Annotated in this window: 51 protein-coding genes, 1 other RNA gene and 1 pseudogene (2 of these 53 cut by a window edge); 24 read left to right on the forward strand and 29 right to left on the reverse strand. The window is 55.3% G+C overall.

The annotated features are described in order from the left end of the window. Positions 1-821, forward strand: partial view of a MocR-like transcription factor YczR gene (locus BM373_RS08130; RefSeq protein ID WP_090460911.1) — the 3' portion only. Its footprint begins 607 nt before the window's first position; the window shows 821 of its 1,428 coding nt (coding positions 608-1,428); its start codon lies beyond the left edge, outside the window; the stop codon is at positions 819-821. Positions 822-859: 38 nt separating this feature from the next. On the opposite strand, the gene BM373_RS08135 is transcribed toward BM373_RS08130, so the two are convergent. From BM373_RS08135 to BM373_RS08170, 8 genes and pseudogenes are all read right to left on the reverse strand, one after another. Continuing rightward, positions 860-1,228, reverse strand: coding sequence for a type II toxin-antitoxin system PemK/MazF family toxin (locus BM373_RS08135; RefSeq protein ID WP_090460912.1), 369 nt, complete (start codon positions 1,226-1,228; stop codon positions 860-862). Next, positions 1,228-1,500, reverse strand: coding sequence for an antitoxin (locus BM373_RS08140; protein WP_090460913.1), 273 nt, complete (start codon positions 1,498-1,500; stop codon positions 1,228-1,230). Before BM373_RS08140 ends, BM373_RS08135 begins: the two co-directional genes overlap by 1 nt. Before the next feature lie 200 nt (positions 1,501-1,700). Next, positions 1,701-1,916, reverse strand: a complete 216-nt coding sequence (locus tag BM373_RS08145) for a hypothetical protein (RefSeq protein ID WP_090460914.1) — start codon at positions 1,914-1,916, stop codon at positions 1,701-1,703. Then, entirely contained in the window at positions 1,913-2,164 is a 252-nt protein-coding gene (locus tag BM373_RS08150) for a hypothetical protein (RefSeq protein ID WP_090460915.1), read from the reverse strand. Before BM373_RS08150 ends, BM373_RS08145 begins: the two co-directional genes overlap by 4 nt. A gap of 268 nt (positions 2,165-2,432) precedes the next feature. Continuing rightward, positions 2,433-3,254: an alpha/beta fold hydrolase gene (locus BM373_RS08155; RefSeq protein ID WP_090460916.1), complete on the reverse strand. Its 822-nt coding sequence runs from the start codon at positions 3,252-3,254 to the stop codon at positions 2,433-2,435. Positions 3,255-3,287: 33 nt separating this feature from the next. Continuing rightward, positions 3,288-4,907, reverse strand: coding sequence for an MFS transporter (locus tag BM373_RS08160; RefSeq protein WP_090460917.1), 1,620 nt, complete (start codon positions 4,905-4,907; stop codon positions 3,288-3,290). After that, positions 4,894-5,325 (reverse strand): annotated as a pseudogene (locus BM373_RS08165) (DoxX family protein). The gene BM373_RS08160 and the pseudogene BM373_RS08165 overlap by 14 nt, the downstream one beginning before the upstream one ends. A 4-nt stretch (positions 5,326-5,329) precedes the next feature. Further along, positions 5,330-7,207 (reverse strand): amidohydrolase, encoded by a 1,878-nt coding sequence (locus tag BM373_RS08170; RefSeq protein WP_090460918.1) that lies wholly within the window; start codon positions 7,205-7,207, stop codon positions 5,330-5,332. Positions 7,208-7,439: 232 nt separating this feature from the next. On the opposite strand from BM373_RS08170, the gene BM373_RS08175 reads away from it, so the two are divergent. Genes BM373_RS08175 through BM373_RS08195 form a run of 5 tightly spaced genes read left to right on the forward strand, consistent with a single transcriptional unit; the run spans position 7,440 to position 14,643 of the window. Then, entirely contained in the window at positions 7,440-8,132 is a 693-nt protein-coding gene (locus BM373_RS08175; protein ID WP_090461092.1) for a hydrolase, read from the forward strand. Positions 8,133-8,190: 58 nt separating this feature from the next. Next, on the forward strand, positions 8,191-8,412 hold the full coding sequence (locus BM373_RS08180; RefSeq protein ID WP_090460919.1) for a DUF1427 family protein: 222 nt from the start codon (positions 8,191-8,193) through the stop codon (positions 8,410-8,412). Positions 8,413-8,414: 2 nt separating this feature from the next. Beyond that, the gene (locus tag BM373_RS08185; protein ID WP_090460920.1) at positions 8,415-8,675 is read left to right on the forward strand and encodes a XapX domain-containing protein; all 261 of its coding nucleotides are present in this window, start codon (positions 8,415-8,417) and stop codon (positions 8,673-8,675) included. Between the two features lie 17 nt (positions 8,676-8,692). Beyond that, on the forward strand, positions 8,693-9,079 hold the full coding sequence (locus BM373_RS08190; protein WP_090460921.1) for a response regulator: 387 nt from the start codon (positions 8,693-8,695) through the stop codon (positions 9,077-9,079). Further along, positions 9,076-14,643 (forward strand): ATP-binding sensor histidine kinase, encoded by a 5,568-nt coding sequence (locus BM373_RS08195; RefSeq protein WP_090460922.1) that lies wholly within the window; start codon positions 9,076-9,078, stop codon positions 14,641-14,643. The genes BM373_RS08190 and BM373_RS08195 overlap by 4 nt, the downstream gene beginning before the upstream one ends. On the opposite strand, the gene BM373_RS08200 is transcribed toward BM373_RS08195, so the two are convergent. Next, a complete protein-coding gene (locus BM373_RS08200) occupies positions 14,633-15,250 on the reverse strand; it encodes a response regulator transcription factor (protein ID WP_090460923.1) in 618 nt (205 codons plus the stop codon). The two genes, BM373_RS08195 and BM373_RS08200, sit on opposite strands and share 11 nt — an antisense overlap. 1,064 nt (positions 15,251-16,314) lie before the next feature. Then, positions 16,315-16,411: signal recognition particle sRNA small type (gene ffs, locus BM373_RS08205), an RNA gene on the reverse strand. 165 nt (positions 16,412-16,576) lie between these two features. Here ffs and BM373_RS08210 point away from each other — a divergent pair. Then, on the forward strand, positions 16,577-16,888 hold the full coding sequence (locus tag BM373_RS08210) for an MGMT family protein (RefSeq protein WP_256214598.1): 312 nt from the start codon (positions 16,577-16,579) through the stop codon (positions 16,886-16,888). Between the two features lie 43 nt (positions 16,889-16,931). Here the strand turns inward: BM373_RS08210 and BM373_RS08215 are convergent, their stop codons facing one another. Continuing rightward, positions 16,932-17,501, reverse strand: a complete 570-nt coding sequence (locus BM373_RS08215; protein WP_090460925.1) for a YbaY family lipoprotein — start codon at positions 17,499-17,501, stop codon at positions 16,932-16,934. Positions 17,502-17,721: 220 nt separating this feature from the next. Between BM373_RS08215 and tesB the strand changes: the two genes are divergently transcribed. Next, positions 17,722-18,582 (forward strand): acyl-CoA thioesterase II, encoded by an 861-nt coding sequence (gene tesB, locus BM373_RS08220; RefSeq protein ID WP_090460926.1) that lies wholly within the window; start codon positions 17,722-17,724, stop codon positions 18,580-18,582. A gap of 217 nt (positions 18,583-18,799) precedes the next feature. Here tesB and amtB read toward each other — a convergent pair whose 3' ends face one another. From amtB to BM373_RS08245, 5 genes are all read right to left on the reverse strand, one after another. Continuing rightward, positions 18,800-20,086 carry an ammonium transporter AmtB gene (amtB, locus tag BM373_RS08225; RefSeq protein ID WP_090460927.1) on the reverse strand — a complete coding sequence of 429 codons (1,287 nt, stop codon included), beginning with the start codon at positions 20,084-20,086 and terminating at the stop codon, positions 18,800-18,802. Positions 20,087-20,115: 29 nt separating this feature from the next. Beyond that, positions 20,116-20,454 carry a P-II family nitrogen regulator gene (gene glnK, locus BM373_RS08230; protein ID WP_002891893.1) on the reverse strand — a complete coding sequence of 113 codons (339 nt, stop codon included), beginning with the start codon at positions 20,452-20,454 and terminating at the stop codon, positions 20,116-20,118. A gap of 255 nt (positions 20,455-20,709) precedes the next feature. After that, positions 20,710-22,488 carry a SmdB family multidrug efflux ABC transporter permease/ATP-binding protein gene (locus BM373_RS08235; protein WP_090460928.1) on the reverse strand — a complete coding sequence of 593 codons (1,779 nt, stop codon included), beginning with the start codon at positions 22,486-22,488 and terminating at the stop codon, positions 20,710-20,712. Continuing rightward, on the reverse strand, positions 22,481-24,253 hold the full coding sequence (locus BM373_RS08240) for a SmdA family multidrug ABC transporter permease/ATP-binding protein (protein ID WP_090460929.1): 1,773 nt from the start codon (positions 24,251-24,253) through the stop codon (positions 22,481-22,483). Before BM373_RS08240 ends, BM373_RS08235 begins: the two co-directional genes overlap by 8 nt. Positions 24,254-24,304: 51 nt before the next feature. Next, positions 24,305-24,763 (reverse strand): Lrp/AsnC family transcriptional regulator, encoded by a 459-nt coding sequence (locus BM373_RS08245; protein ID WP_177220130.1) that lies wholly within the window; start codon positions 24,761-24,763, stop codon positions 24,305-24,307. 115 nt (positions 24,764-24,878) lie between these two features. Here BM373_RS08245 and BM373_RS08250 point away from each other — a divergent pair, with 115 nt between their 5' ends. The 5 genes from BM373_RS08250 to BM373_RS08270 all read left to right on the forward strand — a co-directional run bounded on the left by BM373_RS08250 (position 24,879) and on the right by BM373_RS08270 (position 30,308). Beyond that, positions 24,879-25,922 (forward strand): PLP-dependent cysteine synthase family protein, encoded by a 1,044-nt coding sequence (locus BM373_RS08250; RefSeq protein ID WP_090460931.1) that lies wholly within the window; start codon positions 24,879-24,881, stop codon positions 25,920-25,922. Positions 25,923-26,228: 306 nt separating this feature from the next. After that, on the forward strand, positions 26,229-27,815 hold the full coding sequence (locus tag BM373_RS08255) for a PTS sugar transporter (RefSeq protein ID WP_090460932.1): 1,587 nt from the start codon (positions 26,229-26,231) through the stop codon (positions 27,813-27,815). A gap of 27 nt (positions 27,816-27,842) precedes the next feature. After that, positions 27,843-28,682 (forward strand): beta/alpha barrel domain-containing protein, encoded by an 840-nt coding sequence (locus tag BM373_RS08260; RefSeq protein ID WP_090460933.1) that lies wholly within the window; start codon positions 27,843-27,845, stop codon positions 28,680-28,682. Between the two features lie 17 nt (positions 28,683-28,699). Then, on the forward strand, positions 28,700-29,563 hold the full coding sequence (locus BM373_RS08265) for a Cof-type HAD-IIB family hydrolase (RefSeq protein WP_090460934.1): 864 nt from the start codon (positions 28,700-28,702) through the stop codon (positions 29,561-29,563). Further along, the gene (locus BM373_RS08270; RefSeq protein WP_090460935.1) at positions 29,550-30,308 is read left to right on the forward strand and encodes a DeoR/GlpR family DNA-binding transcription regulator; all 759 of its coding nucleotides are present in this window, start codon (positions 29,550-29,552) and stop codon (positions 30,306-30,308) included. The genes BM373_RS08265 and BM373_RS08270 overlap by 14 nt, the downstream gene beginning before the upstream one ends. A gap of 76 nt (positions 30,309-30,384) precedes the next feature. Here the strand turns inward: BM373_RS08270 and cof are convergent, their stop codons facing one another. Continuing rightward, on the reverse strand, positions 30,385-31,203 hold the full coding sequence (cof, locus tag BM373_RS08275; protein WP_090460936.1) for an HMP-PP phosphatase: 819 nt from the start codon (positions 31,201-31,203) through the stop codon (positions 30,385-30,387). 98 nt (positions 31,204-31,301) lie between these two features. On the opposite strand from cof, the gene BM373_RS08280 reads away from it, so the two are divergent. Both BM373_RS08280 and queC read left to right on the forward strand, forming a co-directional pair. After that, entirely contained in the window at positions 31,302-33,002 is a 1,701-nt protein-coding gene (locus tag BM373_RS08280) for an SgrR family transcriptional regulator (RefSeq protein ID WP_090460937.1), read from the forward strand. A gap of 65 nt (positions 33,003-33,067) precedes the next feature. After that, complete coding sequence (queC, locus tag BM373_RS08285; protein ID WP_090460938.1) at positions 33,068-33,760, forward strand: 7-cyano-7-deazaguanine synthase QueC; 693 nt, start codon at positions 33,068-33,070, stop codon at positions 33,758-33,760. 204 nt (positions 33,761-33,964) lie between these two features. Here queC and BM373_RS08290 read toward each other — a convergent pair whose 3' ends face one another. The 9 genes from BM373_RS08290 to bolA all read right to left on the reverse strand — a co-directional run bounded on the left by BM373_RS08290 (position 33,965) and on the right by bolA (position 44,335). Beyond that, positions 33,965-34,363 (reverse strand): YbgC/FadM family acyl-CoA thioesterase, encoded by a 399-nt coding sequence (locus BM373_RS08290; RefSeq protein WP_090460939.1) that lies wholly within the window; start codon positions 34,361-34,363, stop codon positions 33,965-33,967. Positions 34,364-34,458: 95 nt separating this feature from the next. After that, positions 34,459-34,833: a helix-hairpin-helix domain-containing protein gene (locus BM373_RS08295; protein WP_090460940.1), complete on the reverse strand. Its 375-nt coding sequence runs from the start codon at positions 34,831-34,833 to the stop codon at positions 34,459-34,461. Between the two features lie 145 nt (positions 34,834-34,978). Next, the gene (gene ppiD / locus BM373_RS08305) at positions 34,979-36,850 is read right to left on the reverse strand and encodes a peptidylprolyl isomerase (protein WP_090460942.1); all 1,872 of its coding nucleotides are present in this window, start codon (positions 36,848-36,850) and stop codon (positions 34,979-34,981) included. A 201-nt stretch (positions 36,851-37,051) separates the two neighbouring features. Further along, positions 37,052-37,324: a nucleoid-associated protein HU-beta gene (gene hupB / locus BM373_RS08310; protein WP_002444653.1), complete on the reverse strand. Its 273-nt coding sequence runs from the start codon at positions 37,322-37,324 to the stop codon at positions 37,052-37,054. Between the two features lie 210 nt (positions 37,325-37,534). Further along, positions 37,535-39,889, reverse strand: a complete 2,355-nt coding sequence (lon, locus tag BM373_RS08315; RefSeq protein WP_090460943.1) for an endopeptidase La — start codon at positions 39,887-39,889, stop codon at positions 37,535-37,537. Between the two features lie 185 nt (positions 39,890-40,074). Next, positions 40,075-41,349 (reverse strand): ATP-dependent protease ATP-binding subunit ClpX, encoded by a 1,275-nt coding sequence (gene clpX, locus BM373_RS08320; protein WP_090460944.1) that lies wholly within the window; start codon positions 41,347-41,349, stop codon positions 40,075-40,077. 125 nt (positions 41,350-41,474) lie between these two features. Then, complete coding sequence (gene clpP, locus BM373_RS08325; RefSeq protein ID WP_090460945.1) at positions 41,475-42,098, reverse strand: ATP-dependent Clp endopeptidase proteolytic subunit ClpP; 624 nt, start codon at positions 42,096-42,098, stop codon at positions 41,475-41,477. Positions 42,099-42,384: 286 nt separating this feature from the next. Then, positions 42,385-43,683: a trigger factor gene (gene tig, locus BM373_RS08330; RefSeq protein WP_090460946.1), complete on the reverse strand. Its 1,299-nt coding sequence runs from the start codon at positions 43,681-43,683 to the stop codon at positions 42,385-42,387. A 334-nt stretch (positions 43,684-44,017) separates the two neighbouring features. Next, a complete protein-coding gene (gene bolA / locus BM373_RS08340; protein WP_090460947.1) occupies positions 44,018-44,335 on the reverse strand; it encodes a transcriptional regulator BolA in 318 nt (105 codons plus the stop codon). A 306-nt stretch (positions 44,336-44,641) separates the two neighbouring features. On the opposite strand from bolA, the gene BM373_RS08345 reads away from it, so the two are divergent. Beyond that, positions 44,642-45,220 carry a lipoprotein gene (locus BM373_RS08345; protein ID WP_090461093.1) on the forward strand — a complete coding sequence of 193 codons (579 nt, stop codon included), beginning with the start codon at positions 44,642-44,644 and terminating at the stop codon, positions 45,218-45,220. A gap of 41 nt (positions 45,221-45,261) precedes the next feature. Then, entirely contained in the window at positions 45,262-46,737 is a 1,476-nt protein-coding gene (ampG, locus tag BM373_RS08350) for a muropeptide MFS transporter AmpG (RefSeq protein ID WP_090460948.1), read from the forward strand. Between the two features lie 14 nt (positions 46,738-46,751). On the opposite strand, the gene BM373_RS08355 is transcribed toward ampG, so the two are convergent. Both BM373_RS08355 and BM373_RS08360 read right to left on the reverse strand, forming a co-directional pair. Continuing rightward, positions 46,752-48,074 (reverse strand): J domain-containing protein, encoded by a 1,323-nt coding sequence (locus tag BM373_RS08355; protein WP_090460949.1) that lies wholly within the window; start codon positions 48,072-48,074, stop codon positions 46,752-46,754. 11 nt (positions 48,075-48,085) lie between these two features. Further along, positions 48,086-49,786, reverse strand: a complete 1,701-nt coding sequence (locus BM373_RS08360) for a molecular chaperone HscC (RefSeq protein ID WP_090460950.1) — start codon at positions 49,784-49,786, stop codon at positions 48,086-48,088. 529 nt (positions 49,787-50,315) lie between these two features. Between BM373_RS08360 and cyoA the strand changes: the two genes are divergently transcribed. The 6 genes from cyoA to BM373_RS08390 all read left to right on the forward strand — a co-directional run bounded on the left by cyoA (position 50,316) and on the right by BM373_RS08390 (position 56,574). Next, positions 50,316-51,263, forward strand: coding sequence for a cytochrome o ubiquinol oxidase subunit II (gene cyoA / locus BM373_RS08365; protein ID WP_090460951.1), 948 nt, complete (start codon positions 50,316-50,318; stop codon positions 51,261-51,263). 20 nt (positions 51,264-51,283) lie between these two features. Then, the gene (gene cyoB, locus BM373_RS08370) at positions 51,284-53,275 is read left to right on the forward strand and encodes a cytochrome o ubiquinol oxidase subunit I (RefSeq protein ID WP_090460952.1); all 1,992 of its coding nucleotides are present in this window, start codon (positions 51,284-51,286) and stop codon (positions 53,273-53,275) included. Further along, positions 53,265-53,879, forward strand: a complete 615-nt coding sequence (locus BM373_RS08375; RefSeq protein WP_090460953.1) for a cytochrome o ubiquinol oxidase subunit III — start codon at positions 53,265-53,267, stop codon at positions 53,877-53,879. Before cyoB ends, BM373_RS08375 begins: the two co-directional genes overlap by 11 nt. Continuing rightward, the gene (locus tag BM373_RS08380) at positions 53,879-54,208 is read left to right on the forward strand and encodes a cytochrome o ubiquinol oxidase subunit IV (RefSeq protein ID WP_090460954.1); all 330 of its coding nucleotides are present in this window, start codon (positions 53,879-53,881) and stop codon (positions 54,206-54,208) included. The genes BM373_RS08375 and BM373_RS08380 overlap by 1 nt, the downstream gene beginning before the upstream one ends. A gap of 11 nt (positions 54,209-54,219) precedes the next feature. After that, a complete protein-coding gene (cyoE, locus tag BM373_RS08385) occupies positions 54,220-55,107 on the forward strand; it encodes a heme o synthase (protein ID WP_090460955.1) in 888 nt (295 codons plus the stop codon). Positions 55,108-55,209: 102 nt separating this feature from the next. Then, positions 55,210-56,574, forward strand: coding sequence for an MFS transporter (locus BM373_RS08390; protein ID WP_090460956.1), 1,365 nt, complete (start codon positions 55,210-55,212; stop codon positions 56,572-56,574). Positions 56,575-56,614: 40 nt separating this feature from the next. Here the strand turns inward: BM373_RS08390 and BM373_RS08395 are convergent, their stop codons facing one another. Continuing rightward, positions 56,615-57,106 carry a YajQ family cyclic di-GMP-binding protein gene (locus BM373_RS08395; RefSeq protein WP_090460957.1) on the reverse strand — a complete coding sequence of 164 codons (492 nt, stop codon included), beginning with the start codon at positions 57,104-57,106 and terminating at the stop codon, positions 56,615-56,617. 177 nt (positions 57,107-57,283) lie between these two features. Between BM373_RS08395 and panE the strand changes: the two genes are divergently transcribed. Beyond that, positions 57,284-57,671, forward strand: the 5' end (the start) of a protein-coding gene (panE, locus tag BM373_RS08400) for a 2-dehydropantoate 2-reductase (RefSeq protein ID WP_090460958.1). It continues 524 nt past the right edge of the window; 388 of the gene's 912 nt are visible here — the first part of the coding sequence; the start codon lies at positions 57,284-57,286; its stop codon lies off the right edge, out of view.

Raw genomic sequence — 57,671 nt, forward strand, 5'->3', positions numbered from 1 at the left:
TGGCGATTGCCGCCATTGAGGGCGCATCCTGTCGACCGGTCGGCGTGACGCTGCCTGCAAGCGGCTGGGATCTGGACGGCCTCGCCGCGACCATTGCCCAGACGGCCCCGCGCCTGGCCTACCTGATGCCCGATTTTCACAATCCCACCGGGCGCTGTATGGATGCGGCCACGCGGGAGAAAGTGGCGGATCTGGCGGCACAGACGCGCACCACGCTGGTGGTGGACGAAACGATGGTGGATTTATGGTACGACGCGCCGCCGCCCGCGCCACTCGCCGCCTTTAACCCGCAGGCTCCGGTGATTACGCTTGGGTCGGCAGGTAAGAGTTTCTGGGGCGGGCTGCGTCTGGGCTGGATCCGCGCCTCGTCGCGCACCATTGCCACACTTGTGCAGATGCGCGACACGCTGGATTTAGGCTCGCCGCTGCTGGAGCAACTGGCGACGGGCTGGCTGATGGACAACGGCGAACAATTTTTACCGGCCCGGCGACAAATGCTGGCGGCGCGGCGTGATTTTTGCGCGGCGCTGATGCGCGAGCACTTCCCGCAGTGGCAGTTTGTTTCCCCGCAGGGCGGGCTCTCTTTCTGGATCGAATTACCGGAAGCGCTGGCGACGCTGTTTGCCACGCGTGCGGAAAGTGCGGGCATTAATCTGGGTACCGGGACACGGTTTGGTTTGCAGGGGGCGTTTGATCGCTATATGCGGATGCCGTTTACGCTGTCGGATGAAGCCATGCGCGCGGCATTTACCACGCTACAACCCGTCTGGGCGTCACTTATCCACCAGCCGGTTTCACTGAGGCAGAAAAAATATATTTAATGAAATCGCGACGAGCCGGGTGGCCCGTCGTCAGCGTTTTATTGTGGGTCAATGAGGTCGACTACCAGCCCCATAATTTCATCCATAACGGCTGCATCCACTTTGGCGGCGTAGGTTGCTCCGCGTGCGGATAAGTCCATGGAGCGCAACTGATAGCACATCACAACCCCCGTCACCTTGCCGGTATCGGTGCTGCTGCCATCAAGATAAACCGCCACATTTTCATTCCGTGATTTCATGCCCGCGCTGGTAATTGGCAAACAAACCGCAGTACCCAGTGCTTTGACCAGTTCTGAGTGAGAGATAACTAGGTAGTAATGCGCCCCTTTAAACTCTCTGCCGGAAACTGGATCGCCGTTGACGTGCCATATCTCGCCCTTTCCTGGCGTTCTTCTCCGTGGTGGCATCAGATAACCTCATCCCCTTTGGGGCCAGAGGCCAGATCGTCGGCAACAGACTCGTTCAGCCGCTTAATGTCATCGCGGTCAACGTTGGCAAGCAGTTGCGCCACGGTCTTGCGCCCGCGCGGGGTGCGTCTTTCGGCTTTCACCTGCGCGGTATCGCCGGACTTTTCAAAACTCAGCACGGTACCGATGCTCCAGCCCATAACCGCGGCGAAATCGCTCGGTACGGTAACCACCATCGCGCCACCTTGCTGTCTCAAACGTGCATTAGCCATAAATCCTCCCAATGGTTCTGTTCCATGGGTGATTATAGCAACACAGTCACACAAAGTAACACTGTTGTTGGTCAGCGTTATAATGGATGGGCCAGGTAATAAAGCCAACGCACAGGCAACTTGAATTATGACGGGAATATTTCGGATCACATTCTCACGTCATAATGTTATTTCGATGAACGCCCGGTTACCGAAAATGACTACTGCCGTGGGATAGGAAATCCCTTAAGAGAAATGACAAAGTTGTCTCCCTCTTTTTTGATTTTTGCACCGGCATCGCACCAGTCTGACGCAATGCGAAAAAACTCATCGGTGCCGAGATTCCAGTCCAGACGTACACTTTTCACATAGCCTGAGCGTAATAATTCGCAGGCTTCGCCGTAACTACCGGCGGTGGATTGTGTTTGTGATTTCATTTTTTCTTCTTCAGAAGTTTGCGTAGCGCTTTGATTTCTTTAGCGGTTAGAGGCGATGCGTTTTCTTCTTCGGTGTGCTGGCTGTCAATATCATCTTCAGACAGTTCGGCTTCGGAGGTGCTTTCCAGCGCCAGTAACAGCAGTTTCTCTGTCGCCGTGCTCAGGTTTTCATTATTCACTTCTGCATAATGACGGAGTTTTTCTTTCACTGCTTCGTCAATTTTAACATTTAATACTGCGCTAACCATGATTATCCCTTCTTGTGTGAATAAGATAAATAAGTAATACACGAAGTTATCATCTTGATCCAGAGATATATTTTAAACTTATGACAGGCTAAAAAAATCCCATTAGAAGAGTGCCATTGAATTATGACAGAATAATGACACTATTATTTCTTTTATATGACAAGGCGGGATTTAACGCTTTTTTATTAGGGATAAAAATAAAATAAGGGAATTGCGTTATTTCTTAACAGATAAAAAGACCGGCGCGATTACCGGTCTTTTTCAGGGATTAGCGTGCGTTTAAAAATGCCAGCAGGTCGGCGTTCAGCGCATCGCCGTGAGTGACGGCAAAACCGTGCGGTGCGTTGTCGTACACTTTCAGTTCAGCGCCTGCGATCATCTCTGCCGCCAGCTTGCCCGTGGATTCAAACGGCACCACCTGATCGTGGCTGCCGTGGATCACCAGCGTCGGCACGTCGATTTTCGCCATGTCCGGGCGGAAGTCGGTTTCAGAGAAGGCGGTCACGCAGTCCAGCGTCCCTTTCAGGGACGCCAGAAGTGCGATATTCAGCGTCTGGGTCAGCACGCCGTCAGAGACGGTCTGGCCTGCGTTGGTGCCGTAGAAAGGCGTGGCAAAATCGCTGATGAACTGCGCGCGATCCTTACGCAGACCCTGACGAATGCCTTCGAATACCGACATATCCACGCCCGCCGGGTAATCGGCAGTTTTGCCGAAAATCGGGGTCACCGCGCCGAGCAGCACCAGGCCGTCCACGCGCGCCGTGCCGTAGTTGTTGATGTAGCGCGTCACATCGCCGCCGCCCATCGAGAAGCCCACCAGCGTCACCTGCTGAAGATCCAGATGGGTCAGCAGATCGTTGATGTCAGAAGCAAACGTATCGTAGTTATAACCGTCCCACGGCTGATCGGAGCGACCAAAACCACGGCGGTCAAACGCAATCACGCGATAGCCTTTTTCAGCGAGGAAATTAAGCTGGCTGTCCCACATATCAGCGTCCAGCGGCCAGCCGTGGCTGAACAGGACCGGCTTACCGGTTCCCCAGTCTTTGTAATAAATCTGCGTACCATCCTGCGTCTTAAATGTGCTCATGCTTTACCTCTGTCAATGATGTGAACGGTTGTATTAAGGGGCGATCAGATAACGCGCTTCCGGGAGGGCCTCTCCCCGATGGAAACCCAGCACCCGGCTCTGAATTTTTTGGTCATTCATGGTGTAGCGCTCGCGCTGGCGTAAATGCTCAAGCCACGAACCCACCACGAAGGTTTCAACGAAAATGCCGGGCGTGAGAATGTCTTCATAAATCGCCCAGTTCATTGCCCCGCCGCGACGCCGGACGCGGCGCATATCCTGCATACAGACCACAAAATCGTGGGCGTCTTCAGGATCGATCAGGTAGTGGTAGCTCACCATCAGCGGGCCGCGATCGTGATGAAGTTGCAGCTCCGGTACCGTTTCGTTAATGGTGCTCAGATCGAGATTGAGATCCGGGTCCTTGTCGAGACGCCAGCGCAATACCGTGGCACTCGCCAGCACCATGCCGACGGTGGCGACCGTCAGGGAGAACGGAATGCTGAACTGCGAGGCAAGCTGGCCCCAGAGAGCGCTGCCTGCGGTCATCGAGCCGAAGAAAACGGTGAGATAAACTGCCAGCGCACGCGCCTTAACCCATTTGGCCGCGCTGCGCTGTGCGCCGAGATTGAGCGTTGACAGCACCGCGATCCACGCAAAACCGGTAAAGAACTCAAACGCATTGAGCAGCCAGAAGTGACGCACAAAGGCCAGCGCCAGCATGGTGATGGCGAACATCCCGCTTGCCAGCACCATCAGGCGATCCGGGTTGAAATGCCTGCGCAACCGGGGCAGCAGCAGCGCGCCACAAATCGCTCCGACGCCGATGCAGCCGAGCATAATGCCGTAGCCGCCAGGTCCGAGATTGAGTTCACGCCGCGCCACCAGCGGCAGTAATGCCCACCCGGCGCTGCCGAACACGAAGAACGCCACGGTGCGCACCAGCACATTACGCAGCACCGGTGCGGCGTGTACATAGCGCACGCCCGCGCGCACCGCCGGGAAGAAGTGTTCCGGCGGCAGGCGCTGCACGTTGGGCTGCGCTTTCCAGACGTACAGCACCCAGAACACGCCGAGCACCGACAGGGAGTTGAGGGCAAAAACCATCCAGGGTCCGGCAAACGACAGCACCAGCCCGCCCAAAGCCGGGCCGATGGCGCGGCTGATATTGATCCCCAGTGAATTAAGCGCAATCGCCGGACCCAGTTCTTCTTTACTGACCAGATCCGGCACGATGGCCTGGAACGGCGGCGAACTCATCGCCGCGCCGGTGCTGAGTAAAAACGCGGCGATCAGCAGCACCGTTGGCGTGACCAGATCCGCCCATGACATAAACGTCAGCCCGGCGGCGGCGATAAACACCCAGATCTGCGAGAACAGCAGATATTTGCGGCGATCGACGATATCCGCCATCACCCCCGACGGCAGGGCGAACAGGAACATCGGCAGGCTACTGGCAGCCTGCACCAGCGCCACGGAGAGCGGATCGGCACTCAGCGTCAGCATCGTCCAGTTCACCCCCACGTCATTCATCCAGGAGCCGACGTTGGAGACGACCGTGGCGATCCACAGCATGCAGAAGACACGCTGACGCAGCGGCTGCCACGGCGATACCGCCGCCACCGGCGGCAGATCGGCGGCGGGGATCGCATGAATATCGTTAACCTGCGCCACGGGACACCTCCCCTGCACCTGTCATCTTCGTGCCGACGCGCCAGCGGCCTGGCCCGGTCAGCGCCAGGGTGGTGAAAATAATCAGCAGCAGCCAGCCAAACTGCCCTTCGGCAATCGACCAGTCGGGATGCACAAACAGCATCGCCACCAGCAGCACGCCGATAACCGGCAGGCACGCGAGACGGGTAAAGAGACCCGCGATGATAAACAACGGGCAGATCACTTCGGCAAAAATCGCGGGCAGCAGACTCATCCACGGGCCGAGGCCGAACGGATCTTAGATGCGGGTCAGTTCCTCGCTGAAGTGAAAAATTTTCGGTAAGCCATGGACGTGCAGCAACAGCAGGCTGCCCGTCAGACGCAGGAATAACAGCCCCAGATCGATCCGGGGCGGGTTAGCGTTGAGAGAATTTTTCATAGGATCAGAACGCAAAGCAGCTACAGCCGAGCGCGCCCCAGAAGGCGTTTTCTTCGGCAACCGGGATGTTTGAGCCACGGGCAATATCATGGGAGTGGCTGTGCACACCGCACGGGCCGCTGCAATGGTGCGCCTGGTTCATCATCCCCACGCGGGTTTGTGCATCCGGCGGCGCGCTGCGGTAGTGACCCGGCACCTTCACCACCGGCGACCACTCCGGCAACACCGGGATCGACGGCGGCGCTTCCGCCCCAAACGAGCCTGCCGCATAGACAATCTTGCCGTCCACCAGGGTAAGCACCGACTCGATGCCTTTGATCTCCTCTTCCGGCACGCTGAAGTAGTTTTTGCTCAGCACCACCATGTCGGCCAGTTGACCGGTTTTGATCTGCCCTTTTTTGCCCTGCTCGCTGGAGAACCAGGCACTGCCCTGGGTCCACAGCATCAGCGCGGTTTCACGATCGAGACGCGCGTTGACGTCATACATCTGCATACCGCCCACGGTGCGGCCCGATACCAGCCAGTAAAGCGCGGTCCACGGGTTGTAGCTGGCGACGCGGGTGGCGTCGGTGCCAAGGCCAACCGGGACGCCGGTTTCCAGCATCCGCGCGACCGGCGGCGTGTGACGGGTGGCTTCGATGCCATAACGCTCGGCAAAGTACTCGCCCTGGAACGCCATGCGGTGCTGCACGGCAATGCCGCCGCCCAGTTCTTTAATGCGATCGATATTGCGCTGCGTGACGGTTTCCGCGTGGTCAAAGAACCAGTGCAGGCCGTTGAACGGAATGTCGCGGTTGACCTTTTCGAAGACATCCAGCATCCGGCTGATGGATTCGTCATAGGTGGCGTGCAGGCGGAACGGCCAGCGGTGCTCGACCAGATGGCGCACCACGCGCTCCAGTTCATCTTCCATGCCGGGCGCTAAGTCCGGGCGCGGTTCGAGGAAGTCTTCAAAGTCGGCAGCGGAGAAGACCAGCATCTCCCCGGCTCCGTTGTGGCGGAAGTAGTCGCTGCCCTGTCCTGGCGTCAGCATGTCGGTCCACTTTTCGAAGTCTTCCAGTTCATGCCCCGGACGCTGGGTAAACAGGTTGTAGGCGATGCGGATGGTCATCTGCTTTTTCTCGTGCAGTTCAGCGATGACTTCGTAATCTTCCGGGTAGTTCTGGAAACCGCCGCCCGCGTCAATGGCGCTGGTCAGGCCGAGGCGGTTGAGTTCGCGCATAAACTGGCGCGTGGAGTTCACCTGCTGTTCCAGCGGCAGTTTTGGGCCTTTTGCCAGCGTCGCGTAGAGGATCATCGCATTCGGGCGGGCGATCAGCATCCCGGTCGGGTTGCCATTGCTGTCGCGCTGGATCTCACCGCCCGGCGGGTTCGGCGTGTCTTTGGTATAACCCACCACTTTCAGCGCGGCGCGGTTAAGCAGGGCGCGATCGTAGAGGTGCAGCACGAATACCGGGGTATCGGGTGCCGCGTCGTTGATCTCATCCAGCGTCGGCATCCGGCGTTCCGCGAACTGGAACTCACTCCAGCCGCCCACCACGCGCACCCACTGGGGCGACGGGGTACGCAGCGCCTGCTCTTTTAACATCCGCAGCGCATCGGCCACCGACGGCACCCCTTCCCAGCGCAGTTCGAGGTTGTAATTGAGGCCGCCACGGATCAGGTGCAGGTGCGAATCGTTAAGGCCTGGGATCGCGGTATGGCCTTTCAGGTCGATCACTTTGGTGGCGTCGCAGTGATGCTGCATCACCTCGTTAAGGCTGCCGACTTCAAGAAATTTACCGTCACGGATCGCGATCGCTTCTGCGACCGGATTTTCACGATCGACGGTGTGAAATTTACCATTCGTCAGAATGATATCGGCTTTACCGAGGGTAACCATAGAACCTCCGAGAGAGATGAATATTGCCCGGATTATGTTCAGCAGCTCCGCGAAAGATCTAGTTATACAAAGGGATAGTTATACCAACGTATAGTTATACACAGAGATAATTGGCGGGGGGGTGAAAGGTTCCTACACTGCGCCAGGACAGTGACATGCCAGGCAAGACGGCGGCCGTCACTGGTGCGTTATTCCACGGAACTTTTCACTTTTTACCTTAATGGGAAACATGATGACCACGAGCAAACTTGAAGTCCTGACTCCGCAAAACTGCCAGATGATCTTTATCGACCACCAGCCGCAGATGGCGTTTGGCGTGCAGTCAATCGACCGCCAGGTGCTGAAAAACAACACCGTTGCGCTGGCGAAAGCAGCGAAGGTCTTTAATATTCCGACCATTATCACCACCGTAGAAACGGAAAGTTTTTCAGGTAATACCTACCCGGAACTGCTGGACGTGTTCCCGGGTCAGGACATTCTGGAGCGTAGCTCCATGAACTCCTGGGACGACCAGAAAGTGCGTGACGCGCTGGCAGCCAACGGCAAGAAAAAAGTGGTGGTCGCGGGCCTGTGGACCGAAGTGTGTAACAACAGCTTCGCCCTGTGCGCGATGCTGGAAGGCGACTACGAAATTTACATGGTGGCGGATGCGTCAGGCGGCACCACTAAAGAAGCGCATGACTTTGCCATGCAGCGCATGATCCAGGCGGGCGTGATCCCGGTGACCTGGCAGCAGGTGATGCTGGAGTGGCAGCGTGACTGGGCGCGTAAAGAAACTTACACCCAGGTCATGGATATTGTGCGTGAGCATTCCGGCGCGTACGGCATGGGCGTGGATTACGCTTACACCATGGTGCACAAAGCCCCGTCCCGCCAGAAGAGCGAGCACAACACGCTGGCCCCGGTTCCGGCTCCGGTTCGCTAATCCTTCTCGCAGGTCGTTACCTTGCGTGGCGGCCTGCGCTTTCGTAACAGGAGGGCCTTTGAGTCCTTTACTCCTTTCGCTAGGCGCGGGTGTGCTCATCGGGCTGATTTATGCCCTGTTCAACGTCCGTTCGCCTGCGCCGCCCGCCGTGGCGCTGATTGGCTTACTGGGTATGATCCTCGGCAGCCAGCTGGCCTCCCGGTTTATCACGCCGGAACCCACCGCGCAGATCTCCTTTCATCAACCCATTGTCTCTGCAATAGCGAAAAAGGCGGAATGACGATGCTAAAAACCTATGCTGTTTCTCTTGCCATGGGCATTCTTGCCGGGGTGATTTATGTCGTTATCGATGTTAACTCCCCGGCACCGCCGGTGATCGCGCTGCTCGGTTTGTTTGGTATGCTGATTGGCGAGCAGATCATCCCGCTGTGTAAACGGTTAATTCGCCGCCAGCCGGTGACCCTGGCCTGGTTTCGTCACGAGTGTGTCCCTAAGATAAGCGGAACACCTCCCCCTCCCGGTGAGAAAAACGCCCAGGGATAACCGTTAAGGAAATCAGCATGAAGCTGTCGAAGCGTATTGTGGTCGTTGATGACGAGCGTTCTGTCCGAACCGCTCTGGGCAATTTACTGGAGTCTGATGGCTACACCACGCAGGTATTCGAGTCGGCTGAAGCACTCCTTACTGATGAGGCAGCGCTGAAGGATGCGGCGCTGTTTATCATTGATGTCGAGCTGAAAGGCATGTCCGGCTTTGAGCTCTTTAAAGAGCTGAAGCGTCGCGTTGAAAAACCGCCGGGCATTATCATCTCCGGCAACGGAGACGAAAACATGCTCTGGTATGCCATCTCCCTCGGTGCGATTACCTTTTTGCCTAAGCCTCTCGACATTGATACGCTTTTTGAACACATTCATCGGACGTTTTCTCGCTATGAGGGAAGTCAATGAACAGCACGCTGCTTCACCCGGCTACTGAACAGGACAGCTATACGCTGTCGGAAGAAATCGTCTTTAGTCCGCTGGCGCAGGAAGGCAATATTGAGTGGCTGTTAGGCCGCGACAGCGCAACGGGCGAAACCTTTTCTCTGGCCATGGCCGCCAGTGAGGAAGCAGAATTATCGGTCACGCAGCGGCTGAAAAATGAGTTTGCCCTGCGCGATCGTCTGGTGGAAAGCTGGGCGCTAAAACCGCTGCGGCATACCGGGTATCAGGGACGCTACGCGCTGATTTATCCTGCGCTGACCCGGCGAACCCTCTCAGACACACTCTATATACCCGTCGGCACGCTGACCGATTTCCTGACGCACGCGATTGCCCTTGCCACGCCGCTCAGCCTGATGCATCAAAGCGGGCTGATTCATGGCGATATCAAGCCCGCCCACTTTGTCAGCCTCACTGAGGGGCACTATCTGCTCACCGGGTTTGGCCTGACCACCATCGCCTCAGATCTGCCGCACCCGCCAGAGTTGACCGTCGCAGGCGGAACGCTGGCCTATATGTCGCCTGAACACACAACGCGCACGCCGCACCCGGTGAGCAGCCTGAGCGATCTCTACAGCTTTGGGATTGTGCTGTATGAACTGCTTACCGGCCGCCTGCCCTACGGCAGTCCTGACGGCGGGCAGGCGGAGTGGGTGCATCATCACATCGCTTCCGAACCGCTGCCGCCGCATCTGTTACGCAAAGAGGTGCCGGTTGTACTCTCCGCGCTCGTGATGCGCCTGCTGGCAAAATGCCCGGAGAATCGCTATCAGACGGCGGAAGGTTTGCTGGCCGATCTGCGCCGCTGCCAGTCCAACCTGATGCCGGACGGGGTGCTGGAATCCTTTACTCTTGGGCGACAGGATACGCCGCGCGCCGGGCTGGCGTCGGATGCGCTCTACTCCGATCACCCGCAGGCGGCGGATATTCTGGCGGCCTATGACCAGGTGCAAAGCAGCGGTAAACACGCGCTGGTGACGATTACCGGTGCGCCGGGCAGCGGGAAATCCTCGCTGGTGGCGTCGTCAGTGAAGGTCCTGCAACCGAAACAGTCGCTGTTAAGCGTGGTGAAAGCCGATCGGCACTCGCCGGTGTTGCCCTATGCGATTTTCACCGCCGCGTTTCGCACCATTGCCCTGCATCTGCTCGGTCTGCCGACCGCTGAAATGGCGCGCTGGCGTCTGCACATTGAGCGGTTGCTCGGTGATTACGTCGGGCTGGCGGTGAGCGTGGTGCCGGAACTGGGCGTCCTGCTCGATCAGAAAGCCCACCTGCCCGCCGGGGTGCACTCCCTCGATGCGCGGGACAAATTCAATTCCATGGCCTACAGCCTGGTCAAAGCCTTTGCCGCCCCCGGCAGGCCGCTGGTCATTATGATCGACGACGTGCACTGGGCGGATCAGGCCACGCTGCAACTGTTGCAGAATCTGTTGCGCCTGAGCGATGACATTCCGCTGCTGCTGATCCTCGCGCACTGTGATTCGGTGTCGATGCCCTGCCCGACCGTGGCGGAGAATGTGGCGAAGATCCGCGCGTCGGCCACGCGGATGGTAGACATTACGCCGGAGCCGCTGTCGGTGAAGCACATCGCGCACTGGCTGGCGGGCCTGATGCACAGCAAAAAAACCGACACCATGGAACTGGCGATGCTGCTGCATGAGAAAACCGGCGGCAATCCCCTTCTGACCCATGAGCTGTTCAGGCAGGCGGTGCGGGACGGGCTCATCTCCAGCCCGAAGCCGCAGAAATGGACCTATGACCGCCATGCGATCCTGCAATGCCACTATTCCGACAACGTGGCCTCGGTGGTCATTCAGCACCTGGAAACCCTGCCGCCCCTCGCCCGTCAGCGTCTGGGGCAGATTGCCTGCCTTGGCGGGAGCGGAAATATGCCGCTGGCGGCGCACATTCTTGCCGCGTCAGTCAGTGAACTGATGGGGGATTTAGCGCCCGCCGCCAGCGCCCGGCTGATTTCGCTTTCCGCTGAAAAATTTGCGTTTATGCACACCAGCGTGCTGGACGCGGCGCTGGCGAGCGTCCCGGCAGATGAAAAAGATCGAATCCACCATATCGCGGCCCGCACCCAGGCAGAAATGGCCGGGGACGCCATCGCCGATGAGCCGCTGTTCCGCGCGGTGCATCATCTGGCGGCGATAAAAAATAGCGCGCTGTTAAGCCAGGAGGCGGACGCGTTTGCGGCGCTGATCCTGAAGGCGGTGAAACGGGCGAAAATCACCGGCGATTATGTCTCTTCCCTGCGTTTTATTCACACCGCGCATGTGTTGCATGCCCTTGTCAGCCCGGAGATCAACGCGCAATTTTTGCTTGAGGAAGCCGAGTGCGAGTTTTTAAGCGGCAACCTGACCGCCGCACGCGAGCGCTGTTCGGCGCTGCTCAGCGCGCCGGGCGAACTGGAAGATAAAGCGGTGGCCGCCTGCCTGATGGCGGAAATCCACATGCGCCAGTCGGATAGTCAACTGGCGCTGGAAACGGCAATCGCCTGGCTGGCGGTTTTCGGCATCGATTTAAACCGTCATCCTGACAAGGCCGAGTGCGACGCCGCCCGCGTGTTGCTGAAAGAGGATGTTGGCACTAACCCGTACACCCGCTTCCGGGCGCTGGCGAAAGTCACCTGCCGGGAAACCGAAGCGGTGATGAACCTGATGGCCAGTGCCAGCACCTACGCGGCGTTTATCAGCCCGCGTCTGCAATTTATGATCCTGTGCAAGCTGCTGCACCTCACGCTGGCAAAAGGGATCACCGGGGCATCGACTTTTGCGCTGGCGTGGTATGGCGTGCTGTGCGGCGATCACTACGACGAGTACAGTCGAGGATTTGCCAGCACGCTGCTGGCCCGCCAGCTGGTGTACAAACACGATTTCGCCAGTTTTAAAGCCCGCACGCTGCTGCCGCTCGATCAGGTCAGTATCTGGACGATGCCGGTGACCTATGCCATTGAGCGGGCCAAAGCCACCTTTGATGTCGCCGTTGAAATCGGCGATCGCACCACGGCCTGCCTCGCACTGCGCCATATCATCATGAACTACCTGACGCGGGGCGATCACCTCGACGGCGTGCAGACCTCCATCGACCGGGGGTTAAGCTATGTGCGTAAAGCCCGCTACCGCGACGTGGAAGTGATCCTGCAAATGCAGCGCGATTACGTGCTATTCCTGAGAAAACCGGGGGACGAGGCGTTTTCGGGCGAGCATTTTATCCCGCCCACGCTGCACATGGAGGAGCATGGCAGAGCGGTTGAGCCTGTTTTCCTGATGCAGTTCTGGTCCCGGCTGTATAAGGGCAAAGCGCACTTTTTTGCCGGAGAATATCACCAGGCCCGCCGCTGTTTTCTGGAGGCCGCGCCGCTGACTGACTTTATTCCCGGTCATATTCATATGCTGGATTTTCATTTGTACAGCGCGCTGGCCCTGGCGGTACCGCTGGAGCCGCAGGAGGTCACCCCGGACGATCGGCAACAACTCACGCGGCATTTCGACAAAATCACCACCTGGTGTGCGGAAAATACCAAAACCTTTTCCGATAAAGCGGCGCTGCTTCAGGCCGAAATGCTGCGGCTGGCGGGCGACAGCACCGGGGCGGCGGAAAAATATGAATCCGCAATGACGCTGGCCCGTGAAGGGCAATTTCACCCGATTCACGCGCTGGCCTGCGAGCTTGCTGCGCGCCTCGCGGCGGCGAACGGGATGCGCTTTGCGTCCGAGGCCTACATCAAAGGGGCGATGAACGCCTGGGAATTGTGGGGTGCCGGGGCGAAAGTGCGCCAGTTAGAACACCGCTACCCGCATCTGGTGAGCCAGGGCAGCCAGACGGCGCTGGATACCGTCTCTTTTGCGCAGAATGCGGCTGTCGGGGATTTGCAGGGGCTGGTCACCGCCATCCGCGCCCTGACGGAAGAGATCAATCTTAATCGCCTGATCAACACCCTGATGATCATGCTGGTCGAGCGGGCCGGGGCGCAGCAATGCCTGCTCATTCGCCTGGTTAACGGCACGATCCCGGAAATCGAAGCGCGGGCGATCACCACCGCCGATGGCATTAAAGTCAATATCGTCAAAGAGACGCCGCTGGCGACGGATCTGCCGCTCTCGGTGCTGTCGGCGGTGATCCGCACCGGGCAGGAGATCCGCACCGGCAAGCCGGACACCTTCAGCCCGTTCAGTCAGGATCACTATCTGGTCGCTTCCGGCGCGGCGGTGATGTGCGTGCCGATGTTTAAACAGGCGCAGATGGTCGGGGTGCTGTATCTGGAAAACCGCCTGCTGCCCGATATCTTCACCACCGAGCATTCGCGGATCGTCTCAATGCTGGCGGCGCAGGCGGCGGTGTCGCTGGAAACGGCGAGGCTGTATGCCGAACTGCTGGACGAAAACATCCAGCGGCGCAAAATTGAAAAACAGCTTCGCGCCAGCCAGAAATCGCTGATGCTCGGTGAAAAAATCAGTCACACCGGAACCTGGCACTGGCATCTCGAGCAGGACATCATGCTGCTGTCGGAAGAGTACCGGCGGATCGTCGGCCTGCCGGAGCGCCAGGACAGCCTGTCGATGGCCGATTTTCTGACCCGCGTTCATCAGGACGACCGCCCCACGATCAGCGAACTGGTCACCACCAGCGTGCGTAACGGTCAGCCGATGCAGGCGGAATTTCGTATCATCCGCACCGACGGCGCGTGTCTCTGTATTAAAGGCATCGGCGAACCAGTGGAGAGCTGGCCTGAGGTGAAAGAGTATTTCGGCACCATTACCGATATTACTCTTCAGCGTAATTCTGAGGATGCGGTGCGCATCGCGCAGGCCGATCTGGCGCGGGTGGCGCGCGCCACCACCGTCGGTCAGCTTACCGCCTCTATTGCCCATGAGATCAACCAGCCGCTGATGTCGATTGTGGCGAATGCGGGTGCCGCGCTGCGCTGGCTGCGGCGCGATCCCCAGCATCTGGACCACGCCCTCAACAGCGTTCAGGAAGTGATCAACGAAGGCAAACGCGCGGGCGAGATCATCCGTGGATTGCAGGCGCTGACGCGTAATCACGAAGCTGAATTTGTCTATACGCGGCTGCACACGCTGGCGCGGGATATCCGCTCGCTGTCGCGGCTGGAGCTTGAACGGCGCTTCATCTCCCTTGAGTTAGCGCTACAGGCGGAGAACGACCATATTTTCTGCGAGAGCGTGCAGATCCAGCAGGTGTTGCTCAATCTGGTGATTAACGCCATGGATGCGATGTCGGAGAATGGCGGCACGCGGCGGCTGCGCCTCGCCTCCTTCAATCCTCAACCGGACCTGATCCAGTTTGAGGTGTCGGATAACGGAACCGGGCTGAGTGATGAGGTGATCGAGAAGATTTTTGATTCCTTCTTTACCACCAAAGCCGAAGGAATGGGGATGGGGCTGACCATCAGCGCTGAGATCATCAAGCGCCATGGCGGTAAGCTCAGCGCAACCAATAACGATGGCGGCGGGAGCGTATTCTGGTTCACCCTGCCGGTGGTGCAGGAGGCGGCTAACTCCTGACTTTGCTGAGATTAAGCTTTTCGGTGGCTTTGACCAGATCGGAGAGCGTGCGGACTTTCATTTTTTCCATCACCCGCCGCCGGTGCACTTTGGCGGTGATTTCACTGATGCCCATTTCAGCGGCAATCTGCTTGTTCAAAAGCCCGGTGACCACCAGTTGCATCACCTCCGTCTCGCGCAGCGTCAGTGTCCGGGTGCGCTCAATAAGTTCCCGCTTTTCTTCCGAGGCTGACATTTCGGCTTCGGAAACCGCCATCGCCTCGGCTACTGCCAGCAGCAGCGGATCGGGCAGCACGGGCTTGGTGAGAAATTCACAGGCCCCGGCTTTCATCGCCTGTACCGTCACCGGAATGGTGCCGTAGCCAGTGAGAAAAATCGACGGAATGGAGTAGCCCTGCTCGCGCAACGCCCGCGTCACATCAAGCCCGTTCACATCCGGCATGTTTAAATCCACGATCAAACAGCAGGGCGAGGGATAGTGCGGGTGAGACAAAAAAACCTGGGGCGAAGTGAAGGATGAAACAGCGTAACCTTCTGCGAGAAGAAGATTGCTTAACGCAGCGATGACAGACGGGTCATCATCAACCACATAAACAGTACGTTCCATAGCATAGCTCTTTCATTTATTTGCTCTGGCGAGCGGGACTGGCAAAATATTAATATACCTGTTCAAAAAATTCTTTCTATAAAAAGTGACGAGGCGGGTGAAATTAATCACCCCGACTGCATTGCTACGCTAAAAATCGTTTTAAATGAGTACATTACGCACAATTAATATACACAACCGTTAATAATCAGGATGGGTGAGGAAGCGATGACCGATAAGGAAATCATATCACCCGGGTCCAGCATGGATACCCATGGATTATTTATGGACAAATGAAGTGCCGGATAAACCCCTTCTGAAAAACAGGGGCATTAAGAATTATCTCAGCATGAAAAATATGCGAGACGCGGTGGGAAATAACACAGCGAACCCGCAGCGATCGAAGCAAATGTATATTCGCCTGGGTTTTGGATAGCCCGAAAATGATAAAGGCCCCAACTGGAATAGTCAGGGCCTTTAGGTTACTACTACACTTAGGTTTAACATTAAATAACTTAACTACAAGGTACTGCTTTTAGTACTGCTTAAAAATGTACACGTCAAATTTCACAACGGTACATTCCCCCTTCGCGATATATACTCTTTGATGCGTGGCTTTATTTCCGTTGCGCTTTAAACATCAACCCTCAATGTAACGCAACACACAAAACACATGTGAAACATAGCCTTACATCATCGCGATACGTTCACACCCTGCGATTGTAGAAACTGACTACGTGGCCTTAAAGCATCATCGGGAGAGTCAGGAGCTTATTCTCTTCGCCGATGTTCCCAAACTACAAATACTTCGTGGCCTTTATCGCATTAATAAATCACAACTTCTTTAAAACACGTTCAATAATACTTCATTTAACGGATAGCAATGTTACCGCCGCCGTTAACCTTAAATCTAGCGCGTTTGTTAAATATGTCAACACTGTTTTTTAGCACATGTTTTTATTATCAGTATTCGCAGAAAAAAGTGTATTAAATGATGCGGATAGCCAGAAGCGTGCGAGCGGAGCGCGGCTGAAGCAAAGTTAACCGGAGAGATTGAGCGGGCGAATGCCAGAAATGGGTGGGGGCCCTGCCAGCTACATCCCGGCACACACGTCATCTGCTCTGGCTGCTTCCTTCCGGATCTGACCTGGTAAACAGAGTAGCGTTGCGGGAGAACCAACAGAGCCCCCATTGAGAGCGTTGTTAACCAACGCGCCAGCGCATTATCCCTGTACGCCCCGGCAATTGCAAGCCGCGGCCTGTCGTATGCTGGTTTATTGCGCAAACGCCTCTTCACAGTCGGGAACAGGCTGTTTATCCTGAAGATTCATCACTCAGGATAATGCTATGGACTCACACGACTCTTTCCCGCAGCGCGTCTGGCAAATCGTTGCTTCTATCCCGGAAGGTTACGTCACCACCTATGGCGACGTGGCGCGTCTGGCGGGTTCCCCAAGGGCGGCGCGTCAGGTGGGCGGCGTATTAAAGCGCTTACCGGAAGGCAGCACTCTGCCCTGGCATCGGGTGGTGAATCGCCATGGCACGATTTCGCTCACCGGGCCGGATCTTCAGCGTCAGCGGCAGGCATTACTGGCAGAAGGGATACAGGTGTCAGGCAGCGGCAAGATCGATATGCAGCGCTATCGGTGGGTGTATTAGAGGGGAACCTGCCCGGCAGAAAAAGACTGCCGGGCAAACAGATTTACATCTGTGTCGGGGCCGGGGTTGATGCGGAAGGCACAACCTGAGTCGGAGAGGTCGACGGCACGGTCGTCGCCGAACCACCACTTTCCTGCATCGGGATCGCGGTTTGCTGCACCGGTACCAGGTTGAGGTCGATTTTGGTACCGCCCTCATTGATCGCCGGTTTCACGGTATCGGTCACAAACGTCAGTTTGTCATCAATCGTGATCGCCGCACTCAACAGAATGCGCGCGTTAGGCTGTACGTCGGCCGGGTTAAACGGCAGCACGAAGCTGAACGGTGCCTGTTTACCCTCGGTACGCACGGCTTTCTGAGCAATGACTTTCGACGGAGAATCAGCCAGTGAGGCATCTGCCAGAGTCACGGTCAGGACCGCATCCGGTGGCAGCGCAACTTTCTGACGGATCCAGACAGTACCAGTCACATTAGGCTGCTGAATAGTTGACGCAGTTGCGTTAATAGAGGTGTTTGGGTTCGGTGCGGGAGTCTGGATATCTGCGCTTTTATCAGCACAGGCCGCCAGAGAAACAGCTACCGCTAAACCACTTAACATGTGCACGAGTTTCATTGAGTTCTCCTTATCATCAATGCACCAGCAGGCGTTGATTCCTGCCAGAAATCAGTGGTTAACACTTTGATAACGCCATTGAGTGTGGCACACATCACTGATTTCTGCCTGGAAAAACCTCTTTATTCAGATTATTGCACCCCTCCGACCAGCGCCGATTCTGCGTTATACTGGAGCCTGAGAGACTGGTCAGATGACTTTTATTTTATTGAGGACACCTATGAGTCAAGCCCTGAGCAATTTGCTGACATTACTGAATCTGGAAAAAATTGAAGAGGGTCTGTTTCGCGGTCAAAGCGAAGATTTGGGCCTTCGCCAGGTGTTTGGTGGTCAGGTCGTCGGCCAGGCGTTGTATGCCGCAAAAGAGACTGTACCGGCAGAGCGCCTTGTGCACTCATTCCACAGCTATTTTTTACGTCCGGGCGACAGCCAGAAACCGATTATTTACGATGTGGAAGTACTGCGCGACGGCAACAGTTTTAGCGCCCGACGCGTGGCGGCGATCCAGAACGGGAAGCCGATTTTTTATATGACCGCCTCGTTCCAGGCACCGGAGCCGGGCTATGAGCATCAAAAAACGATGCCTGCTGCCCCGGCCCCGGACGATCTGCCGTCGGAAACTGACATCGCCCGCTCGCTGGCGCACCTGCTGCCCCCGCAGGTGAAAGAGAAGTTTCTCTGTGACAAGCCGCTGGAGATCCGCCCGGTCGAATTCCATAACCCGATGAAAGGTCACGTTGCAGAGCCCGCTCGTCAGGTGTGGATCCGCGCCAACGGCCCGGTGCCGGAAGACACGCGCGTGCATCAGTATCTGCTGGGTTATGCCTCTGACTTCAACTTCCTGCCAGTGGCGCTCCAGCCCCACGGCGTCGGTTTTCTGGAACGCGGAATGCAGGTGGCGACCATCGACCATTCGATGTGGTTCCACCGCCCGTTCAATATGAATGAGTGGCTGCTGTACAGCGTGGAAAGCACCTCGGCGTCCAGCGCGCGCGGCTTTGTACGCGGCGAGTTTTACACCCAGGACGGTGTGCTGGTGGCGTCAACGGTGCAGGAAGGGGTAATGCGGAACCGTAATTGATTTTTCACCCTCACCCTAACCCTCTCCCTGAGGGAGAGGGGACGAAAACCTCCCGGACCCGCTCTTCTCCCTCTCCCTAAGGGAGAGGGGATAAAAACCCCCCGTACCCGCCCTTCCCCCCTCTCCCTCAGGGAGAGGGCCGGGGTGAGGGTGTAAGCCGCAAAAACCAAAAAGCCCCCTTCGCAGGGGGCTTTCTTGCTTATGGAGATACTCACTATCAGGCGTTGTACGCGTTCTCGCCGTGGCTGTTGACGTCCAGACCTTCGCGTTCCTGGTCTTCCGGTACGCGCAGCCCAACGGTCATGTCTGCCACTTTGTAGCCGAGGAAGGCCACTACACCCGACCACACCACGGTAATCGCGATGCTTTCAAGCTGGACCAGCACCTGATGGCCCATGGTCACGCCCTCGGCGAAGCCCACGCCGCCCAGCGCTGAGGAGGCGAAGATACCGGTCAGCACGCAGCCTACGATACCGCACACGCCGTGCACACCGAACACATCGCACGGGTCGTCCACGCGCAGCCAGCGTTTAAGCATGGTCACACCCCACAGACCCGCCAGGCCGGCAGCCAGACCGACGATCATCGCGCCGCCGACACCGATGTAACCACAGGCAGGCGTCACGCCGACCAGACCAGCGATAGCACCGGAACAGGCACCCAGCAGAGACGGTTTACCGCGCAGCGCCCACTCGCCGAACACCCAGGCCAGAATCGCTGCGGCTGTCGCTACCACGGTATTAACGAACGCCAGCGCTGCGATTTCGTTCGCCGCACTGGCTGAACCGGCGTTAAAGCCGAACCAGCCGACATACAGGATCGCAGTACCGATAAACACCATCGGCAGGTTGTGCGGTTTGAACGCTTCTTTGCCGAAGCCCACGCGTTTGCCAATCAGGTAAGCCCCCACCAGGCCCGCTACCGCGGCGTTGATGTGTACAACGGTGCCGCCCGCGAAGTCCAGCGCGCCGTGCGAGGCCAGCAGGCCGCCGCCCCAGACCATGTGTGCAATCGGCACATAGGAGAGGGTCATCCACACCACCACAAAAATCAGCACGGCGGAGAAGCGAATACGCTCAGCCAGCGCGCCCACAATCAGGCCAACGGTGATGCAGGCGAAAGAGCCCTGGAACGCCACATGAATGTACTGATAGAAGCTGCCCATCACAGCGGTCAGTTCGATGTTTTTCAGCATCGCCCAGTTGAAGCTGCCGAAGAAGTTGTTGCCCTCGCCAAACGCCAGCGAGTAGCCATACACCACCCACAGAATGCAGACCAGCGCGAAGGTCACGGTGACCTGAGTGAGCATCGACAGCACGTTTTTACCGCGGATCAGGCCGCCGTAAAACAGCGCAATGCCGGGAATGGTCATAAACAGCACCAGCGCGGTGCAGATCATCATAAAGGCGTTGTCGGCTTTATCAGCGACTGCCGGTGCAGCCAGCGCGAGGCCCGGCAGTAATGCGAGGGCGGCGAGCGCAATGTTTAAGGTTGTTTTCTTCATTTTTCCCATCCCTATTACTGAATGCAGGCTTAAAGCGCCGCTTCGTCGGCTTCGCCAGTACGAATACGAATGACGCGTTGCAACTCGGCAACGAAAATTTTGCCGTCGCCAATTTTTCCGGTGTAGGCCGCTTTGCTGATCACGTCGATGACTTCATCGAGCTGATCGTCAGCAATTGCCACGTCGATCTTCACTTTTGGCAGGAAGTTAACGCTGTACTCCGCACCACGATACAGCTCAGCGTGACCTTTCTGACGCCCGAAGCCTTTCACTTCAGTAACGGTCAGCCCCTGAATACCAATGGAAGAGAGCGCTTCACGCACGTCTTCGAGTTTAAAAGGCTTAATGACCACGGTAACCAGCTTCATAAATTTCCTCCAGGCAGAATTCGGTAAGAGCCGCAGCGAACACGTAACGGGTATTGCAAGCGGTGTGCCAGAAATGAAAAGAAGGAAATTTTCAGTCGTTTAACGGCGTCCGATAAGGGACGTTTACAGAATGGAAAAGTGTGATCGGGATTAAGATTGTTCCTGGAAAAGAAAAACGCACCATGGCGGTGCACGGTGCGTTATCAAATTGCACCAACTGAGGTGCCTGTCAGTAGAGTGCCTGCTTATGGTGCATCAGGCGATAAGCGATTCTTCTTTTGCGCTCGCCGCCAGTTCCTCACCCGCAAGCTGGAGCTGGTACATCTGCCAGTAGCGCCCCTGTGCACTCAGGAGTTGCTGATGGGTTCCGCGCTCCACCGCCTGCCCGCGATGCAGCACCAGAATGGTATCCGCCTCGACAATGGTGGAGAGCCGGTGCGCGATCACTACAAGCGTAGTGTGCTCGCGTACCGCCGCCAGCGCCTGCTGAATCGCCTGCTCGGTGCCGGAGTCGATATTCGCCGTCGCTTCATCCAGAATCAGGATTTGCGGGGTATCGACCAGCACCCGCGCCAGCGCCAGAAGCTGCTTCTGGCCGACGGAGAGATTATTGCCCTGCTCGCCCAGTCGGGTGTGAATGCCTTCGCGCATCCCCCGTGCCAGATCCGCCAGTTGCACCGTTTCCAGCGCCTGCCAGACCTGCTCCTCGCTAATGTCACGCCCGAGCGTGACGTTGGCAAAGAAGGAGTCAGCCATCACCACCGGGTCCTGCTGGACCATGGCCACACCCTTGCGCAGCGTGCTGTGACTTAACGTTGAAAGCGGTCGCCCGTCGAGGCGAATTTCGCCTTTGGTCAGCGGGTAATAGCCCATCATCAGCGACGCGAGGGTGCTTTTCCCGCTGCCGGTATGCCCGACCAGCGCGACAAAACTGCGTGACGGAATGGTCAGGCTGATGTCCTGTAACACCAGTCGATCGTCGCGGTAAGCAAATGACAGATCGCGAATATCAATTTCACCGCTTTTCAGCGGGGCGATGTCCTCGCCGTAGGTCTGGCGCGGTCGGTCCATCAGCTCAAACACCCGCTCACCGGCTACCACCGCCTGCTGAAGCATCGACTGCTGGGTCGTCAGTTCGATCAGCGGTTCGTTGAGGCGACCCAGATAGCTGATAAAAGCATACAGGACGCCGACTTCAATGGTCCCTACGGAGGTAAAACCGAACAGCATCAGCAGGCCGCACAGCACCAGCGCGGAGAAGAGGCTCAACAGCGGGCGCAGTAAAAAACCGTCCAGACGCAACGTCTGCATTCGCGCCATATAGTGCGAACGGCTGGCGTCACTCATCCGCTCACCGAAGCGCGCTTGCTGGCGAAACTGCTGGATCACGCCCATGCCGTTGATCACTTCGTTAAAGCCGTCGTTGATGTCTGCGAGATAGGTGCGCACGCGGCGCACAATCGGCGTGCTGTAGCGCTGGTAAATCGCCATCACAATCAGCACCGCCGGGAAAATGGTGATCGCCACCAGCGCCATTCGCCAGTCGAGGGTAAACATCGCCACCAGCATTGCGCCAACCAGCGCCGCACTGCGCAGGACGGTGGCAACAACGGTAACGTAAAGGTCGCGGATCACCTCGGTGTCGTTGGTCACGCGGGAGATCAACTGCCCGACGGGTTGGGTGTCAAATGCGTTAAGCGGCTGGCGCAGCGCGGCGTCCATCACGTCGGTGCGCAGCTTTTGCACCACGCCTACCGCCGCCTCGTTAAACAGCAGCGATTGCGCATAGTGCAGCCAGGCCGCCAGCAGTTGCAGGCCGATGTAGACCGCCGCCATCCCCGCCAGTAACCCCAGCGGTAAATAGCTTTTGGCGACCATGTTATCGATGAAATAGCTGATCAGCGCCGGGCCGGAGACTTCGGCAATCGCCGCGATCCACAGCATCACTACCGCCCTCGTCAGCGGTTTACGCCAGGGTTTGCCGTACACCAGCAGGCGTTTTAACGTCGGCCAGAGCTGCCCAAAACTACGCATTGGCAAGATCCTCTTTCTCTTCCGGCGCGTCATCCAGCGCCGCTTCCAGTTGCTGATAGCGATACATGTCCCGATACCAGCCGGGCTGTTGCGAGAGTTGTTCATGATGGCCGCGCTGGACGATATGCCCGTGCTGCATCACCAGAATTTCGCTGGCTTCGGTCAGCGCCGACAGGCGGTGGGCGCTGATGATCACCGTGCGCCCTTCTCCCCACTGGCGCAGGTTGTGCAGAATGTCGTGCTCGGTGCGCCCGTCAACGGCGGAGAGCGCGTCGTCCATGATCAGGATTTCCGCGTTAAGCAGCAGCGCGCGGGCGATAGAAATACGCTGTTTTTGCCCGCCAGAGAGCATCACCCCGCGCTCGCCCACTTCGGTATCGTAACCCTGCGGCAGCCGGAGAATGTCATCATGGACGCTCGCCAGCCGGGCGACATGTTCAATTTCTTGTTGCGTCGCACCGGGATTACCCAGCGCAATGTTATTCGCCACGGTGTCGGAGAATAAAAACGGCGTCTGATTGACCACCGCCAGACGGCTGCGCCACGCGTCGAGCTTCAGGCGCGGCAGTGCGATGCCGTGGAAGCAAATCTCTCCCTGCTCCACATCAAAATGGCGCTGGATCAGCGTCAGCAGCGTGCTTTTCCCGGCCCCGGTCGGGCCGCAGACACCGAGCATCTGGCCCGGTTTAAGGGTGAAATTTACCCCGCACAGGGAGGGCTTTTCAGTTTGCGGGTAGCGGAATTCACGGATCGCCACGCTAAGATCGCCCCGCCCTTCCGGCACCGGTTCGCTGCCGTCATTCACCACCGGCGCTTCCGCCAGCATATCGCGGATACGGCTGTAAGCGGCGCTGCCGCGCTCGACGATATTGAACATCCATGCCAGCGCCAGCATCGGCCAGATCATCAGGCCCAGATACATGGTAAAACTGGTCAACTGGCCGAGGGTCAGCGAACCGTTCACCACCATCCAGCTACCGCCGCCAATCGCCAGCAGGTTTGCCATGCCGATGGCGATATAAATCGTGGGATCAAAGCGGGCATCGACGCGGGCAACCTTCATGTTTTTGCGCCCGGTGTCGGCCGCGTCCTCGGCAAACAGCGCCGACTGGCGATCTTCCAGACCAAAGGCTTTGATCATGCGGATGCTGGTCATGCTCTCTTGCGTGCGGTCGTTCAGTGACGAAAACGCCGCCTGCGCCAGCTTAAAACGGCTGTGGAGCTGATCGCCGTAGCGTTTAATGACGATGGCCATGATCGGCATCGGCAGCAGCGCCAGCAGCGTCAACTGCCAGCTAATCTGGGTGGACATCACTATCAGCACCACGCAGCCCATCACCAGCGAATCCACCAGCGTCAGCACGCCCTCGCCTGCGGCAAACACCACGCGGTCAACGTCGTTAGTGGCGCGCGCCATTAAGTCGCCGGTACGGTGGCGCAGATAAAATTCCGGGTGCTGGCGGCTTAACTGGCGGTAGAAGTCTTCGCGCAGTTCGACGGCGAGCTGATAGGACGCGCCGAACAGCAGCACGCGCCAGACGTAGCGCAGTAAATAGATCACGATGGCGACCAGCACCAGCGTGCCGATCCACATCAGCACATGGGTAGTGGTGTAGTGTTCTTTGGTCACGCCATCCACCACATAGCCCACCACTTTCGGCGGGATCAACTGCAAAATGGCAATGATGATAAGCAGGGCTACGGCACCGAGATAGCGTCGCCATTCCCGGCGAAAGTACCAGCTTAATTGAGCAAATAATCGCACGCGGTCGCTTCCTGAACGTGGTTTTCCGGCGGGTGTTGCGGGCCGGGGGAGTTATTCAACGGGTAATGCCGTGGTGTATTTAATCTGTTCCATGGCGAAACTTGAGGTGACATCCGACAGCCCAGGCACGCTGTTCACCAGTCGCTTGTAGAAATCATCATAGCGCTTCATGTCAGCCACCTGTACACGTAACAGGTAATCGTATTCGCCCGCCATACGCCAGAATCCTAAAACTTCCGGCATGGCATCCACGACGGAGACAAAGCGGCAGTACCAGTCGCTGCTGTGATGCTGGGTTTTGATCAGCACAAACGCCGTCAGACCGAGCCCAAGTTTTTCGGCATCCAGTAGCGCCACGCGGCCCACCAGCACGCCGTCATCTTCCAGCCGTTTAAGGCGCTTCCAGCAGGGTGTGGTGGTCAGATTAACGGCATCCGCCAGCGCCTGCAAAGAGAGGGTGCAGTCGGTTTGCAGCAGCGCGAGCAACTTTCTGTCAATTTTATCTAACATCGCCCCCTCCGGGAGAATAACTTTCTCCTTACAGTCTAATTCAAAGGTTAAATGGCAACAATTTTTTCCAGGCTTTAGGCTAATCTGGGCACAAAATGACAAACGGAAAGGCACCATGAACAGCACCTGGGTGAAACACGCCATCAGCGAAATTAACGCCGACTATCAGCGTTCGGCGGACACACATCTTATTCGCCTGGCCCTGCCGGGGTTTCCGGGTATTGCGATCTATTTAAAAGATGAAAGCACCCACCCGACCGGTAGCCTGAAACACCGTCTGGCGCGGTCGCTGTTTTTGTATGGCCTGTGCAACGGCTGGATCAAAGAGGGCACGCCAATCATTGAGTCTTCATCCGGCTCGACGGCAGTATCAGAAGCCTATTTTGCCCGCCTGCTCGGGCTGCCGTTTATCGCCGTGATGCCCTCATGCACCGCGAAACGCAAAATTGAGCAGATTGAATTTTACGGCGGGCGCTGTCACTTCGTGGAAAGCGCCTGCGAAATCTACGCCGCCTCGGAAATGCTGGCGCGGGAATTGCGCGGGCACTATATGGATCAGTTCACCTTTGCCGAACGCGCGACTGACTGGCGCGGCAATAACAATATTGCTGACAGCATTTTCCGCCAGATGGAGCGCGAACCGCACCCGGTGCCGGAATGGATTGTGATGAGCGCTGGCACGGGCGGCACCTCGGCGACGATCGGGCGCTATCTGCGCTGCCAGGGTTATGACACCCGGCTGATGGTGGTCGATCCGCAGAACTCGGTGTTCCTTGATTACTGGCAGTCCCGCGACGCCAGCCTGCAAAGCCCGGTCGGGAGCAAGATTGAAGGGATTGGCCGCCCGCGCGTGGAACCGTCGTTTATCCCGGACGTGGTGGATGAGATGCTGCGCGTGCCGGATGCTGCCAGCGTTGCTACCGCGCAGTGGCTTGAAACCCAGCTCGGGCGCAAAGTGGGCGCGTCCACCGGGACGAACATGTGGGGGGCGCTGCACCTGGCGGCAAGAATGCGCGACGCAGACGAGACGGGATCGATTGTCACCCTGCTGTGCGACAGCGGCGAGCGCTATCTCGACACCTATTACAATCCGCAGTGGGTCGCCGCTAACATCGGTGATATCGCGCCGTTTCAGGCGGAAATTGCCCGGCTGGTGTGATGAGTCCCCTTCCAGATTGACAGCCAGTTGCCTGTAAAACGCCTGATGAGCCTCATCGGGCGTTTTTATTTCAGGATATGGTTGAAATATTCCCTTCCTTTCTGTGTTCATTTGAACCCCATCACAAAACAACAAATACCCACAAAAGCAATAAATCTAAAATCCCCTTTAAATTCATATCACTAAATGTAAATACCATAATAAACTCTTTTTATGACGCGCCTTTAATGTTGATTTGTATTGTTTTACTTGGCATTGTGATTTCACTACAACACAGATAACCCTTACCCGACCTTTGAGGCCGCTATGAAAAAAATTGCGATTATTGGAAGCAGTGGAGGCAACCTCTACAACCTGGGTGGCGCAGAGCCAGAGAAGTTACTCCAGGAGATTTATCAGCAATGTGAAGCCGCAGGCGTCGAAGTTGCCGCCGTACAGTTTATCGCAGCGGAAGCTTCGATGGACGTCGCCAAACCCGATACTCCGGCATCCGTGTATGCGTTAACCACAGAAAACCAACTAAAACCACAACGTATATTTCAGGGCAAGCTTTCAGAGGTGAACACTTCAGTGGTTGAAAGCGATCGCCAGATTGCTCAGATGATCCGCAACGGTGAGATCGACGGGATCGTCGTCATGAGCGCCGATCCGGGAAAAGCTAATCACGATGTCTTTACCGCTGCCGTTGAGATGAAAACACCGATCGTCGGCACCGGAGGGACTTCAATGGCGCTGGTGGCCGCAAAAGGGGCGAATATTGTCGCCACTTCAGGGACAACGGGCACCACCAGCCGTACCCGCGCCGTCTCCTTTGTCGCCTCCTTGTGTAAACATTGGGGTATCAAGTACAAGCCGCAGTTGGGTAGCTCTTCCCCCTCCCAGGGCGGCTCCGGAAGAAGTCTGCTCAAACGCTTTAATATTCGCAGCATCATGATCCCCGCGCTGCCCGGCTTTATCGCCATGGCGATTGTGCTCGCCCTAAGCCACATTCCGGGGCTGGAAAAACTTAATGATATCTTTGAAATCCTGCTGAAAGGCTTGCCGGTGTTAGTGGCGGTGCTGGCGGCAAAACAGATTTCCGAACTGGATGAAGTCTCTATTGTTGCCGGGGTCGTCGCCGGGGTGCTCTCCGTTGAGGGCGGTCTGATCGGCGGAATTATCGGCGGTTTAATGGCCGGTATTTTCGTTCGCTGGTTCTTCGAGCTGTGCCTGAACTGGCGCTTCCCAATGACCACCGTAAACATTGTTGCGGGCGGAGTCTCAGGCCTTGCCGCCGGGTTGATTATGCACTATCTGCTAAGTCCTCTGGCGCTGTCGGCGGGCAATTACATTAAGCTGGCTATCGAAAGTACGCTGGCATTTAGCCCTGTTCTTGCCGGACTGCTGGCGGGGCTGGTTATTTGGCCCGCCATTCTGGGCGGCGTCTATCACGCGGTTATCCTGCCGCTAGTCCTGCTGGAGATGGAGAAATCCGGTGTCAGTTTCCTTGGCGCAGTCGATATGGTGGGTCTGGTGATGGTCGCCGCAGGGATTAATCTTGCTAACGTCATCGCTCCGCGTGAAAAAAGCGAAGCCGCCGTCGCCACGCCGGGTCTGCTCATCAACCTCGGCTTCGGCACCTTCGTTGAATCCGCCTACCCCTTCATGTTCGCCAACAAAATTGTCTTTGGCTCCGCCATTTTCTGGGCCGGAATGGGCGGCATGATGCTGGGCTTCTTTAATGTTAAAGGTGTGGCCTATGTTCCTGCTTTCGCCTCACCGTTCTTATCCAGTAATGCACTTCAGATGGCCATCGTGATGGTAACTGTAATGGCGATGACCTGCATTACCACCATTATTGCAAACCGATTTAAGGCTGTCGTACAGAGTGAACCTGCCGCGTCAGCCCGTTAATAAATACACCAACACCAGAGGTAAACCATGTTTAAAGGCGATATGAATAAAAAACGCGCCAAAGCGTTACAGAAAGTGAAAGATGCCATTGCGCTTCACGGCGGGCAAACCATCCTCAGCACAGGGATCACCGGTGACGATGCGCGTCTGGCGAAAGCAGTGTGCGAGGCGGGCGTTAAGCTACTGGAACCAAATCATCCTGCACTGGCGCTGGCACGTGGACATAAAGGCGTGAGCAACATGCATGCGGCGGAGCAGATCCGTCATGAGATCACCAACGACCAGATGGCTGAAGCGGTACAGGGTGTGCGTAACGTGGTGCCTGACGATATTTTCATTACGGTGGGTATCGCGGGTGGCTTTACTGAAACGTTGCCAGTACCGCTCAGCGAAACGGAGATGCTGGAGATTGCACGCGCCGGGGCGGATGGTTTACACACTCACAAATCCGATTGGGACGATCTGCAGGATATCGTTAATCTCGCCCATCAATACGGCTTGACCGTTGACGCGTATATTGGTCATCCGGACGATCTGCATACCTTCGGTATCCCTGCCCGTACGCCAGAAGAAGTGGCCAGCGTGGCGAAGCGGATGCAGGAAATTGGCGTCGATATGATCGGCCTGATGACCGGTATGAGCTATGAAGGCGTAGCAGCAGGCGACATTCCGCAGGCCATTAAAGATCGCCTGCGGGCGCTGGTTGGCGCAGTAGATGTACCGACGCTGGCAGAAGGCGGTATTAACCTCGCCAACGCCAAAGCGTTTAAAGATACCGGAGTCAATATTCTCGTCGTCGGTACGGCGATCGACAATATGGTCTGCAACGCCGCCAAAGAGGCCGTCACACCATTTATCACGCGTTAATACCGGGGGAAAGAGAGATGTTACTGGTTACCGATCTGGATGGAACGTTACTGACATCGCAGAAGATAATTAGCCCGCGCACACGTCAGGCGCTGGCTGAGTTCCGTCAGCGTGGCGGTCTGCTGGCAGCCTGTTCCGCCAGGCCGGTTTCCTCCATGGTGCGCCTGTTACAGCAGCAGCAGGTTGATATGTTGTTTGGCTGGTGCGCCGGTTTTAATGGCGGGCAAATTCTGGAGATGACACCGCAACGTATTATTCATACTGCCGCGCTCTCCTGCATGGATCTCCGGAATATTGATCGGCATATTTCTCTCTCCCGTTATCATCATCATTTTTTTAGCGCGCAGGCGATTTACCATCGTAACGATCGACTTATTGCCCCCTGGACGACCTATGAGGCCAGTTTATTTGAGTTACCGCTTGTTACCGCCGAACAAGGAAGGATATTTAATCGCGAGGACATTTATAAAATAACGCTGGTTGCCGAAAAAAATAAAACAGAAGCCCTTTGCATCGAGGTGAATAATAAGCTGCCTGACGGCTATGTTGCGACTACCACCGGAGAGAATTATATCGATATCCAAAGAACAGAAATAAATAAAGGCTATGCTGTTAATGAAATAATTCATCAATTCAATATTCCCTCTGAAAAAGTTGCGGCGATTGGCGACCAGCAGAACGATATCAGTATGTTTGCCGCAGCCGGAATCGGCATCGCTATGGGTAACGCGCCGGATGCAATAAAACAACAGGCCGCGTATGTAACCACGACGAATGATGATGAAGGTATCGTCTGCGCGCTGGAGTGGTTGCGTTGCTCTGCGCATCCAGTTAACATGCGCCAAAGCTCGACCCTGGCGGAAAATAATGAACCCGATTAAAAGAAGAAAACATATTCTTGATGAATTAAACAAATTCGGTGAAGTGACCGTTATTAAGTTATCGGAAACGCTCAAAGTTACCTCAGAAACCATCCGCCGCGATCTCTCTTTACTGGAATCTGAAGGGCAAATCACCAAAATCCATGGCGGCGCGGTTAAAAAACAGGTAGTCCAGGAAGATGCATTTGGCGCGAGAATTGAAGCGCATCGCGAAGAGAAAATGGCGATTGGCAAACTTGCTGCCAGTATGGTTAGCGAACGCGACACGCTGTTTATTGACTCTTGCACGACTAATCTCATTCTGGCTGAAAAATTACCTCCACTTGCCTTCTCCGTTATTACCAACTCCGCATTAATTGCCGATAAAATTAAAGAGCACAACATTGAGGCTCGCGTGTATATATTAGGCGGGGAGTATGATTACCATTTTCGCGCCAATCTTGGTGTCTCGGTTTGCCAGCAAATAAATACGATTCACGCCGATATCTGCTTTATCGGTGCGGGCGGTATTTCTCCGCAACACGGCGTGCTGGTGAAAAGTTTTGAGGAAGCGTATGTTGCCAGGGCCATGATTGCCATGAGTAAAAAATCAGTGATTCTCGCCGACCATACAAAGTTTGGTCAGGACGGGGTGATGTGCATCGCAACCTTAAATGAGATTGATCACATCATCACAGATAAAGGCTTTAAAACAACGGGCTATACACCGCAGGATTTCACCGGAAAGGTGCGTATTGCTGACTAAGCGTCCGGCCTCCTGTTCGGAACGTGTCAGTGAAATAAAAAAAGCCGGGATTAACCCGGCTTGCTGACAAAGCTCGTTATTCGGGGGAATAAGGAAGAGTTGGATCGGTCAGCCAATGAGTCAAATAATGCGACACCGCCTGATTCTGGCAATGTCCGATAACCGGTAAGTGGGGAAGCGCGGCGATAAGTTGTGGCATGGCGTTGCCCATAATCATCCCGCGTCCGACGGCGGCGAGCATTTCATGGTCATTCATCGCATCGCCAAAGGCCATGCACTCCTGCATCGTAATGCCCAGTTGCCCGCTTAAAATCGTCAGCGCCGAACCTTTGTTACAGCCCACGGGCAGCACTTCAAGGCAGTTAAACGCTGAAAAACAGATGTGCGCCCGCTCGCCCAGCGCCTCATTTAACTGCACGCGCAGGCGGTTGAGATCCTCGTGTTCGCCGCAGAAACAGATTTTGGTCACGTCGTGAGCGCTCAGGCGCTTGAGATCGACCACCTGATAGCGAAACCCGCTGTAGCTGTGAAACGCCAGAATGCGGGGATCGTCGTAATCAGTCAGCCAGCCGCTGTCGTTAAATACGTGCACGCTGGCGTCGGTATCCCATTTGCTGTGCAGCACCTGATGAGCCACATCCGGGCTGAGATCCTGGCTGTGCAACAGATCCCCTTCAAGGGAGTGGATCCGCGTGCCGTTGCCGGTGATCAGAAACGCATCCAGCGTCAGCAGGCCCAGCAGATGGCGCATCTCCAGCGCATGACGGCCGGTGGCAAACGCCAGCGTGATGTCGCGATCGCGTAATTGCCGCAGCGTCGCAACAGTTTGCTCACCCAAACGGTGGTCGGGCATCAGCAAAGTGCCGTCCATATCAAATGCAGCCAGTCGCGCCATGATTCTCTCTGTTCTGTGATGTGGTTAACTTGTGCTCCAGTATTGCCTGAGATATACGGAAGTAATAGTGAATACTTCAGGATTATTGTTCCGGGTTTATGCGCCAGTTAAATCGTCTTAATCAATATCAGCGCCTGTGGCAGCTTTCCGAAGGCGCGCCGGTGCAGACCTGCGTGGCGGATCTGGCTGAACGCTGCTTTTGCAGCGACCGGCATATGCGTACTCTTTTGCGCCAGATGGAAACCGCCGGGTGGATCGGCTGGCAGGCGAAGTCCGGGCGCGGTAAACGCGGCGAGCTACGCTTTCACGTCACGCCCGACTCCGTGCGCAATGCGATGCTGGAAGATGCGCTCAGCGAAGGGCATCAGCACAGCGCCCTCGCGCTGGCGCAACTGCCGCCCGACGCGCTGCGCACGCTGTTGCATCCTTTTCTCGGCGGGCAGTGGCAAAACGATACGCCGACGCTGCGCATTCCGTATTACCGCCCGCTGGAACCGCTCCAGCCCGGTTTTCTGCCGGGGCGGGCCGAACAGCATCTGGCCGGGCAGATCTTTTCCGGGTTAACGCGCTTTATCACCGACAACCGCCTGCCGCAAAGCGATCTGGCGCACCACTGGGACGTTTCCCCGGACGGTTTACGCTGGCGTTTTCATCTGCGCGCCACGCTGCACTGGCACAATGGCGACGCGGTGGACGCCTGCCAGCTTCAGGCGCGGCTGTTACAGCTTCTCGCCCTGCCGGATCTGCGCAAGTTGCTAAACAGCGTGCAGGAGGTCGCGGTGACCCATGCGCAGTGCCTGACCTTTACCCTGCATCAGCCGGATTACTGGCTGGCGCACCGCCTCGCCAGCTACGGCAGCCGTCTGGCCCATCCCCAGGATCCGCTGGTAGGAACCGGGCCGTTTCGACTGGCTGCGTTTAGCCCGGAACTGGTTCGCCTCGAAAGTCACGACTATTACCATCTCAGCCACCCGCTGCTTAAAGCGGTGGAGTACTGGATCACGCCGCAGCTTTTCGAGCAGGATCTCGGCACCAGTTGTCGCCACCCGGTGCAAATTGCGATTGGCGAGCCGGAAGAACTCACTCATCTGCGTCAGGTGAGTAACAGCATCAGCCTGGGATTTTGCTATATGGCGCTGCGCACGGGCGAAACGCTAAGCCGGGCACAGGCCCGTCGGCTGGTGCAGATCATTCACCACAGCGGTCTTTTGCAGACGCTGCCGCTTGATGAAAATCTGATCACCCCAAGCCGGGAACTGCTCCCCGGCTGGGCGATGCCGCACTGGGTTGAGGAGGAAACGGTCGCGCTGCCTGCGCGGTTAACGCTGCTCTACCATCTTCCCCTTGAACTGCACACCATGGCCGAACAGCTTCAACGCCATCTCGCCACGCTGGGCTGTGAACTGACGCTGATTTTTCACGATGCCAAAAACTGGGAAGGCTGCGACGCGCTGGCAACGGCGGATGTGATGATGGGGGATCGGTTGATTGGCGAAGCGCCGGAGTACACTCTTGAACAGTGGCTGCGCTGTGATGCGCTGTGGCCAAATTTACTTCGCGCGCCGCAATTTGCGCATCTACAGGCGACGCTCGACGCAGTGCAGCGCCAGCCGGATGAGCAATCCCGCTGCACCGGTTTGCAGGATGTCTTCAGCGCGCTGATGGAAGACGCGGTGCTGACGCCGCTGTTTAATTATCACTATCAGATCAGCGCCCCGCCGGGCGTGCAGGGGATCCGTCTGAACACCCGCGGCTGGTTTGATTTCAGCGAAGCCTGGTTGCCCGCCCCGGAGGCGTGAAGGAGCTGGTCGCGTAAGCCGTCAGACGCTACCATAGCGTTTTTACTGAAATCGCAGGAAGAATTATGAAACGTGCCGTCGTCGTCTTTAGCGGAGGCCAGGACTCCACCACCTGTCTGGTGCAGGCATTACAGCAGTATGACGAAGTGCACTGCGTCACCTTCGATTACGGTCAACGCCACCGTGCGGAAATTGACGTAGCGCGCGAGCTGGCGCACAAACTCGGCGCGCGTGCGCACAAGGTGCTGGACGTTACCCTGCTTAACGAACTGGCCGTTAGCAGCCTGACCCGCGACAGCATCCCGGTGCCGGATTATGAACCTGACGCCTCCGGCATTCCGAACACCTTCGTGCCGGGGCGCAATATTCTGTTTTTAACCCTGACCGCTATTTACGCGTATCAGGTGCAGGCCGAGGCGATCATTACCGGCGTGTGCGAAACCGATTTTTCCGGCTATCCGGATTGCCGGGATGAGTTTGTCAAAGCGCTGCATCATGCGGTGAGTCTGGGCATGGCGAAGGATATCCGCTTCGAAACGCCGCTGATGTGGCTGGATAAAGCCGAAACCTGGGCGCTGGCGGATCACTGGGGGCAACTGGAACTGGTGCGTAACGAGACGCTCACCTGCTACAACGGGATTAAGGGCGATGGCTGCGGGCAATGCGCCGCGTGTAATCTGCGTGCGAACGGGCTGAATCACTATCTGGCGGATAAGGTTGGGGTGATGGCGGCGATGAAGAAGAAGACCGGGCTTTAATATTATCTTCGTGCACCTTTCCACCCTCACCCCGGCCCTCTCCCTGAGGGAGAGGGGGAAAAGCGGGACGGCTCCTCTCAAGGGAGCGGGGAAAAGCGGGAATGTACCCGGACTGGCCCTCTCCATCAGGGAGAGGGGGAAAACCGGGGCTGTACTCGGGCTATCCCCTCTCCCATGGGGGAGAGGGTTAGGGTGAGGGGAAATTTACTCCACCATCGCGTCCAGCTTTTCGCGCAACTCCCCTTCCAGCGGCAGCGCTTTCTGGGTTTTCAGATCGATGCAAACAAAGGTTATCAGCGCGTCAGCCACCACTTCACCTTCTGGCTCCAGGGTCACCACCTGACTGAGCACTCCGCTTTTACCGTTAAGCTGTGAGAGCTTGCTGGTTACCGTCAGCAGATCGCCAAGCACCGCCGGGCGGCGGTAGTTGATATTAATGTTCACCACCACAAAAGCGATGTTGTGCTCCGTCATCCACTGAAAGCTGTCGCTATTCTCCAGCCCGTCCCAGCGCGCCTCTTCGAGAAATTCGAGATAGCGGGCGTTATTAACGTGTTGATAAACATCGAGATGAAAACCCCGAACTTTGATTTGAGTCTGCATAGCGCGGTAACCTTTATTATGTTTTAGGAACAGAGGTCATAACTGGTATGACCTCATTATCCTGGCAAAATTTAGCTACTGCGCAAGTGCAAACGTTATAAAGTCAGGTGATCGAGATTACGTTCTACCAAAGAGGTGCCCATTCCCGGCACCTGTTTCAGATCTTCAATGGTTTTGAACGGACCATACTCATCACGATAGCTCACAATCGCCTGCGCTTTTTTAAGCCCCACGCCGTTCATGACCCTGGCCAGCTCTTCGGCTGAAGCGGTGTTGATGCTAACCCTGGTGCTTTCATCGTCTACTGTTTTAGCCGGTTCCGATGCTTTTGCCTGGGTATCCGATTTTGCCTCTGCTTTGCTTTGAACCGCCGGGGATTTTGCCGCAGCCGGTACCGCCAGCGCGCTGTAGCTTGCGCCCGCACAGGTGAGGGTCAGGGTGATTAAAAGCGCTTTGATTCCACGTTTCATGCTGTTATCTCCTTGTTTGTTGACAGCACGGTCACGATAGCGACGCCGGGATAGCCGTTCAAATGGCAACTTTCAGAAATGGAAAAGGCCGCGAAAGCGGCCTTTGAATATTGCATCGGGTTACAAAAATGTGCGAGACGCCTCGTTATTGCTGAGGATCGATGATGTCGCCCGTTTTGATTTTGGCTTCTTTACGCAGGTTGTTCATCAGCGCTTCGAAGGTGATTTGTGCATTATTTTGTGTAATGCCCTGCACCATCGCTTTCTTCTGATCGTCCGGCATCGTACCCGCTTTCACTTCATCAAGCGCCAGCAGCACGACGTTGCCCTGCGCATCGTTGGCAACCCCGTAAACCGGCTTGTCTTTGGCAGGCAGCGCCAGCGCAAAGGTCGCCTGAGTCAGTGGGTCCTGAGCGGTACGCGTCAGCGTTTTAGCTTCACCGAAGCTCAGACCTGCCGCTTTGAACGCGTCGTCTTTGCCGGCTTTCAGTTCGGCCAGCATTTTGTCAGCATCCAGTTTAGCCTGCTGTTGCGCTTTGTTGTGCTTCACGATATCGGTCACCTGCGCTTTGACCGCGTCCAGCGGCTTCACCGCTTCCGGTTTATGCTCGCTGACACGGACCACAAAGGCACGATCGCCATCGACGGTGATAATGTCAGAGTTGCTGCCAGGCGTGCCGTTCTCGCCAATCAGCCCACCGTTGAAGATGGCATCAGAAACCGGTTTAAAGTTCAGCTCTTCCGGCAGATTGTCACGGCCAAACCAGCCCGTCTCAACCGCTTTCACGCCTGCTGCCTGCTCTGCACCCACCAGCGAGACGTTATCGTTGCTGGCCGCTTCGCTGACTTTCTGTTGCAGGGCGTAGTAGGCATCCAGCGCTTTCTCCTGCTTCACTTTCGCGGCCAGATCGTCACGGACTTCTGCCAGCGGTTTAACTTTAGCAGGCTCTATGTCCGTCAGGCGCGCGACCAAAAAGCCTACGCTTGATGTGATCACGCCAGAAAGTTGACCTTTCTCTTTCAGACCGGCGTTTTTCAGCTCTTCCGGGGTGGTGCTCTCTTCCAGCCAGCCCATATCGCCGCCGTTACGGGCAGAAATAATGTCGGATGATTTCTCTTTTGCCAGCACGGCAAAATCGCCGCCTTTATTCAGGGCGTCGAGAACGGCTTTCGCTTCCGCTTCGGTTTTAGTCTGAATGACGCTGTAGCGGTTACGCTGCGGCTGAGTGAACTGATCCTGATGCTGATCGTAGTACGCCTGGATTTCAGCGTCGCTTGCATCCTGCTGCATGCTGGCTGCATCCAGTTTGATGTAGCTTACGCGGAACTGTTCCGGCGACATGAACTGGGATTTATTCTGCTCGTAGTAGCTGGTAATTTCCTGATCGCTCACGGTCTGCTTCGCCGCCAGCGCATTCACATCAATGGTCGCGGCGCGCACAACACGCTGCTGAGCGACCATCGCTGCCAGTTCGTCGGTTTCACCTTTGAGCATGAAGTCGGTGCCGGCAACGGCGTTGATCAGTTGTTGCGTGGTGAGCTGATTGCGTAACGCCTGCGCGTACTGGTCGGCCGTCATCCCCATCTGGTTGACGAGGGCGTTATAACGGGTGTTATCAAACTTGCCGTTATTCTGGAAAGCCGGGGTCGCAAAAATCGCTTTTTTAACCTGCTCATCGCTGATGCCGAGGTTCAGTTTTCTGGCGTACTGATCCAACAGCGCTTCGTCGATCAGACGATTCAGCACCTGCTGGCGCATCGTCTTAATGTAATTTTCATTCGCTGCAAGTTCAGAGAACTGATCGCCCAGTTGCTGCTGCATGCGGTTGCGCTCACTGGCGACAGCATTTTCAAATTGCCCGCGACCGATTTCCTTGTCATTTACCTTTGCGGCGTAGTTGGAGTTACCGCCAATCAGGTAGCCGCTCACGCCCGTCAGAATGAACGACACGATAATGATACCGAAAATGATTTTGAGCACGACGCTATTGGCTGCCGTGCGTAAATTGTCCATCATGGTGTAACAACACTCCGCTGTAGGAAACTTGTGGTCTTACGCAACACTGCACTTCCTGCTGCTGCGCGCGAGTCCGTATTGTGACAAGAAACCGGGGCAATTGTCAGCCCACGAGGTCTATAAATTCAGGTATCACAAATAAAAAAGGCACATCTGATGATGCGCCCTTGTACTTTGTCACATTCCTTAAGAGGAAAGCGATCAGTTTACCGCGTCTTTCAGCGCTTTACCTGCGCGGAAACCCGGAACTTTTGCAGCAGCAATGGTGATCTCTTTACCTGTTTGCGGGTTGCGACCAGTACGGGCAGCACGCTCTTTAACAGCAAAAGTACCAAAACCTACCAGCGCTACGTCGTCCCCGGCTTGCAGAGATTCAGTTACAGAAGCAATTAATGCATCTAACGCACGTCCAGCCGCAGCTTTAGAGATATCAGCCCCTGCAGCAATTTTGTCTATCAGTTGAGATTTATTCACTCTTCTCTTCCTCTCTTTATAATTTATATCGCGCCTGAATCCTTCACGACGCGACCGCGCAGCAGTTATATCAGGCCTGTCATGCCCTTACAACACCAGTTGATGATGACACAACCCGCCAGCAATCTAAATTAGCTATACAAAAAAAGGCTGGCAAGCCCGAAATGGCCTGCCAGCCTTATTTTTATTGATGCACTTTGCGCGAGGTCACTATTTTGCGCTCACGACCTGCATCCCTGAGGGTTCATTTTGCAGAGCAAGAGTCAGAACTTCCTCAATCCGTTTCACCGGATGGATCGTCAGATCGGCAATCACGTTATCCGGGATCTCTTCCAGATCGCGTTTGTTCTCGTCCGGGATCAGGACCGTTTTGATGCCGCCACGATGCGCTGCCAGCAGTTTTTCTTTCAAACCACCAATCGGTAATACCAGCCCACGCAGGGTGATCTCACCGGTCATCGCAACGTCTGCACGCACCGGGTTACCGGTCAGGCAGGACACCAGCGCGGTACACATGGCGATACCTGCACTCGGACCGTCTTTCGGCGTCGCCCCTTCCGGAACGTGAACGTGAATGTCGCGTTTTTCGTAGAAATCGGCGTTAATGCCCAGTTTCTCCGCACGCGCGCGCACCACGGTCAGCGCAGCCTGGATGGATTCCTGCATCACTTCACCGAGCGAGCCGGTATAGGTCAGCTTACCTTTACCCGGCACACAGGCGGTTTCAATGGTCAGCAGATCGCCGCCCACTTCCGTCCATGCCAGACCGGTCACCTGCCCTACGCGGTTTTCATCATCCGCACGGCCGTAATCGAAGCGCTGCACGCCGAGGAACTCATTCAGGTTTTCACCATTAATGGTGATGTGCTTGAGTTCTTTATCCAGCAGCAGTTGCTTGACCGCTTTACGGCACAGTTTCGAGATTTCACGCTCAAGGCTACGCACGCCCGCTTCACGGGTGTAATAACGGATGATGCCAATAATTGCGCTGTCATCAACCGAGATTTCGCCTTTTTTCAGGGCGTTACGCTCGATCTGCTTCGGCAGCAGGTGGCGCTTAGCGATGTTCAGTTTTTCGTCTTCGGTGTAACCGGACAGACGGATCACTTCCATACGATCCAGCAATGGAGCCGGAATGTTCATCGAGTTCGAGGTCGCAACAAACATGACGTCGCTGAGATCGTAATCGACTTCCAGATAGTGATCGCTGAACGCCACGTTCTGTTCTGGATCCAGCACTTCCAGCAGAGCAGAAGCCGGATCGCCGCGCATGTCAGACGACATTTTGTCGATTTCATCCAACAGGAACAGCGGGTTTTTCACGCCCACTTTCGCCATCTTCTGAATCAGTTTGCCCGGCATAGAACCGATATAGGTACGGCGGTGACCGCGAATTTCCGCTTCGTCACGCACGCCGCCCAGCGCCATACGCACGTATTTACGTCCGGTGGCTTGTGCAATGGACTGCCCCAGAGAGGTTTTACCCACCCCCGGCGGCCCTACCAAGCACAGAATCGGCCCTTTGAGTTTGTTAACGCGGCTCTGAACCGCGAGGTACTCAAGGATGCGGTCTTTGACGCGCTCCAGACCGTAATGGTCGGTATCGAGAATTTCCTGCGCCTGACGCAGATCTTTCTTCACTTTGCTGCGTGCGTTCCACGGTACCTGGATCATCCATTCGATGTAACCACGCACTACGGTTGCTTCTGCCGACATCGGAGACATCATTTTCAGCTTCTGCAATTCTGCTTCGGCTTTCTCTTTGGCCTCTTTCGGCATTTTTGCCGCGTCGATTTTACGCTTCAGCGCTTCGTTTTCGTCCGGCGCATCGTCCATCTCGCCGAGCTCTTTCTGAATGGCTTTCATTTGCTCGTTCAGATAGTACTCGCGCTGGGATTTTTCCATCTGCTTTTTGACACGGTTGCGAATGCGCTTCTCAACCTGGAGCAGATCGATTTCAGATTCCATCATCGCCATCAGATATTCCAGACGCTCGTTAACGTCGGACATCTCTAAAACGGACTGCTTATCGGACAGCTTCAGCGGCATGTGCGCAGCGATGGTGTCAGCCAGACGTGCAGGATCGTCGATGCTGTTAAGCGACGTCAGAACTTCCGGTGGGATTTTTTTGTTGAGCTTGATATAGCCTTCAAACTGGCTAATCGCGGTGCGCACCAGCACTTCCTGCTCGCGTTCATCAATTGCCGGTGATTCCAGATACTCCGCCTTCGCAGAGAAATGTTCACCATTGTCTGACAGTGCAGAAATGCGCGCGCGCTGTAAGCCTTCGACCAGCACTTTAACTGTGCCGTCCGGCAGTTTGAGCATCTGTAAAATAGAGGCCACGGTACCGACAGTGAAAAGATCATTTACACCCGGCTCATCCGTTGATGCTTCTTTCTGCGCCACAAGCATGATTTTTTTATCATGATCCATAGCGGCTTCAAGGCAACGGATAGATTTTTCCCGCCCTACAAATAAGGGTATGACCATGTGCGGATAAACCACCACATCGCGCAATGGCAATACGGGGATTTCAATGCGTTCAGAACGCTCAGGATTCATAGAGCTCTCTCTTAGTTTAGTGTCCGCCAGGTAATCCGGTGGCATGACTGTGCTTCACGCAACCAATAACATGTAAGTCAGTATATGGGGATGTTTCCCACACATTCAACGCCGTGTTTACGCAAAAAACAAAAGGGGAGATAAAATCCCCCCTTTTTCATTAACTGATTGTATGAATTGGCTAATTATTCGCCAGAAGCCTGCTGAGCTTCCGGTTTGCCATAGATCAGCAGAGGTTTGGTTTGACCGGCGATAACGGCCTCGTCGATAACCACTTTTTCGACTTCTTCCATGGACGGTAAATCGTACATGGTGTCGAGTAGTGCGGCTTCAACGATAGAACGCAGACCACGAGCACCGGTTTTACGGGCCATCGCTTTTTTAGCGATAGCGTCCAGCGCTTCGTCACGGAACTCCAGATCCACACCTTCGAGGTTGAACAACGCCTGATACTGCTTGGTCAGGGCATTTTTCGGCTCTTTCAGGATCTGAATCAGCGCGTCTTCGCTCAGTTCATTGAGCGTAGCAACAACCGGCAGACGACCGATGAACTCAGGGATCAGACCAAATTTGATCAAATCTTCCGGTTCAACTTGCGCCAGCAGTTCGCCTTCCTGCGGTTTTTCAGACTTCGCTTTTACCGTTGCGCCAAAACCGATGCCGGAACCGGTTTCTACACGGTGGGAGATCACTTTATCGAGGCCGGCAAACGCACCGCCACAGATAAAGAGGATCTTGGAGGTATCAACCTGCAAGAATTCCTGCTGCGGATGCTTACGTCCACCTTGCGGCGGAACGGCAGCGACCGTGCCTTCAATCAGCTTCAGCAGGGCCTGCTGAACACCTTCACCAGAAACGTCACGGGTGATCGACGGGTTATCGGATTTACGTGAAATCTTGTCGATTTCATCGATATAAACGATACCACGCTGCGCCTTCTGCACATCGTAATCACATTTTTGCAGCAGTTTCTGGATGATGTTTTCAACGTCTTCACCGACGTAACCCGCTTCGGTCAGGGTAGTCGCATCCGCCATGGTGAACGGCACATCCAGCAGGCGTGCCAGCGTTTCAGCCAGCAACGTTTTACCGGAACCGGTCGGCCCAATCAGCAGAATGTTACTTTTGCCTAACTCGACGCCATTACTGCTATCGCCGTTACGCAGACGTTTGTAGTGGTTGTAAACCGCAACCGCCAGCACTTTTTTGGCCTGTTCCTGACCAATGACATAATCATCCAGGTGATGGCGAATTTCATGCGGCGTCGGGAGTGCGCTGCGCTCGCGGTGCGGCGCAACTTCTTTAATCTCTTCGCGAATGATGTCATTACACAAATCAACACATTCGTCGCAGATATACACGGACGGCCCGGCAATGAGCTTACGCACTTCATGCTGGCTTTTGCCGCAGAAAGAGCAGTACAACAGTTTGCCCGAACCATCTTTGCGTTTATCTGTCATGAGTCAAAACCTCTTTTCTGTTCTTTGTGCCGCACACGACGACGCAAATGCCATTCCAGGCGCAAAACGCTAACAAGCGTAGTGCCGCTCGTACATATTATAGCGGGACTCGTCCGGCCTGAGCATTAATTACGATGGGTCAAAATTGAGTCAACCAGACCGTACTCCACCGCCTCAGCAGCAGAGAGGAAACGGTCACGCTCGGTATCGCGTTCAATTTGTTCTAAAGATTGACCCGTATGGTGCGCCATAAGTTCATTCATGCGCCCTTTCACTTTCAGGATTTCACGCGCGTGAATTTCGATATCCGTCGCCTGGCCCTGATAGCCACCCAACGGCTGGTGAATCATAACGCGCGAGTTCGGCAAGCAGAAACGCTTACCTTTAGCGCCAGCGGTCAACAGGAATGCGCCCATTGAGCACGCCTGCCCCATACAAATGGTGCTGACGTCAGGTTTGATAAACTGCATGGTGTCGTAAATGGACATCCCGGCAGTGATCACGCCGCCTGGCGAGTTAATATACAGGTAAATGTCTTTTTCCGGGTTTTCCGCTTCCAGAAACAGCATCTGCGCCACGATCAGGTTTGCCATGTGGTCTTCGACCTGACCGGTCATGAAAATGACGCGTTCCTTGAGAAGACGGGAATAGATATCAAATGAGCGCTCACCACGTGAGGTCTGTTCAATAACCATTGGCACCAGGGCCATATGGGGTGCAAAGTTATCTCGTTCGCCGCTGTATGACATGTCCGTCTCCTGGATAAAAATTAAAAAACCTGCTGTACCGATTCTACTTTAGTATGACTGGTCTGACTACGACCACCAGGACTGAAGATCAGTAAGGGGCATTTCTGTTAGTTACCCCCAGTAATGGGGATGGCTTCGCCTTATTTCAAGCATAACAACCTTTTGGCTTAACGCTAACACTGAAACGCGCTTTTAGCACTCTTCTGATAGCGACAAGGCCATAAAAAAAGCCCGCCACCGAAAGGTGACGGGCTTGACGGTTACGCTTGATACGTAGAAGTGAAACTTACGCTTGCTGGTTCATCAGCTCGTTGAAAGAAGTGGCTTTTTCAGTCACTTTCGCTTTCTCAAGCACAGCTTCAACAGCCTGCTCTTCCAGCGCAACGTTACGCATGTTGTCCATCAGCTCTTTATTTTTGCTGTAGAACTCGATCACTTCTTTCGGATCTTCGTAGGCAGATGCCATTTCTTCGATCAGCGTATTAACGCGTGCTTCGTCAGCTTTCAGCTCGTGGGTACGAATCACTTCGCCCAGCAGCAGGCCAACAACAACGCGGCGTTTAGCTTGTTCTTCGAACAGTTCACGCGGCAGTTCCAGCGCTTGTTTCTCGTTGCCGCCGAAACGCTGTGCAGCCTGGCGACGCAGAACGTCGATTTCGCTGTCGATCAGTGCAGCCGGTACGTCGATTTCATTCGCTTTCACCAGACCGTCGATAGCCTGAGTTTTAACGCGGTTACGCACAGCGCCTTTCAGCTCGCGATCCATGTTTTTACGCACTTCAGCGCGCAGACCTTCAACAGAACCATCTTCAACGCCGAAACGTTTGATGAACTCTTCGGTCAGCTCTGGCAGTTCGCGCTCTTCAACTTTCTTCAGGTTGATAACGAACTTCGCGGCTTTACCTTTCAGGTTTTCAGCGTGGTATTCTTCCGGGAAGGTCACGTCGATGGTGAATTCTTCGCCCGCTTTGTGGCCTTTGATACCGTCTTCGAAGCCTGGGATCATACGACCCTGGCCCATTGCCAGTACGAAGTCAGACGCCTTACCGCCTTCAAACTCTTCGCCGTCAACAGAACCGGTGAAGTCAACGGTCACGCGGTCTTCCGCGTCAACTGCGCCGTCTTTTTCTTTCCAGGTCGCCTGCTGCTTACGCAGAGTGTCCAGCATGCCATCAACGTCAGCTTCGGTCACTTCAACAACCGGTTTTTCAACTTCGATCGCGTCCAGACCGTTCAGGGTCACTTCCGGGTACACTTCGAACTCAACCGCGTAGGTGAAGTCTTCGCCCAGTTTGTATTCGCCCGGAACATAGTTCGGTGCGCCAGCCGGATTGATTTTTTCCTGGATGATCGCATCAACAAAGTTGCGGCTCATCAGCTCGCCCAGAACGTCCTGGCGAACAGATGCGCCATAACGTTGAGCAACAACAGTCATCGGTACTTTTCCCTTGCGGAAGCCGTCGATGCGTACTTTTTTCGCTACGTTGACCAGCTCGCTTTTCACAGCGGTTTCGATGCTGTCAGCAGCGATGGTGATCGTTACACGGCGGCCAAGGCCTTGAGTGGTTTCAACTGAAACTTGCATCTTGTTACCTCAAAAAAATCACAGTGCTCGGTCAACTCTGAATTTGCCTCGCAATCCCGGGATGCTCTCTTACTGCAGATTCACATTCCCTGTCGCCAGAATCATCCCGAAGACATTCCGAAAAATAAGACGCAGCATTATAGCGGCATCACTTTTATGAGTCGAGAACGGTTATTGCGTGCACGCGCGGCACTTTTCACAATTCCCGGCAAATTTTTGTCTGAATTTGGGACAAAACGTACAAAACTCAGGCAAAACAAAACGGCCCGCAGGCCGTTTTACATAATTCTGTACGCAACATACTGGAAAAGTTCCAGCAGTTGCAAATGTGATTTTATGCGATGGTGCCTGCACCCCGGCACGGCGGTGAAGCAAAAATCGTGTCCTGCAGCCCTTCCCATTCTTTAATGGTATAGGTATGCAGCGCCAGCGCGTGCACCGTGGTTGAGAGTTCGTTGGTTAAAGTACTGTAAATCATACGATGACGATTCAAAAAACGTTCGCCAGCGAAGCGATCGCTTACCAGTACGACTTTAAAATGGCTTTCTGACCCAGCGGGAACATTGTGACGATAACTTTCATCGGTCACTTCGAGAAACACGGGTTCAAACGCTGCCCTTAATTTTGATTCGATTTGATCGCGCATCATCATGAAATTCTTCCTCCGACAACGTTCAGGGCTGCCCCATCCCTTTAAATGTTAGCCGCTTTTACCGTCTCCATAACACGAAGACAACAAATATTTAGCTTTCGTCTCTCTTTCTCATTCAAAGGTGTGAACCTCACACGCATACTGATCACGCAACAACGGCAAACGCGACAAAATAAGGATCATGCGCGCAAAAAAAAGACAAGGCGATGAATTTACATGCATTGCCGGGTTGTACGGGCCAATGGCAATGTTATGATGGCGAGAATTATTCTCTATATCCGCTTAAGATCTTTTGAGAGCCTCCACATGTTAAAAAAACTGTTTTTCCCGCTGGTAGCCCTGTTTATGCTGGCAGGTTGTGCCACACCGCCGACAACTATTGATGTATCTCCGCAAATGACTTTACCGCAGCAGGATCCGAGCCTGATGGGTGTCACCGTAAGCATTAACGGTGCCGATCAGCGTCAGGATCAGGCGCTGGCAAAAGTGACCCGTGACAACCAGCTCGTGACGCTGACCGCCTCCCGCGATCTGCGTTTCCTTCTGCAAGAAGTACTGGAAAAACAGATGACCGCACGCGGTTACATGGTTGGCCCGAACGGTGTGGTTAACCTGCAAATCATCGTTAATCAACTGTACGCGGACGTGTCCCAGGGCAACGTGCGCTACAACATTGCCACCAAAGCCGATATCGCTATCATCGCCACCGCTGCAAACGGTAACAAGATGACCAAAAACTATCGCGCAAGCTACTCCGTTGAAGGCGCATTACAGGCGTCCAACAAAAATATCGCTAACGCAGTTAACAGCGTGTTGACCGATACCATCGCGGATATGTCTCAGGACGTCAGTATTCACGAATTTATCAAGCAAAACGCGCGTTAATGCCTGTCTGCTGGCCCGTTTAACCGGGCCAGCGCACTATCATGTCAAACCACTACCTGCGCATTTTTCAGCAACCTAAATCGGCTATCCTGCTGATTCTGGGTTTCGCCTCCGGTTTACCTCTGGCACTCACCTCCGGCACGCTTCAGGCGTGGATGACCGTTGAAAACATCGATCTGAAAACCATCGGCTTCTTTTCGCTGGTCGGTCAGGCGTATGTTTTTAAGTTTTTATGGTCGCCGGTGATGGACCGCTACACCCCGCCGTTTTTAGGTCGTCGCCGCGGCTGGCTGCTGGCTACCCAGTGCTTATTGCTGCTCGCCATTGCCGGTATGGGCTTTCTGGAGCCGGGGAGTCAGTTACGCTGGATGGCGGCGCTGGCGGTGGTGATCGCCTTCTGTTCGGCCTCGCAGGATATTGTCTTCGACGCCTGGAAAACCGATGTGCTGTCTGCCGAAGAGCGCGGTGCGGGCGCAGCGATCAGTGTTCTCGGCTATCGCCTGGGGATGCTGGTATCCGGCGGGCTGGCGCTGTGGCTGGCCGACCGGTGGCTGGGCTGGCAGGGCATGTACTGGCTGATGGCGGCGTTTCTTATCCCCTGTATTATCGCCACTCTGCTGGCACCTGAACCGACCGATGCGATCCCGGTGCCGAAGTCGCTTGAACAGGCGGTCGCCGCCCCCCTGCGCGATTTCTTTGGGCGCAATAATGCCTGGCTTATCCTGCTGCTCATCGTCCTTTATAAGCTCGGTGATGCCTTTGCCATGACGCTGACCACCACCTTCCTGATCCGTGGCGTAGGTTTTGACGCTGGCGATGTCGGCGTGGTGAATAAATCGCTGGGGCTTATCGCCACTATTATTGGCGCGCTGTATGGCGGCGTGCTGATGCAGCGCCTGACGCTGTTTCGCGCCCTGCTGATTTTCGGCGTGCTGCAGGCTGTTTCCAACGCCGGTTACTGGTGGCTGTCGGTAACGGATAAAAGCATCTACAGCATGGCGGCGGCGGTCTTTTTCGAGAACCTGTGCGGCGGGATGGGCACGGCGGCGTTCGTCGCCCTGCTGATGACGCTGTGTAATAAATCTTTTTCTGCCACCCAGTTTGCGCTGCTCTCCGCCCTCTCCGCCGTCGGACGTGTTTACGTCGGGCCGCTGGCAGGCTGGTTTGTGGAAACCTGGGGCTGGTCAACCTTCTATCTTTTCTCGGTGTTTGCCGGACTTCCCGGCCTGGTGTTGTTACTGGTCTGCAAACAGACGCTGGAATTTACTCAGCAGACCGATCGCTTTATCCCACGTACCGAGTTTGCCCCGGCGTACCGGCTGGCCCTGCGCGTGCTGGCGGTGGGCTGCGCGTTGATCGCCGCATGGCTGGTGATTCTGATCCTGAATGCCACCGGCCTCACCGCCTGGGCTTTCGGCCTGCAACTACTGGAATGGGGCGCACTACTTGCGCTTGTCGGCATTGTTTATGGCGGTGTGCTTGATTACCTGGCACTGCGAAAAACCCGCCTGGTGTAGGCGGGTGAATGTTTTTACTCAACGTAGTACGCCATCTGAATTAACAGCGCCATCAGGATCGGGGTGAAAAAGAGGCCGAAAAATTTCACCACCATGTTTTGCTCACGAATAAGCCGGATTGGCAGCATAAAGACGTTGCGCACCACATTACCCGGCCTGACCAGCCAGTTGTGGCCCTGCACCTTCATCGTCCAGTAAAGCGGATACGCCAGAATCGCGATCGCCATGCACACCCGCGCCGGGCCTTTTTCGATGGGCTGCACATGGTGCGCCAGACTTAACAGATGCCAGATGGGCACGGCGATAATGGCCCACGCCAGCGGCCATAAACCTGCCAGGGCGAATTTCGCCATTTTCCCCCCGTCGTCAGCCCGTTCGACTAAACGTGGATAAACACAGAGATAAAAAGCGATTACCGCGACCAACAGCAACGACTGCGCCGCCATGGTGAGCGACTCCTGCCCCGCAATCCAGGCGGAATATCCCCAGAACCAGAGCCCAATCAGCAACGTCCAGCTCAGCGCCCATGTCTGACCGAAGGCGGCGTTAACCAGCGCCGGATTCACGCGGTCCAAAAGCTGCGGATAGCGCCAGCGCAGGGTGATCACTTCATTTTTTAGCGTCATCAGCAAGTCGGGCACCAGTCGTGTCCACCAGGGTAGCGCCGCATCGTTACCGCTTAACAGCCGCCATTTCAGTTGCGCATAGCGGCCTTCCTGCCCCTGCAAAGCGAGCGTCTGCCAGTAATGCTCTGCAAAAGTGGTATCAATCTGCGCTTCCAGCGCATCAATAATCCACGCCGGTAACTGCGGAGTGTGGATGGAATCCAGCTCCCAGTTCATCAGCGCCGAGACGTTGTTTACCAGACTGCGTCCAAGGCCAGGCTGCTCGCTGAGCGCTTCCGCCAGCGCCACGCTATAAATGCGCCGGGCCTCAAGCGCGTCCGGTAGCTCATGATCCAGATAGCGCTCAATCGCCTTAAGCGCCACCACTTCATTTTCCATCAGCGCCTGGGCGTGAGCGTACGCATCGTGACGCAGGCCGTCATAGTTCCAGAGCGGTTCATTTAACACGGCATCAGGCTGCAAGCCCTCCGGCTCGCGGAATGGCTGCGCGACGTCTGTTTCCGGCACGTAAGAAAACGTCACGCTCACCTCGTGAGGCGTCTCTTCTTCAGCGTGGTATGCGGCATAGCGGCGGGCTTCATCGAAGGCCTCCCGCAGTTGCTGATAGCCCTGCGGATCTTTATCCGGGCGATGAAGTTTCAACTCACGGGCGTAAGCCTTACGGATCGCGCCCTCGTCCGTCGTCGGTTCAATACCAAGGATTTCCCACATCGTGTTATCCCTTACATCCCATCGTCAAACTGGTTGAGTAGCTGGCTTAGCCCATCGCGCGCAGCGGCAATCTGGCGCAGATCCTGCGACTCCAGCGCGCGCTCGAACTGGCTGACGTAGTGATCGATAAGCTGACGCCGTTCGCCGAGGGTTTGCTCGTAACGTGCGGAGGCCTGTGCCAGCAGCAGACGGTTCGCAGGCACATCGCGCGGGTGCTGCTTCAGTTCATTTAGCTGGGAAAGGCGCACGGCGATCTCCTCTTCACTCAGCGAACCGGGCGCTTTTTCGATAATCAGCGTCGAGGCCGTATTCTCACCCTGAATTTTGCACTCCACTTCGAGAATGCCGTCGAGGGTATAGGTGAAACGCACGTCGAGATTCACCTCTCCGGCCTTGCGTGGCGGGATATCAATTTTGATGCTGTCGAGCAGTAAGTTATCGCTCACCCGGCGGGCTTCGCCCTGAAACACCGAGATATCAAGCTGACGCTGGTTGTCTTGCAGGGTGCTGACGGTGCGCACCACACTCACCGGCACAAAGGCGTTACGCTCAATAAGCGGTAAGAAATACCCCTCATCGATGCGATTACCGTCGCGCCGGGCCACTTCCACACCCAGCGAATAGGGCATCACGTCCGTCAGCACAATGTCTTCCAGCGCGTGATCGTCAGCAATCAGCCCGGCCTGCACGCCCGCGCCCAGCGCCACGACTTCATCGGGATTCAGTTCATTACGGGGAAAACGGCTGAACATGCGGGTCGCCAGTTGGCGCACGATGGGCATCCGCGTCGCGCCGCCCACCAGAATCACGTGATCGAGCAATCCTACATCAAACTGCGCATCCTGAAGCGCCTGCACCACCGGCTTTTTCAGCCGGGATAACAGACCGGCGGCAAGCTCACCAAAAGTCTCTTCGTTCAGTTCCCAGTGAAGCTCCTCGCCCTGGTGCATCATCTGCGCACGGGCCACATCCTGCTGGCTTAACTGATGTTTCAGCGCCTCGGCAAGCTGGGTTAAACGCGCCTGCTGTTCGGGAGGGCTGTCGCTCAGAACCGGGTGAATGCTGAGCATCCATTGACGCAGTGCATGGGTAAAATCATCGCCGCCGAGCCAGGCGTCACCGCTGCTGGCCCGCACTTCGATCACGCCTTCGAACATATCGACAATCGACACGTCAAAGGTGCCGCCGCCCAGATCGAAAATCAGGAATTTTTGCTCGCGGTTATCCGCGAGGCCATAAGCCAGCGCCGCCGCAGTCGGCTCGTTAAGCAGGCGTTCAACCTGTAAACCCGCCAGCTGACCAGCCGCTTTCACCGCTTTACGCTGCACATCGTTGAAATAAGCCGGGACGGTGATCACCGCGCGGGTGACCTCATGACCAAACGCCACTTCCGCATCGGCTTTCAGTTTACGCAGCACCAGCGCGGAAAGTTCTTCGGCGCGAAAGCGGCGGGTGCCGAGCGTCCAGGTTTTGTCGGTGCCCATGTAACGCTTAAAGCTGGCCACCGTCAGATGCGGATGACTGACCAGTCGCGCTTTAGCCGCCGCGCCGACCAGAATATGCCCGTCATCGTCCAGACCCACGACTGACGGGGTCAGTCTTTCACCTTCAGCGCCAGCGATAAGCTGCGATTCGCCATCATGAAACCAGGCCAGCGCGCTGTTAGAAGTTCCTAAATCTATACCAATAAGAGGGGTAATATTTCCTGTCATAACCTAATCATTCCATCGTTTGGGTAAACTGCTCAGTGTCATTTGCGACTGAATTATCAAACCGTTAAGGGTAAAAAAACAGCAATGTAATTACTCACAGTGATTATTTTGCTGAAATAATAAGCACGCTGTTCTATTTCTTATTCATCGCATCAATCTTAATTTTCTTTAATTATTTTGTGCGGTATAAATTACTGACTACTCTTAAACGATTCAGCACAGTTATCAATTATTTATTTCCGGTAATGTTCAATAATTGCTGAATTAATGTTAATCAAATGTTTTATTGCTGAATGGTTATACCAATTAACCACCTCTATTTTCTGAATTGTGGTTTTTTGTTCTAACCCAGGCTTTACTTAGGCGATCGCGAATTTTTACAGATTGTTGCATTCTGTGTGACATGTTCGGCAGAACCCGGCAACAGCCCGCTGACAATGCGCCGTTCATGTTTACAGTAATGTAACCTTCCCGTAAAATGCCCGCACACTTTAAACGCCACCTGATCCCGTGGAATTGAGGTCGTTAAATGAGACTCAGGAAATACAATAAAAGTTTGGGACTGCTGTCATTAATTGCTGGCACTGTATTACTCAGTGGTTGCGATTCTGCGCTGTTAGACCCCAAAGGACAGATCGGACTGGAACAACGTTCGTTGATACTGACAGCTCTTGGGCTAATGTTGATTGTCGTGATTCCCGCCATCGTGATGGCTATCGGTTTTGCCTGGAAGTACCGGGCATCGAACAAGGATGCCAAATACAGCCCCAACTGGTCGCACTCGAACAAAGTTGAAGCTGTTGTCTGGACCATCCCTATCCTTATCATTATTTTCCTCGCGGTTCTGACCTGGAAAACCACGCATGCATTGGAGCCTAGCAAACCGCTGGTTCATGATGCCAAGCCGGTGACCATCGAAGTTATCGCTATGGACTGGAAATGGTTCTTCATTTATCCGGAGCAGGGTATTGCTACGGTGAATGAAATCGCCTTCCCGGCGAACACGCCAGTGGAATTCAAAATCACCTCTAACACGGTGATGAACTCCTTCTTTATTCCGCGTTTAGGCAGCCAGATTTACGCGATGGCCGGGATGCAGACCAAACTGCACCTGATTGCCAACGAAGCGGGCACCTACGACGGTATTTCCTCCAACTACAGTGGTGCAGGTTTCTCTGGCATGAAGTTTAAAGCCATTGCAACGCCGGATAATGCCACCTTTGACGCCTGGGTTGCGAAAGCGAAACAGTCGACGACCGTGATGAACGATATGGCGGCATTCGACAAGTTGGCCGCGCCAAGCGAATACAACAAAGTTGAATACTTCTCCAGCGTGAAACCGGATTTGTTCAAAGACGTGATTGGCAAATTTATGGGTCACGGGAAAAGCATGGACGTGACGCAACCGGAAGGGGAACACAGTTCTCATGAAGGTATGGAAGGCATGGATATGAGTCACGCCCAAACCTCTCACTAAAGGGGCCGAGGAATATTACGATGTTCGGAAAACTAACACTGGATGCAGTGCCGTACCATGAACCCATTATCATGGTTACGATTGCAGCAATTATCGTCGGTGGTCTGGCGCTGGTTGCCGCGATTACTTACTTCGGTAAGTGGTCATATTTATGGAGTGAGTGGCTGACCTCAATCGACCACAAACGCCTGGGTATCATGTACCTCATCGTTGCTATCGTCATGCTGCTGCGTGGCTTTGCCGATGCCATCATGATGCGTAGCCAGCAAGCGCTGGCCTCCGCCGGGGAAGCAGGCTTCCTGCCTCCACACCACTACGATCAGGTCTTCACCGCGCACGGTGTGATCATGATCTTCTTCGTGGCGATGCCTTTCGTGGTCGGCCTGATGAACCTGGTGGTGCCGCTGCAAATCGGCGCGCGCGACGTGGCTTACCCGTTCCTGAACAACCTGAGCTTCTGGTTCACCGTTGTCGGTGTGGTACTGGTTAACCTTTCTCTCGGTATTGGCGAATTCGCCCAGACCGGTTGGGTTGCCTATCCGCCGCTGTCGGGAATTGAGTACAGTCCGGGGGTCGGGGTTGATTACTGGATCTGGAGTCTCCAGCTCTCCGGTATTGGTACGACGCTTACCGGTATTAACTTCTTTGTGACCATCCTGAGAATGCGTGCCCCTGGCATGACCATGTTCAAGATGCCAGTGTTTACCTGGGCGTCACTCTGCACCAACGTATTGATTATCGTCTCCTTCCCGATCCTGACGGTGACGATTGCACTGCTTACCCTTGACCGTTATCTGGGCACCCATTTCTTCACCAACGATATGGGCGGCAACATGATGATGTACATCAACCTGATTTGGGCCTGGGGCCATCCGGAAGTGTACATTCTCGTTCTGCCAGTGTTCGGTGTGTTCTCGGAAGTGGTGGCGACGTTCTCGAAAAAACGCCTGTTTGGTTATACCTCACTGGTGTGGGCGACGGTGGCTATTACCGTTCTGTCCTTTATCGTTTGGCTGCACCACTTCTTCACCATGGGCAGCGGCGCGAACGTGAACGCGTTCTTTGGTATCAGCACCATGATTATCGCCATCCCGACCGGGGTGAAGATCTTCAACTGGCTGTTCACCATGTACCAGGGCCGTATTCAGATGAACTCGGCGATGCTGTGGACGGTAGGCTTCATTGTCACCTTCTCCATCGGCGGCATGACCGGCGTACTGCTGGCCGTACCGGGTGCAGACTTCGTACTGCACAACAGCCTGTTCCTGATTGCGCACTTCCATAACGTCATCATCGGCGGTGTGGTGTTCGGTTGCTTCGCCGGTCTGACCTACTGGTGGCCGAAGGCGTTCGGTTTCATGCTGAACGAAACCTGGGGCAAACGCGCATTCTGGTTCTGGATCATCGGCTTCTTCGTGGCGTTTATGCCGCTGTACGTGCTGGGCTTCATGGGTATGACCCGTCGTCTGAGCCAGCAGATCGATCCGCAGTTCCACTCGCTGCTGATGGTTGCAGCCGTGGGTGCCGCGCTGATTGCCTGTGGTATCGCGTGCCAGCTGATTCAGTTCTACGTTTCTATTCGCGACCGCGAGCAGAACCGTGACCTGACCGGTGACCCGTGGGGTGGCCGTACGCTGGAGTGGGCGACCTCGTCCCCGCCGCCGTTCTATAACTTTGCTGTGATCCCACATATCCATGAGCGTGATGCGTTCTGGGAAATGAAAGAGAAAGGCGAAGCGTATAAGCAGCCGACCCAGTATGAAGAAATTCATATGCCGCGTAACACCGGCGCAGGGATTGTCATTGCCGCGTTCAGCCTGATCTTTGGTTTCGCCATGATCTGGCATATCTGGTGGATGGCGATTGCGGGCTTCGCTGGCATGATCGTTGCGTGGATTGTGAAAAGCTTCGATGAGGACGTGGACTACTACGTACCGGTTGCCACCGTTGAAAAACTGGAAAACCAGCACTTTGATGAAATTAGCAAAGCAGGGCTGAAAAATGTCGACTGATTCTCTGGCACATACTGGCGCCCATGCGCATGACCATGGGCATCACGATGCAGGAGCGAACAAAGTGTTCGGCTTCTGGATCTACCTGATGAGCGACTGCATTCTCTTTGCATGTCTGTTTGCAACCTATGCCGTTCTGGTGAACGGCACGGCGGGTGGCCCGAGCGGTAAAGACATTTTTGAACTGCCGTTCGTGCTGGTGGAAACTTTCCTCCTGCTGTTTAGCTCCATCACCTACGGCATGGCGATTATCGCCATGAACAAAGGCAACCAAAGCCAGGTTATCTCCTGGCTGGCGCTGACCTTCCTGTTTGGTGCGGGCTTCGTGGGAATGGAAATCTATGAATTCCATCACCTGATCGTGGAAGGCTTCGGCCCGGATCGCAGCGGTTTCCTGTCTGGCTTCTTTGCGCTGGTCGGTACCCACGGTCTGCACGTGACCTCCGGTCTTGTGTGGATGGCGGTCATGATGTTCCAGGTTACCCGTCGCGGGCTGACCAGCACTAACCGTACCCGTCTGATGTGCCTGAGCATGTTCTGGCACTTCCTGGACGTGGTGTGGATCTGTGTATTCTCTGTTGTTTACCTGATGGGGGCGATGTAATGAGTCATTCAACCGATCATAACGGCGCTTCTCACGGTAGCGTAAAAACGTACATGACAGGATTTATCCTGTCGATCATCCTGACGGTGATTCCGTTCTGGATGGTGATGAACGGCTCGGCTTCCCATGCCACGCTGCTTGGCGTTGTGCTGGTGATGGCGGTCGTACAGATTCTGGTTCACCTGGTGTGCTTCCTGCACATGAACACCTCTTCTGAAGAGCGCTGGAACCTGGTGGCCTTTATCTTTACGGTGCTGATTATTGCCATTCTGGTTGTCGGTTCAATCTGGATTATGTGGAACCTGAACTACAACATGATGGTTCACTAAGAGCGGCGAGTATGATTAAGCAATACCTGCAAGTAACGAAACCAGGCATCATTTTCGGTAATCTGATCTCCGTGATCGGGGGGTTCCTGCTGGCCTCTAAGGGCAGCATCGACTATCCCCTGTTCGTCTGTACGCTGATTGGCGTGTCGCTGGTGGTGGCATCGGGTTGTGTATTTAACAACTTCATCGACCGCGATATTGACCGCAAAATGGAGCGTACGAAGAACCGGGTACTGGTCAAGGGCCTGATTTCGCCGAAAATGTCGCTGGTGTACGCCACCTTGTTGGGTATTGCTGGCTTTATGCTGCTGTGGTTTGGGGCTAACCCGCTGGCGTGCTGGCTGGGGGTGATGGGCTTTGTGGTTTATGTTGGCATTTACAGCCTGTACATGAAACGCCACTCGGTCTATGGCACCCTGATTGGCTCCCTGTCGGGTGCCGCACCGCCGGTGATTGGCTACTGCGCGGTAACCGGTAATTTCGACAGCGGTGCGCTCATCCTGCTGGCTATTTTTAGCCTGTGGCAGATGCCGCACTCCTACGCCATCGCGATTTTCCGCTTTAAAGATTATCAGGCGGCGAACATCCCGGTCCTGCCGGTGGTGAAAGGCATTTCAGTGGCGAAAAACCACATCACGCTCTACATCATCGCGTTTGCGGTGGCGACGCTGATGCTGACGCTTGGCGGTTACGCCGGGTACAAGTATCTGATCGTTGCCGCGGCCGTGAGCGTCTGGTGGCTGGGTATGGCGCTGCGGGGCTACAAAGTCGAAGATGATAAAATCTGGGCGCGCAAGCTGTTCGGTTTTTCCATCATCGCGATCACCGCCCTCTCCGTCATGATGTCGGTCGATTTTATGGTGCCCGATTCGCACAGTCTGCTGACTTACGTCTGGTAAGCCAGCCACGCTTTAAAGGGGTGCTTCGGCACCCTTTTTTATTTGGTTCACCCCGCCCTGCCCCCGCACTATACTATGCCCGGCTTTCAGACAGAGGTACCAATGAACGACTATAAAATGACGCCAGGCGAGTTGCGCGCCACCTGGGGTTTAGGGACTGTTTTCTCGCTGCGTATGCTTGGCATGTTTATGGTTCTGCCCGTTCTGACCACCTATGGCATGGCGTTGCAGGGCGCAAGCGAGGCGCTGATTGGCTTTGCCATCGGCATTTACGGTCTGGCCCAGGCGATCTTCCAGATCCCCTTTGGCTTACTTTCTGACCGGATTGGTCGCAAGCCGCTGATTGTCGGCGGGCTGGCGATTTTTGTGCTGGGTAGCGTTATCGCCGCACTCTCAGACTCCATCTGGGGCATTATTTTGGGCCGTGCCCTGCAAGGCTCCGGCGCGATCGCCGCCGCCGTGATGGCACTGCTCTCTGACTTAACCCGCGAACAGAACCGCACCAAAGCGATGGCTTTTATCGGCGTCAGTTTTGGCGTGACCTTTGCCATCGCGATGGTGCTTGGTCCGATCATTACGCATCAGCTTGGCCTGCATGCGCTGTTCTGGATGATTGCTGCGCTGGCGACCGCAGGCATTGCATTAACCCTTTGGGTGGTGCCGGACAGCAAAAACCACGTGTTGAACCGTGAGTCGGGGATGGTAAAAGGCTGCTTTAGCCAGGTCATCGCCCGTCCGAAACTGCTCAAGCTCAATTTCGGCATTATGTGCCTGCACATTTTGCTGATGTCCACCTTCGTGGCCCTGCCGGGTCAGCTTGAAGCCGCCGGATTTGCCGCCGCCGATCACTGGAAAATCTATCTCGCCACGATGCTGATTTCGTTTGTTTCCGTGGTGCCCTTTATCATTTATGCCGAAGTGAAGCGCCGCATGAAGCGCGTGTTTGTCTTCTGCGTGGCGCTGCTGCTGGTGGCTGAGATTATCCTGTGGAGTGCGGGCCCGCACTTCTGGGAACAGGTGCTCGGCGTGCAGATATTCTTTATCGCCTTTAATTTGATGGAAGCCCTGCTGCCATCGCTGATCAGTAAAGAAGCGCCAGCCGGTTTTAAAGGCACGGCAATGGGGATTTACTCCACCAGCCAGTTTCTCGGCGTGGCAATTGGCGGCTCGCTGGGCGGCTGGGTTGACGGCCTGTTTGATTCACAAACGGTGTTTCTTGCCGGGGCGCTACTGGCCATGCTGTGGCTGCTGGTCGCCAGCACGATGCAGGAACCGCCTTACGTTAGCAGTCTGCGCATTGAAATCCCGGACGGCGTGCCGGTTGATGAGGTGCTCACCCAACGCCTGCGTGAAACGCCGGGGGTCAGCGAAGCGATGGTGGTGGTTGAAGAACGCAGCGCTTACGTGAAAATCGACAGTAAAGTGACGAATCGTTTTGAGGTTGAGCAGGCGATTAAAGCCGGGTAGAAAAGCTGTGCCGGGTGCGCGTGTCACCCGGCACAGAGAATTAATCGCGGAAGTTCTTAAACTGGAACGGCTGGCCCAGATTGCCGCCGCGCACCAGCGCCATCACCGCCTGTAAATCATCGCGGGCTTTGCCGGTCACACGGATTTCTTCACCCTGAATCTGCGACTGCACTTTCAGCTTGCTGTCTTTAATCAGCTTCACGATTTTCTTCTGTGTCGCGCTTTCAATCCCTTGCTTCAGTTTGGCTTCCACAAACCAGGTTTTGCCGCTGTGCACGAAGGTTTCCGGAACGTCCAGCGACGTGCCTTCAATCCCGCGTTTTAACAGCTTCGCGCGTAAAATATCGAGTAACTGATTGACCTGAAAATCAGACTCGCTCAGCACTTTAATGGTTTTATTTGCCTCATTGAGCTCAAACGAGGCCTCAACGTTACGAAAATCAAATCGAGACTCCACTTCGCGGCTGGCGTTATCGACCGCGTTACGGACTTCCTGAAGATCAACTTCAGAAACAATATCGAAAGATGGCATCTTTTCTTCTCCTTCTACATATATTGCGATGCATAATACCTGCAAAGAAGCATAACTCAACTTGTTAAGCCCGGAAGTTTTACCGCATGAGTTTAGCACCGCAGCGTTCAGAACCTGAGTTCACGGCGCTATACTTGAAGCACAAACGCCTGGTGCAGTAGCAGGTGAGGAGGAACAATGAAAATAACCGTACTCGGATGCGGAGCATTAGGTCAGTTATGGCTCACCGCGCTGTGCAAACAGGGGCATGAGGTGCAGGGCTGGCTCCGCGTACCGCAACCTTTTTGCAGCGTTAACCTGATTGACGAAGACGGCACTATTTTTAACGAGTCCCTGACGGCGAACGATCCCGATTTCTTAGCACAAAGCGACCTGCTGCTGGTGACCTTAAAAGCCTGGCAGGTTTACGAGGCGGTAAAAAGCCTCTCCGGTATTCTGCCTCCCACTACGCCCATCCTTTTGATCCACAACGGAATGGGTACGGTTGATGAGCTCAAAAACATTCCGCAGCCGCTGCTGATGGGCATCACCACCCATGCGGCCCGTCGTGACGGTAACGTGATCA

Origin of the sequence: Enterobacter sp. kpr-6 (assembly GCF_900116015.1) — a bacterium.
Classification (GTDB): Bacteria; Pseudomonadota; Gammaproteobacteria; order Enterobacterales; family Enterobacteriaceae; genus Enterobacter_D.

Coding starts and splice junctions, on each gene's coding strand:
- BM373_RS08245 (WP_177220130.1), bottom strand. CDS start 24,763: ATGTTAGATAAAATTGACAGAAAGTTGCTCGCGCTGCTGCAAACCGAC.
- BM373_RS08280 (WP_090460937.1), top strand. CDS start 31,302: ATGCGCCAGTTAAATCGTCTTAATCAATATCAGCGCCTGTGGCAGCTT.
- BM373_RS08290 (WP_090460939.1), bottom strand. CDS start 34,363: ATGCAGACTCAAATCAAAGTTCGGGGTTTTCATCTCGATGTTTATCAA.
- BM373_RS08145 (WP_090460914.1), bottom strand. CDS start 1,916: ATGAAATCACAAACACAATCCACCGCCGGTAGTTACGGCGAAGCCTGC.
- BM373_RS08250 (WP_090460931.1), top strand. CDS start 24,879: ATGAACAGCACCTGGGTGAAACACGCCATCAGCGAAATTAACGCCGAC.
- BM373_RS08185 (WP_090460920.1), top strand. CDS start 8,415: ATGCTAAAAACCTATGCTGTTTCTCTTGCCATGGGCATTCTTGCCGGG.
- BM373_RS08295 (WP_090460940.1), bottom strand. CDS start 34,833: ATGAAACGTGGAATCAAAGCGCTTTTAATCACCCTGACCCTCACCTGT.
- bolA (WP_090460947.1), bottom strand. CDS start 44,335: ATGATGATGCGCGATCAAATCGAATCAAAATTAAGGGCAGCGTTTGAA.
- BM373_RS08150 (WP_090460915.1), bottom strand. CDS start 2,164: ATGGTTAGCGCAGTATTAAATGTTAAAATTGACGAAGCAGTGAAAGAA.
- BM373_RS08155 (WP_090460916.1), bottom strand. CDS start 3,254: ATGAGCACATTTAAGACGCAGGATGGTACGCAGATTTATTACAAAGAC.
- BM373_RS08135 (WP_090460912.1), bottom strand. CDS start 1,228: ATGCCACCACGGAGAAGAACGCCAGGAAAGGGCGAGATATGGCACGTC.
- BM373_RS08175 (WP_090461092.1), top strand. CDS start 7,440: ATGACCACGAGCAAACTTGAAGTCCTGACTCCGCAAAACTGCCAGATG.
- BM373_RS08200 (WP_090460923.1), bottom strand. CDS start 15,250: ATGGAACGTACTGTTTATGTGGTTGATGATGACCCGTCTGTCATCGCT.
- BM373_RS08190 (WP_090460921.1), top strand. CDS start 8,693: ATGAAGCTGTCGAAGCGTATTGTGGTCGTTGATGACGAGCGTTCTGTC.
- cyoB (WP_090460952.1), top strand. CDS start 51,284: ATGTTCGGAAAACTAACACTGGATGCAGTGCCGTACCATGAACCCATT.
- BM373_RS08140 (WP_090460913.1), bottom strand. CDS start 1,500: ATGGCTAATGCACGTTTGAGACAGCAAGGTGGCGCGATGGTGGTTACC.
- BM373_RS08255 (WP_090460932.1), top strand. CDS start 26,229: ATGAAAAAAATTGCGATTATTGGAAGCAGTGGAGGCAACCTCTACAAC.
- amtB (WP_090460927.1), bottom strand. CDS start 20,086: ATGAAGAAAACAACCTTAAACATTGCGCTCGCCGCCCTCGCATTACTG.
- cyoE (WP_090460955.1), top strand. CDS start 54,220: ATGATTAAGCAATACCTGCAAGTAACGAAACCAGGCATCATTTTCGGT.
- BM373_RS08355 (WP_090460949.1), bottom strand. CDS start 48,074: ATGTGGGAAATCCTTGGTATTGAACCGACGACGGACGAGGGCGCGATC.
- BM373_RS08215 (WP_090460925.1), bottom strand. CDS start 17,501: ATGAAACTCGTGCACATGTTAAGTGGTTTAGCGGTAGCTGTTTCTCTG.
- BM373_RS08375 (WP_090460953.1), top strand. CDS start 53,265: ATGTCGACTGATTCTCTGGCACATACTGGCGCCCATGCGCATGACCAT.
- BM373_RS08170 (WP_090460918.1), bottom strand. CDS start 7,207: ATGGTTACCCTCGGTAAAGCCGATATCATTCTGACGAATGGTAAATTT.
- BM373_RS08195 (WP_090460922.1), top strand. CDS start 9,076: ATGAACAGCACGCTGCTTCACCCGGCTACTGAACAGGACAGCTATACG.
- BM373_RS08345 (WP_090461093.1), top strand. CDS start 44,642: ATGTTAAAAAAACTGTTTTTCCCGCTGGTAGCCCTGTTTATGCTGGCA.
- clpX (WP_090460944.1), bottom strand. CDS start 41,349: ATGACAGATAAACGCAAAGATGGTTCGGGCAAACTGTTGTACTGCTCT.
- cyoA (WP_090460951.1), top strand. CDS start 50,316: ATGAGACTCAGGAAATACAATAAAAGTTTGGGACTGCTGTCATTAATT.
- BM373_RS08395 (WP_090460957.1), bottom strand. CDS start 57,106: ATGCCATCTTTCGATATTGTTTCTGAAGTTGATCTTCAGGAAGTCCGT.
- BM373_RS08265 (WP_090460934.1), top strand. CDS start 28,700: ATGTTACTGGTTACCGATCTGGATGGAACGTTACTGACATCGCAGAAG.
- tig (WP_090460946.1), bottom strand. CDS start 43,683: ATGCAAGTTTCAGTTGAAACCACTCAAGGCCTTGGCCGCCGTGTAACG.
- BM373_RS08235 (WP_090460928.1), bottom strand. CDS start 22,488: ATGCGTAGTTTTGGGCAGCTCTGGCCGACGTTAAAACGCCTGCTGGTG.
- cof (WP_090460936.1), bottom strand. CDS start 31,203: ATGGCGCGACTGGCTGCATTTGATATGGACGGCACTTTGCTGATGCCC.
- glnK (WP_002891893.1), bottom strand. CDS start 20,454: ATGAAGCTGGTTACCGTGGTCATTAAGCCTTTTAAACTCGAAGACGTG.
- tesB (WP_090460926.1), top strand. CDS start 17,722: ATGAGTCAAGCCCTGAGCAATTTGCTGACATTACTGAATCTGGAAAAA.
- BM373_RS08380 (WP_090460954.1), top strand. CDS start 53,879: ATGAGTCATTCAACCGATCATAACGGCGCTTCTCACGGTAGCGTAAAA.
- BM373_RS08390 (WP_090460956.1), top strand. CDS start 55,210: ATGAACGACTATAAAATGACGCCAGGCGAGTTGCGCGCCACCTGGGGT.
- BM373_RS08260 (WP_090460933.1), top strand. CDS start 27,843: ATGTTTAAAGGCGATATGAATAAAAAACGCGCCAAAGCGTTACAGAAA.
- queC (WP_090460938.1), top strand. CDS start 33,068: ATGAAACGTGCCGTCGTCGTCTTTAGCGGAGGCCAGGACTCCACCACC.
- ppiD (WP_090460942.1), bottom strand. CDS start 36,850: ATGATGGACAATTTACGCACGGCAGCCAATAGCGTCGTGCTCAAAATC.
- BM373_RS08360 (WP_090460950.1), bottom strand. CDS start 49,786: ATGACAGGAAATATTACCCCTCTTATTGGTATAGATTTAGGAACTTCT.
- lon (WP_090460943.1), bottom strand. CDS start 39,889: ATGAATCCTGAGCGTTCTGAACGCATTGAAATCCCCGTATTGCCATTG.
- ampG (WP_090460948.1), top strand. CDS start 45,262: ATGTCAAACCACTACCTGCGCATTTTTCAGCAACCTAAATCGGCTATC.
- BM373_RS08210 (WP_256214598.1), top strand. CDS start 16,577: ATGGACTCACACGACTCTTTCCCGCAGCGCGTCTGGCAAATCGTTGCT.
- clpP (WP_090460945.1), bottom strand. CDS start 42,098: ATGTCATACAGCGGCGAACGAGATAACTTTGCACCCCATATGGCCCTG.
- BM373_RS08270 (WP_090460935.1), top strand. CDS start 29,550: ATGAACCCGATTAAAAGAAGAAAACATATTCTTGATGAATTAAACAAA.